Source organism: Ruegeria sp. YTSC106 (assembly GCF_059609765.1).
In genome coordinates this window covers 109,808-165,668 of sequence record NZ_JBXWMI010000002.1, presented here as the reverse complement: position 1 = coordinate 165,668, position 55,861 = coordinate 109,808, and the positions used below count along the sequence as shown (strand labels likewise).

Here is a 55,861-nt window from a genome sequence, read left to right as displayed (position 1 = left end):
CAGTTCTTCGACATGCTGGTTGTACAGCCCGATGCAACCTGATGAACTCTGGCGACCGATCTTTCGCGTGTCGTGCGTTCCGTGAACCAGATATGCAGGCCAACCCAGATACATGGCGCGGGTTCCCAGCGGGTTGCCGGGGTCGCCACCTTCCATCCGAAGCGGCAGCGAAGGGTCACGTTCGCGCATTGATGCCGTGGGTGTCCAGCTTGGGAATTCGGTTTTGCGCACGACTTTCGTGTACCCGCGTTTGGTAAGCTCTTCGCTCATGGGTACGGAACTTGGGTACAGTTTGTATGTGCCGTCAGGCCCCCAGTAATGGACGGCGCGGCTGGTGATATCGGCCAGCAGGCAACCAGCGCCCACTTCATCGAAATGGTCCTGCCAGTTCTGCTGTGAGAAGGACGATACGTTGCGCCGCACCGGCAGTTGCGTACTGATTGCGTCTTCCGTTTCCGGAAAAGCATCCGCGCTTTGTGCCCGAACAAGGGCAGGTGTCGCCATCAAAGAGGCCACGCCCAGCAAGGCAGAGCGACGGGTCATACGGGATTGGGACAAGGGTGCCTCCGGTAGGTTCACTGCTCGGTATATTGTTGACGCCAAAATATGAGCATTGTTCGCATTTTTCCAGAGTGAACCACCTGAATTTCTTGTGAGCGAGTGATGGAAAGCAGGTTTTTCGGCGGAAAGATGCGAAAAGCCCGGCCGTTGAACGGGCCGGGCCTGAAAACTTCGGGGCTGTTGGATCAGTCCATAGCCTTGAAGTTGAACTCGCCACCTTCCTTGATGCCCGACGGCCAGCGTGCGGTCACTGTTTTGGTGCGGGTGTAGAACTTGAAGCTGTCCGGGCCGTGCTGATTCAGGTCGCCGAACATAGACTTTTTCCAGCCGCCAAAGGTGTGATAGGCCAGCGGAACCGGGATCGGAACGTTGATGCCCACCATGCCGATATTGATCCGGCTGGCAAAGTCACGCGCGGTGTCGCCGTCACGGGTAAAGATCGCGGTGCCATTGCCGTATTCGTGATCCATCGCCAGTTTCAGCGCTTCTTCATACGAACCCGCGCGCACGGTGGACAGAACCGGGCCAAAGATTTCCTGTTTGTAGATGTCCATCTCGGGGGTCACGTTGTCGAACAGATGCGGGCCGACAAAGAAGCCGTCCTCATAGCCTTGCAGGCTGAAGTCGCGGTTGTCGACAACCAGTTTCGCACCCTGTTCCACGCCCGAATTGATCAGGCCCAGAATGCGTTGTTTCGCTGCGGCGGTCACAACCGGGCCCATGTCGACATCATCGCCGGCAGTGTAGGGGCCAACCTTCAGCTTTTCGATACGCGGCACCAGTTTTTCGATCAGTGCGTCCGCGGTCTCTTCACCCACGGGAACAGCCACCGAAACCGCCATGCAGCGTTCGCCTGCCGCACCGAAACCGGCGCCAACCAGCGCGTCCGCGGCCTGATCAAGATCAGCGTCGGGCATGACGATCATGTGGTTCTTGGCGCCGCCGAAACACTGGGCGCGTTTTCCGTTCGCCGTTGCGCGGCTGTAGATATACTGCGCGATCGGGGTTGAGCCGACAAAACTGACGCCCTGAATGATCTCGCTGTCGAGAATGGTATCAACCGCTTCCTTGTCGCCGTTTACGACCTGAAAAACACCTTTAGGCAAACCGGCTTCGACGAACAGTTCGGCCAGCATCAGGGGCACTGATGGGTCGCGTTCAGACGGTTTCAGAACAACGGCGTTACCGCAGGCCAGAGCGGGGCCGACGTGCCAGAGTGGCATCATGGCCGGGAAGTTGAACGGCATGATCGAGCCGACAACACCCAAAGGCTGACGCATGGAGTACATATCAATGCCGGGGCCCGCGCTGTCGGTAAACTCGCCCTTCAGCATCTGTGGCGCGCCAATGCAGTATTCGATCACTTCGAGACCACGCTGCAAATCGCCCTTGGCGTCTGGGATGGTTTTGCCGTGCTCGCGGCTCAGCGCTTCGGCCAGTTTGTCCATGTCGCGGTTCATCAGGCCGACCATGGCCATCATGACGCGCGCACGTTTTTGCGGGTTGGTTGCACCCCATGCGGGTTGGGCGGCGGCGGCGGCCTCGATCGCGGCGGTGGTTTCCGTTGCACTGGCCATAGGGCACTTGTATTGAACTTCGCCCGTTGCCGGGTTGTAGACGTCGTCGAAACGACCGGACGTTCCGGCGACCATTTCGCCGTTCAGGAAATGGGTCAGGTCTTGCATCAATAGCTCCTCCAATAGATTTGCGCGCAGAATAGGCTTGCAGAAATCTCGCGAACAGAGGCAATGTCTCAAAAGAGTATTGCAAAAATGCAAAAGGGATCAAAATGACCCCAAATTGGGATGATATGCGGATTTTCCTGGCTGTTGCTCGAGAGGAAAGCCTGTCTTCCGCAGGTCGCATCCTGAAGATCGACCCTGCCACCGCCGGTCGGCGCATAGCACGCTTGGAGGCAACGCTTGATTCCACATTGTTCACCAAGTCGCAGCAAGGCTATGTTCTGACCCCGGCGGGACAGCGGCTGTTGGAACACGGGCTGCACGCAGAAGAGGCGATGCGCGCGGCAGCCGGGGCGGTAACAGGACCGACGAAATCGCTGAGCGGACAGATCAGGATTGGCGCGCCGGACGGTAGTGCCAACTACCTGCTGCCTCAGGTTTGTGCAAAAATCAGCGATGCAAACCCTGATCTGGACATTCAGATCCTGGCGCTTCCGCGTGTGATCAACCTGTCCCGTCGAGAAGCAGATATGGCAGTCACGGTCAGTGCGCCGACTGCCGGACAGCTGCTGGTGAAGAAAATCAGCGACTACAAGCTGCACATGGTCGCGACCGAAGAGTATCTGAAGCGACATGATCCGATCCGGAACATCGCTGACCTGAAGGGCCACAGGTTGATCGGCTATATCCCCGACATGATTTTTGACCGGGAACTGGATTACCTGAATGATATTGGCGTTGACCGTGTCGCTCTTGCATCGAATTCGGTGTCGGTACAGTTGCGACAGGTCTGCCTGGGAACTGGCGTTTGCGTGGCACATGATTTCACGTTGCCGTTCCACCCGGGGCTTCGGAAAATCCTGACGGATCAAGTGAGTTTGACGCGCAGCTTCTATCTGGTCCGGCATCAGGGAGACCAGCGCAATGAGCGGTTGAACCGATTTGCTGATGCCCTGACACGCGGTATTCGCGAGGAAGTGCTTCGTTTGGAAGCAGGCCCCGACGCTTGACAGGTCGCGGCAATCGCGCAACGCTTTGGAATAAGTGTTATTATTCCGGAGGTATTCTTCATGCTAGTACAGGCCATCCTGAAGTCCAAAGCGACAGATGGTGTCGTGACCGTGGCGTCAACGGCGACAATCTCAGAGGCCTCGAAGATTCTTGCGGACAAGCGCATCGGTACGGTCGTTGTTTCCGACGACGGAGGCGAAACCGCGGCCGGCATATTGTCGGAACGTGACATCGTCCGGGAACTGGCGGCCAGCGGCAGCGGTTGTCTGGATCAACCGGTAAAATCATACATGACACAGGATCTTGTGACGGCGACTCGTCAGACCACGGTAGAAGACATCATGTCCCGCATGACCGAAGGGCGTTTCCGCCATATGCCAGTGGTTGAAGACGGAAAACTCGTAGGTATTGTCACTTTGGGTGATGTGGTGAAAGCCCAGCTTTCCGAACTTGCGATGGAAAAAGATGCTCTAGAAGGCATGATAATGGGGCACTGACGACAAGGGTTGCCCAAGCAATCACTTGCACCTGCAGCAAAGTTATGTTTGCTTGCGCAGAAATTTTGTTGCGCAGGAGGGCGCGATGCGGGTTGGATTGTATCCTGGAACCTTTGATCCCATCACGATGGGGCATATCGATATCATCCGTCGGGCGGCAGCTTTGGTGGATAAACTGGTTATCGGTGTGGCCATCAATCGGGACAAAGGCCCTCTGTTCTCGTTGGAAGAGCGCGTTGCCATGATCGAGGCGGAATGCGCCCGGCTTTCGGAACAGACAGGAACCGAAATCATCGCGCATCCCTTCGAAAACCTTCTGATTGACTGCGCGAGGGATGTCGGGGCGCAAATCATCGTACGGGGCCTGCGGGCGGTCGCCGATTTCGAATACGAGTTTCAGATGGTCGGCATGAACCGCGCTCTGGACGATTCGATTGAGACCGTCTTTTTGATGGCCGAAGCGCGCCATCAGGCAATTGCGTCCAAGCTGGTGAAGGAAATCGCCCGGTTGAACGGGGACGTGTCGAAATTCGTCACGCCCCGAGTCAATGAAGCGCTGAAACAGCGGTTAGGCTAGGGCACCCATTGCGGCCGCTGTGTCCAGCATGCGGTTCGAGAAACCCCATTCATTGTCATACCACGCCAGCACACGAACCAATGTGCCATCAGTGACTTTGGTTTCAGCCAATGAAACGGTCGAGCTGTGCGGATCGTGATTGAAATCAATGGAAACCAGAGGGCGGCTTTCCGCCGCAAGCACTCCGGGAATTTTGGCGGCTGCATCGACGAACAGTTGGTTGACCTCTTCTTCGGTCGTGGGGCGTGAAACCTCGGCCACAAGATCAACAACCGAGACATTCGGGGTTGGAACACGGATGGCCTGACCGGTCAGTTTCCCTTTGAGTTGCGGCAGCACCAGACCCACGGCAGCGGCTGCACCGGTTGTCGTAGGGATCATCGACAGCGCCGCTGCTCGCGACAGGTAGGGATCTTTTCCAACTGTATCATGCACCGGCTGGCTGGCAGTGTAAGCGTGAACCGTGGTCATGTTGCCGTGCTTGATACCAAGGCCGGCATCCAGAGCCGCAGCAACAGGAGACAGGCAGTTGGTGGTGCAGGACGCGTTTGAGACCACCAGATCCTCGGCGGTCAGTTCGCTATCGTTGACACCAAAGACGATTGTTTTCACACCGCCGTCGCCTCTGGCAGGGGCAGAGATCAGAACTTTCCGGGAGCCGTTTTTGAAGTGACGTTCCGCCGCTTCGCGCGTACGAAACACGCCCGTGCATTCCAGAACGACGTCAATATCTGACCAGGGCAGATCCTCGGGGTTGCGCTCGCTGCTCAGCCGAATTGGGCCACGACCCACGTCCAGACCAGCATCGTTGAGCGCGACCGGGTTGGGGTAACGGCCGTGAACGCTGTCAAATTCAAAGAGATGCGCGTTCATGTCGGGTTTGCCAAGATCGTTGATCGCGACGATCTCAACGTCCGTACGTCCGCTTTCTATCACCGCGCGCAGAACCCCGCGCCCGATCCGTCCAAATCCGTTGATCGCCAGTTTCAAGGTCATGGTCTGCTCCGTCCAAAAGTCTCAGCAATATGAGTTAGCGCTAACAAAGCCAGATCAAGCGAAATGTCAAGGAAAACCTCAGTCACCGCCAGAAAGCGAGCCAGTCCAGAAAGTCGTAAAGCTTCTTTCCGAGGAAAAGCAGATGTTCGGTCCCGTGCAGCGTCACATCCAGCATCATGCCGCCGAGCAGAAAAAGGCCGAGCCAGATAGCGATTTGGTTGGTCATTGCTGTCCCGAACGTAAAATGCCCGCTCAGATAACCTGAGCGGGCATCAAGGTACAAGCGAAGTCCGAAGGGTCAGTTAAGGCGGCCCATCGCAACAGCTACGTCGGCCATGCGGACCGAGAAGCCCCATTCATTGTCATACCAGGCCAGAACGCGGACCATACGGTCATCGACAACGCGGGTCTGATCCGGTGCAAAGATCGAGCTTTCCTCAGTGTGGTTGAAGTCGGTCGACACCAGCGGAGCGGGCTCATATCCCAGAACGCGCTGCATCGGGCCTTTGGCGGCCTCTTCGACGATCGCGTTGATTTCGGCCGTCGAGGTGTCACGCGAAGCACGAAATGTCAGATCAACCGCCGAGACATTCGGAGTAGGCACGCGGATGGCAGAACCGTCCAGACGACCCTTCAGGTTCGGCAGAACTTCACCCAGCGCCTTGGCCGCGCCGGTCGAGGTCGGGATCATCGACATTGCAGCAGCGCGAGCACGGTAGAGGTCGCTGTGGCGACGGTCCAGAGTAGGCTGGTCCCCGGTGTAGGCATGGATGGTGGTCATGATGCCGTGTTCGATGCCGACGCCTTCGTCCAGTACCTTGGCCAGCGGAGCCAGACAGTTCGTTGTGCACGAACCGTTGGATACCATGTTGTCGTTGGCGGTCAGGGTGTTGTGGTTCACACCGAAGACGATGGTCTTGTCGACATTCTTGCCAGGAGCAGACAGAAGAACCTTGCCGGCACCACGCTCCAGGTGGGTTTTCGCCTTGGTTCCGTCATTGAATTTACCTGTGCATTCCAGAACGACGTCGCAGCCTTCCCAATCCAGATCGTTCATGTCGTAAGTCGAAAACATCTGCATCGGGCCTCGGCCCAGATCCATGGTGTTTCCTTCGATGGCAACCTCGCGCGGGAAACGCCCGTGAACACTGTCATATTTCAGCAGATGCGCCGAGGTTTCCAAAGGGCCAGTTGCGTTGACTTTGATCACTTCGATGTCGTTGCGCCCGGACGCGGCGATGTGCGACAGGGTGCAGCGGCCAATACGGCCAAAACCATTGATACCGACCTTGATGGTCATATGACGTCTCCAGATGCGCTTGCTTTGAGGGCCATATAGCGGCGAAAAGGGAATCTCAAAAGGGCAAAAACGGCATATTTTTAAGGTGTTAGCGCAAACCTGCGCCGGTTGCGCTAACGCTTGCGCTAGCCGTTGGATCAGGTAGGGTCCGGTTTGCAGCAGCAGATGTGAAGGGAAACGCGATGAGTGGTCTTTTGGCCCTGTTGGACGATGTGGCGGGCATTGCCAAAGTTGCGGCGGCATCAGTGGATGATGTGGTTGCAGCAGCAGGCAAGGCGGGGGCCAAAACCGCTGGTGTGATCATTGATGACGCAGCGGTGACACCGAAGTACGTGCAGGGCTTTGCCCCGGCGCGTGAACTGCCGATCATCTGGCGCATCGCGCGCGGTTCGGTCTTCAACAAGATCATACTCTTGCTGCCTGTGGCTTTGTTGCTGGCCAATTTTGCACCGTGGCTGATTACGCCTTTGTTGATGCTTGGTGGGTCATATTTGTGTTTTGAAGGGGCCGAGAAGATTTTTCATGTTCTGTTTCCTCATGGAAGCCATGTCATTGAGGAAGACATGAAGAACCCCGACCCGGGCCATCTGGAGGAACAAAAGGTCAAGGGCGCCATCAAAACGGATTTCATTCTGTCTGCCGAGATCATGACCATTGCATTGGCGGCGATCGAAGCCCCGAACCTGTGGATGCAGGCCGCTACTTTGGCCGTTGTGGGGATTGGCGTGACGGTGGCCGTCTATGGGTCGGTGGCGTTGATCGTGAAGATGGATGACGTGGGGCTGTTTCTGGCGAATAACGCTCCAACTCCTGTTGGTCGTGGTATGGGCCGCGGCTTGGTCAAAGCGATGCCCGGGGTGATGAAAACCCTGTCGATTGTGGGAACCGCGGCGATGCTGTGGGTCGGCGGCTCAATTGTGATCCATGGGATGGAGGTGTTGGGCTTTGGATGGTTGGGCCATCATATCCACGATTGGGCCTATGCAATTGGGCATTCGGTTTCTGATCAATGGGTTGGCGCAGTTGAATGGATATCCAAGGCCACGATGGATGGCGTATTTGGTTTGGCCTGGGGATTGGTTTTGATCCCGTTGGCGACCCGGATCATTTCACCACTGTTAAACAAGAAGGCGAAACATTGAGTTGACCCGTTATCGTCTGGCCGCGATGATTGATGGCCCTCTGGTTCGGCAAGTCGGTAAGCGCGGATCAACCGGCGGAGCTTCATTTCTATCTGCTTTGAGTGTTGCGGTCGACGAAGTCCCATTCGATGAAACTGATCTGTATGGTTTCTTGCATTTTCGTATTGATACCGCGTTCACGGCGCAGAAGCGTAGTAATTGGTTCGGGGGACGCTTCTACAACGCTTTGGTGGGACAATCGGCCACCTATGTTCCGCTGTCCGGAACACATCTTCGCCAGGCGTTGTCTTACCTCGGTTTGCAAGCCCCTGAGAAAGTGGTGGTGCAAGGACGGTATGAGTTGCGTTTGGATTACGCTCTGAAAGCCTACGAAGAACTTGCACTTCGGGTTAACGCTGAACCCAATTGAAAAGGGCGGCCAAGGCCGCCCTTTGCTCGATCAGGTGGGCCTGTCTCACAGTCCCAGCAGTTCCTTGACTTTGGCAACGGTTGCTTCGGCTGTGATGCCGAAATGCTTGTACAGCTCACCGGCAGGGGCCGAGGCGCCAAAGCTGGACATGCCGATAAAGCCTGCCTTGGCTTCGCGGCCACGCTCGCCCAACAGCCAGCGATCCCAGCCACCGGCGCGCACGGCGGCCTCGATGCCGACGCGAACCGGACCGGCGGGCAGCACGCGCTTGCGATAGGCTTCGTCCTGCTGTGCGAACAGCTCCATGCAGGGCATGGAGACGACGCGGGTGCCGATGCCTTCGGCCTCGAGCATCGCCTTGGCTTCCATTGCCAGCGAAACCTCTGAACCTGTTGCAATCAGGATCGCCTGACGCTTGCCCTCGGCCTCGGCCAGAACATAGGCGCCTTGCGCGGTCAGGTTCTTGGTCTTGTGATCCTTGCGCACGGTCGGCACACCCTGGCGGGTCAGCGACAGCACCGAAGGACTGTCTTTGAAGGTCAACGCCAGTTCCCAGGCTTCGGCGGTTTCGATCGTATCGGCGGGGCGGAACACATAGGTGTTCGGCGTCGCGCGCGAGATGGCCAGATGTTCCACCGGCTGGTGTGTTGGGCCGTCTTCGCCCAGACCGATCGAGTCGTGGGTCATCACGAAAACCGACGGGATCTTCATCAGTGCCGCAAGACGCATCGATGGGCGGGCATAATCGGTGAAGGCCATGAACGTACCGCCATAGGGGCGGATGCCACCGTGCAGGGCCATACCGTTCATCGCTGCGGCCATGCCGTGCTCGCGGATACCGTAGTGAATATAGCGACCCTTGCGGTTTTCCGGCAGGAAGACACCCATATCAGCCGACTTGGTGTTATTCGATCCGGTCAGGTCAGCCGAACCACCAATGGTCTCGATCATGATTGGGTTCACAACGTTCAGAACCTTCTCAGAAGAGGCGCGGGTGGCCAGTTTCGGCTGTTCTTCGGACATCTGCTTTTTGAACGCACGAATGGCACCAGCCAGTCGCTTGGGGGCCTCAAACGCATAGGCGCGGTTGAACTCGGCCTGCTTGCGCTCGGACAGTTGCGCGAAACGTTCTTCCCAAGCGGCACGCTCGACTGTGCCACGTGCACCAATGGCTTTCCAAGCGGATTTGACGTTGCCAGGAACTTCGAAAGCGCCGTGGGGCCAGCCATAGGCCTCTTTCGCGGCTTCCAGCTGATCCTGATCTGTCAGTGCCCCATGACCTTTCGAGGTGTCCTGTGCAGCATGACCCAGAGCGATGTGGGTTTCACAGGCGATCATGGTTGGTTTGTTCGACTTCTTCGCCTGAACGATGGCTGCATCGATGGCCTTGGGGTCGTGGCCGTCGATTTCGATCACATGCCAGCCCGAGGCCGCGAAACGGCGGACCTGATCGGTGCGATCCGCAATATCGACAGTGCCGTCGATGGTGATGTTGTTGTTGTCCCAGAAGACGATCAGTTTGCTCAGCTCATGGCGGCCGGCCAACGTGATCGCTTCCTGACTGACACCTTCCATCAGGCAGCCGTCGCCCGCGATCACGTAAGTATAGTGATCCACGACTTTCTTGCCGTAATGCGCGCGCTGGATTTCCTCGGCCATGGCAAAGCCCACCGCGTTGGAAATGCCCTGACCAAGCGGGCCGGTTGTGGTTTCAACACCGTTGATCAGAAAGTTTTCGGGGTGACCCGCGGTCTTGGCGCCCAACTGGCGGAAGTTCTTGATCTCTTCCAGCGTTACATCGGCATGACCGGTGAGATAGAGCAGCGAATAGACCAGCATCGAACCATGGCCAGCCGACAGGATGAACCGGTCACGGTCCGGCCAGTTCGGGGCGGAGGCATCAAATTTAAGGTGCTTTTCGAATAGAACGGTCGCAACATCGGCCATGCCCATGGGCATGCCGGAATGGCCGGAATTTGCGGCGGCGACGGCGTCAAGGGTCAGGGTGCGGATTGCCGCAGCTTTGTCCCAGTGTTCGGGGTTGGCTTTGCGCAGCGCAGTCAGGTCCACGGGCGTTGTTCCTTTGGATAAAAAGCAGATTGCGGGCTCAATACCATTCAGCACCCAAAGTGCAAGCGGAACCGGGCCTTGATCGCACTGGGCGGGTGAAGAGTGCGGTCCAAGTAGTTGAAACCAAACAGTGGGTATTTTCTGTCGCATTCCGTTAGACTGTCAACAAGCGGGATTCGGTTTTGATTCGGATCACTTCGCGACAGAATGAACCTTGATAAAGAGGTGACAGGGGCATGAGCCAGATAGAGGAATTACAACACCGCATTGTAGCTGCGATGGACCGTATCAGCGCGGGCGTCGAAGCAATGGGCGATGCGTCCCGGAATACCGGGGCGGATGAGAGGCTTCAGGCCGAACTTGAAGACGAAAGAGTCGCCAATGCACAGCTTCAGGAGCGCCTGAAGACCCTGAAAGAGCAGCACGAACAGCAAGTGGACGAGTTGCGTGCCGATCTGGAGGAGTTGAGGACAGCCCCAGCAGACTCTGACGAAACGGATGCGTTGCGCGCTGAGCTGGAAGAAGCCAGGGCAAAAATCACGTCTGTTGAAGCGGCCCGTGCCGAGCTGGCCGAGGCCAAGGCTGCGTTGGACAACAGTGCCGAACTGGAAGCGTTGAAGTCCGAGAACGAAAGGATGCGCGCAGAGCTTGACGGAATCGGAGATCTTTCCGCGTTGAAGGCCGAGCTTGAGCAAATGCGTGAATTGCTTGCTCAGGCAAAAGAAGTTGAAGCGGAAAACAGCCGCCTCAAGGCAGAGCTTGAAGATACCGAGCGGGTCAATGAACTGAGCGCAGAGCTTGAGATGCTGCGGGTCGAGAGGGCCAGCCATGGTGCTGCAATGTCCCGCCTTGATGACGATCTGCAACGTATGCGCAAGGCGAACGAGCAGTTGCGGAACTCGGTCGAAGAATTGCGTTCTGCGGCCGCAGAAGGGCTGACGGATGCTGAATTGCTGAACCGCGCCACAGTCGCCGAGTTGGAGGCGACACGTGCCGCGCAGGCTTCGGACGCCGCCGAAGCACAGGCCGTGCTGGCACGTTTGGAACCTCTGTTGTCGCAGGCGAAACTTGTTGAAGGTGAGGTAGAGTAATGCCCGAGGTAACCATTCATATCGGCGGGCGCGGTTTTGATGTGTCCTGCCGGGACGGGGAAGAGCCCTTTCTGCACGCTGCTGCCAAGATGCTGGATGACGAAGCGCAGGTTTTGTCCGATCAGATCGGGCGGATGCCGGAAGCGCGCATGTTGCTGATGGCCGGTCTGCTGCTGGCTGACAAGACAGCGGCAACGGAAGACAAGGTAAAGGCGTTAGAGGCCAAGCTGGCCGAGGCCGAGGCCGAGCTTCAATCGCTGCGAAATGCGCCTGCGCCGGAACCCGAGCGCATTGAAGTCGCGGTCGTCCCGCCTTCCGTCACGGATACGCTGGCAGAGCTGGCGGCACGTGCAGAAGCGCTGGCTTCGGTGGTTGAGGAGAAAACGGCACAATGACGTACCTGCGCAATCTCTTCTGCGGTGCTTTGCTTGTTTTCCCGGCAACAGCTGCACTCGCCGAAATCGACATTCTGTCCGTTACATTTACCTGTGAGAACGGAGTTCCGTTGCCGGTGACCTATTTCAACGCGCTTGACGGATCAGGCGCGGCGGCGACGATGGTGGACAACACTCTGGTTGCGATGCGCCAGGTCGAAAGCGGGTCGGGCATCCGCTACGAATCCGTTGGAGATCAAGGAACCTATATCCTGCGGTCAAAAGGCTGGAACGCAGCAATCAGCTATTTGGCGGCAGGCGCCGCCAATGAGCAGGTGATTTATCAGGACTGTTCCAGCCGGTAGGCCGGATTACGCGTTTGCTTCGCGGATTTTGTCGGCTGCTTCCTTGTTGTAGCCGACACCGTTTTCTTCAAACAACGTGTCCAGTTCGCCGGACAGGGTCATTTCGGTGATGATGTCGCAACCGCCTACGAATTCGCCTTTAACATACAGCTGCGGCACGGTCGGCCAGTCGGAATAATCCTTGATGCCCTGACGCACGTCTTCGTCGGCCAGTACGTTCACGTCGGTGTATTCAACACCCATGTAGTTCAGAACACCGGCAACACGGGACGAGAAGCCACATTGAGGCATTTCCTTGGTGCCTTTCATGTACAGCACCACGTCATTGGCTTTGACGGTTTCGTCGATCTGGGTTTTTACATCGGTCATTTTGCGTTTCCTTTGCTCTTCGGCATCATAGCTTTGGCGTAGTCTTGAGGGTCTTTGGGGACACGATATTGCGTGGAATGCCCTCCGTCAGACCCGCCTGAATCATAGTTTGCGTGGATTGTGCGATAACCTATCCCAGGAAGCGATCCGCGCTTTGGTTGCGGTTCGTTTTTGGATCGGCTCCAAGCCAATAGCGCGACAAGCACGACAAAGACAGTGACCGCAATTGAGATTACAATCGCATGTTCCATTTTACTCCGGCACTTTGGTGGTCAGCGCCAGCGCGTGCAACTCACCATCTGGGCCATCCATCTTGCCTTTCAGCGCGGCATAAACGGCACGCTGCTGTTGTACCCGGTTCTTTCCGCGAAAGCTCTCATCCACCACCATGGCAGACATATGAACACCGTCCTGGCCACCGACCTGAATCTCGGCATCAGGAAAGGCTTCGCGCAGCAGGTGTTCGATTTCGTGGGCGCTCATCGGCATGTAGGTAACTCCAGAAGGTCTTTCCCAAGATGTAGAGCGCATGAACCATCCGTGCAAGGGCGCTGGCTCATGCAATAACAACGAAACCCCCACAGGATAACAGCGCGGGTTTCCATTGGTTTTCGTGTGGCGTTGTCAGGCTACGGCCTCGGCAAAGCTGTTGCGGTAAACTGCGGCAAGTTCATCAAGCGAGGCTTCCGAGCTGCCGATCTTGACCGTCTCGCCGGTGAAACGACCAACCGCATTCAGCGGAACGCCGGCCTGACCGGCCGCAATCATCAATGCCTCGGCCTGATCGAAGTTGCACGCAACAAGATAGCGGGCCTGATCTTCACCGAACAGGAACTCAGTCGGCGCATCGTCCAGACACACGCCAACGCCTGCGGCTTCCGCCAGTTCGAAGGCAGCCTGAGCAATACCGCCATCGCTGAGGTCGGTGCAGGCCTTGATCATCTCGCGGTTGGCGCGGATGAAATCACCGTTGCGCTTTTCGGCATCCAGATCGACATGAGGTGCATTGCCGTCTTCGCGATTGAAGACCTCTGCCAACAGGGCGGACTGACCCAGATGCCCCTTGGTTTCACCTATCACCAGCGCGACATGACCTTCGCGCACCTCGTTGCCGATGACCTCGTCAGAGTGCTGCAACAGGCCGACTGCACCAATAGTGGGGGTGGGCAGGATCGCCTGCCCGTCGGTCTCATTGTATAGAGACACGTTGCCCGACACGATCGGCATGTCCAACGCGTCAACGGCGGCGCCGATGCCCTGAATGGCACCGACAAACTGGCCCATGATCTCGGGCTTTTCGGGGTTGCCGAAGTTCAGGTTGTCCGTGGTGGCCAGCGGCTTTGCGCCAACGGCGGTCAGGTTGCGATAGGCTTCGGCCACGGCTTGTTTGCCGCCCTCAAAAGGGTTTGCGCGCACATAGCGCGGGGTCACGTCGGATGTGAAGGCAAGCACCTTGTCGGTACCGTGGACGCGAACCATGCCCGCACCCAGACCCGGCGTACGGACGGAATCCGCCATCACCATGGTGTCGTACTGTTCATAGACCCACTGCTTGCCTGCGTAGTTGGGCGAAGCGAGCAGAGCGCGCAGCCCGTCAATCGGGTCGATCTGAGGCACTTCGGCCAGTTCCTCTGCCTCTGGCGTAGGCTCCCATGGGCGGTCGTATTCCGGCGCGGTAGAAGACAGTTTGGATAGAACCAGATCGGCTTTGACTTCGCCGTTATGTATGATCAGGAAGCGGTCTTCGGCAATCGTTTCGCCAACGATTGCGAAATCAAGATCCCATTTTTCGAAGACGGCGCGGGCCTCGGCCTCAAGCTCGGGCTTGAGGACCATCAGCATACGCTCCTGGGACTCGGACAGCATCATCTCATAGGCTGTCATGTTTTCTTCGCGCTGGGGGACATTTTCCAGATCAAGACGCACGCCAAGGCCGCCCTTGTCGCCCATTTCAACGGCGGAACAGGTCAGGCCCGCCGCGCCCATATCCTGGATCGAGATCACCGCACCGGTCCGCATCAGTTCCAGCGTCGCCTCCATCAGGCGTTTTTCGGTGAAGGGGTCGCCGACCTGCACGGTGGGGCGCTTTTCTTCGATGGTGTCGTCGAACTCGGCGGATGCCATGGTTGCGCCGCCCACGCCGTCGCGACCAGTTTTTGCACCTAGGTAGACGACGGGCATACCTACGCCCGAGGCAGCCGAGTAGAAGATCTTGTCACTGTCGGCCAGACCGGCTGCAAATGCGTTCACCAGGCAGTTACCGTTGTAGGCAGGGTGGAAGCGGACTTCGCCACCGACGCAAGGCACGCCAAAGCAGTTTCCGTAGCCGCCAATCCCTTCGACCACACCATTGACCAGTTGGCGGGTCTTGTGATGGCCGGGTTCGCCAAAGGACAAAGCGTTCATGGACGCGATGGGGCGTGCGCCCATCGTGAAGACGTCGCGCAGGATGCCCCCCACGCCGGTCGCAGCACCCTGATAAGGTTCGATGTAAGACGGGTGATTGTGGCTTTCCATCTTGAAGACCACAGCCTGACCGTCGCCGATATCGACCACACCTGCGTTCTCACCCGGGCCGCAAATCACCTGAGGCCCAGAGGTGGGCAGGGTGCGCAGCCATTTCTTCGAAGACTTGTAGGAACAGTGTTCGTTCCACATGGCCGAGAAAATGCCAAGCTCGGTGAAAGTAGGTTCACGCCCGATGATCTCGTGGATCATGTCGTATTCCTCGGGCTTGAGCCCATGTGCAGCAATCAGATCGGGTGTGATGGCGGGCTCTTGCATCTTCTGTCCTGTGTCCAAGTGGGCCGAGATTGCGCGCCTTGTAGGGCAAGCGCGCGCGTGTGGAAAGGGTCAAGACGGCGCAGGTTGCTTCTTTCAAAGAAAAACGGAACCGGCATCACTGCCGGTTCCGAAGAAACGCACCGCAGTACTGGCGCAAATCGAAGGCGTAAACCGTGAAGGTTACGCTGACCCCTGGTCTTTGTTGAGTTGAGCTGCGGCTGCGGCACCTACAGCGGCCTTCTGTTCCGGGGTCAGGTTTTCGGCTTCTTCCTGCCCCGGCATCGCAACGCGCACCTCACGGCGGGCAAAGTCGATGCCGTTTTCCTTGAAGGCTGCCTTGACCCGGTTGAAGATTTCCTTGCGCAGTGTGAATTGTTTTCCGGGCTTGGCCATGAACTTGCCGCGGATGATCATGCCGACATCGTCAAAGTCGAACACGCCCTGCGATTTGAAGGGTTGCAGGAAGCCATCCTTGTGGGTCTCGTCGGCCATCATCTCGGCACCGATCTTCTTGAAGATCTTCTTGACCTTGTTGGGGTCGGTATCAAACGGCACGGTGAATTTCAGCTTCATGATAACCCAGTCACGGCTGAAGTTTGTCAGCTTCTGAATCTCACCATATGGGATCGTATGCACGGCACCTCGATGGTGACGCAGCTGCATCGAGCGAACCGAGATCTTTTCGACCGTTCCCATCGTGCCGCCGACGTCGACATATTCTCCAACGCGGAAGGCATCGTCGATCAGGAAGAATACCCCGCCCACGATATCAGCGACCAGCTTCTGCGCGCCAAAGCCGATAGCCAGGCCCAGAACACCGGCACCGGCCAGCAGCGGCGTGATGTTGATGCCTAATGCTCCCAGTGCCAGCAGGCCAAAAATCACGGCAATTGTGATCTGGGCCGTTATCCGCATCAGGGGCAAAACGGTCGCCAGACGAGATCCACCGGCACCGCCGCCTTCACCGCCTGCTTCTTCGTCCAGCTCCTCGGCCGCAGTTTGTTCCCTTGCCAATCGACGGTTGATCCACAACGAGACGACCTCGTTCAGGATATAGCCAACGGCGATGATCAGCAGGAACTCAATCACAGCACCGCCGACTTCGGCACCAACACCGGCTGAGGCGACATTGCGCAGGTCAAGGTGCCACGCGCGTGCGATCATGAAAACCACGACCAGGCCCGCGATAACGCGACCAATCCGGATATAGCTGCGTTTCGCAGAACGGTAGGCGCGTTCGGCAAGAGGGCCTTCGCCCGACATGGGGGGTTGCAAATGCCGCACCAAACCACGGATCAGCGTGTCAAGCGCGGGGACGATCAGCAACCAGAACAAGGTTGTGAAATGCGCACCGTTGGTCAGCAACCTCAATGTCGATGGGTCGCGCTGTGCGACCAGAAACTCAACCAGCAGCCAGATCGCCACCGAAACGCCGATGGCAAAATAGGGGTAATAATGCGCGACTTCTTCATCGAACTTCGTATGGTCCGGGTCCGTCCCCAGCATCATTTGCGAAAGCCCTTCGCGAGCAGTCCAGGCGATTACGGCGATATAGATGTGAATTGCGGCGTTCAGCCAGAAGCCAATGCGGGTATCGTCACCCGTGATGCCATTAAGCGCGTTGAACCGAACGACGAACAGCGTGAACCCGATCAGGATCAACAATCCGATCAGGTTGCGATGCAGGTACTTTGCCCAGTGGTCGTCTATATTGACCAACCGGAATTGAGGTTTCTCCGGTGCCAGAACAAAGCGTGACGCCGCTGCACCCAAACGCGGCACCCAGATAAGATAAAATACAAACGGAGCGGCATAGGTGATCTGTTCCGTTGTCAGAAGACCGCGGCCGACCGCGCGTATCACGACATAGAATACGATCAGCCCGGCGATTTCCCGGCAGAACCGACGAAACAGGTAGCTGACGGCGCCCCAAAGGTCGGCCTCGTCCGCCGCTTCGGTTGCCTCATGCCAGCGGCGGGTCAGGAATATAAACAGCTTTTCAGCAATAAACCCGACAACAAGCACTGAGAGGATAAGCCCGAACAGAGTAAAGACACCAGTCGTTCCGAACGTGTCACTAAAATTGCTGAACGCGGTTATCTGTGCCGTGACAATGTTGGGAACGGTGGTCAGAACATGAGTCCAAGACGTGACCATCTCTGCCCAGATATCGCTTATTTCCGTCAATGGGTCTTCTACGTTCGCCTTCTCGGCGGCTTGTTTTTCCGCCACGGCATCAAGGCGTTCCAATAGAATGGCGCGAACCTGGTCATCGGACATACGCGCGACCAGATCGTCGACCTGTTCGGGTGTCAGGTCTTCCGGAATGGTCACGGTAGAAGTTGAACCGGTGTCTTGTGCGTATAGCGGCACCGCCAAGAATAATGCGGAGATGATCGCCAAAACGAGGCGGGGTAGGTGGAACATGTATTTTCCCTCAAACACGAAATTGTATCGTTTTTTTGGGATCATATGCCTATGCGTGTTTTTTTCCCAGAGCTTTCGCTGGTTTAATGTAATGCCCTGGGCAAAAAAAAAGGCCGAGCTATAAGCTCGGCCGTAGTCCAACAGGGAGGTATGAAGATGATGAGCGTTTCAGCATCACCGCCTTCGAGTGCTCATTTAGGGGTCAGTTTGTGAACGTTCAAGATAATTAACCCTGTGATCTCTTCATGTCCGATATGCTGCATGCGCATAGCTACAGTTTTCCCATCTGTTTCAGCTGTTTGCGCTGCGCGATGATTTCGTCCTGCACAAAATCTCGGAACGCGCCAACGCGTTTTGAGTGCCGTAATTCTTCCGGGTAGGCCAAGTAGACCGGGACATCTGCGGTTTCGATGTCTGACAGGATGGGCACAAGGTGCGGAAAATCCTGCGTGACATAATCGGGCAGGACACCGATACCCAGATTGTGCAAAACGCCCTGAAGCACGCCAAAATAGTTGTTCACCGTCAGCAAGGAGCCGGGATTATAGGTCATCAGGTGGCGCACCATGGATGCACTGGCTCCAACCTGCGGAGCCGCAGGGGTCTGACAGATCAGACGGTGGTCCTTGATTTCGTCCAGTGATTGCAGCATGCCGCCATGGGTCTCGATATAGTCCTGGGTCGCATACAACATCATCTGAACTGTCATCAGACGTTTGCGCACCAGATCAGCCTGGCTTGGCTCTTTCATGCGGATGGCGACGTCGGCCTCGCGCATTGGCAGGTCAAGAACGCGTTCTTCAAGCATCAGGTCGATGTTCAGGTCAGGGTATTGCTCGTACAGCTTGGGCAGGCGCGGGGCTAACCAGAGTGTTCCGAACCCGAAAGTCGTCGTGACCCGCAAGACACCAAAGACCTCTTCTTCGCTGTCCCGAATACGCGCAGCAGCGGCATCAAGCCGTTTGGACATGGCGGATGTGGCGTCGAACAGCAATTCACCCTGTTCAGTAAGAATCAGCCCCCGGGCATGACGGTGGAAAAGAGTGGCATCCAGCGACTCTTCCAGTGCACGGATCTGTCGGCTTACGGCGGATTGAGACAGATTAAGCTTGTCTCCGGCGTGCGTGAGGCTGCCGGCATCGGCCACCGCGTGAAATATTCTAAGCTTGTCCCAATCCATCGCCGCAACTTTCGTTATCTTTCAGAAGCCCTATATGAAATAGGTAACAAGTTCTACATTCAAAGGACGAAATCGTTACATATCAGTGGATAAATTCTATACAGGTCAGAAATTATGACCTAAAATGAACCTAAGTAAAGCACACTGATCTGACGAGGGGAGACGTCTGATGAGCCAGCCACAGATAACGCTGAACGACCGGTTCGATCTTGAGAAAAACCCCGTTCTTCTGAACGGAACACAGGCGCTTGTGCGCTTGATGCTGATGCAAAAGGCCAGAGACCGGCAAGCGGGTCTTAACACCGCGGGATTGGTCACTGGATACCGCGGGTCTCCTTTGGGGGCAGTAGATCAGCAAATGATGCGGGCTCAGAAGCCGTTGGCCGAAAGCGACGTCACGTTTCAGTTCGGTTTGAACGAAGATCTGGCAGCCACCGCACTTTGGGGCAGCCAGCAGGCGGGTCTGCGCGGCGACAGCAAGTTCGATGGGGTATTCGGGCTTTGGTATGGCAAGGGTCCGGGCGTTGACCGATCCGGTGACGTCATGCGCCACGCAAACATGGCGGGTACAGCCAAACATGGCGGTGTGCTCATGGCGATGGGTGATGACCATACCGGCGAAAGCTCGACGGTGCTGCATCAGTCCGAATGGTCGCTGGTCGACATGTATATGCCTATCGTCAGCCCTGCTGGCGTTCAGGAAATCCTCGATTATGGAATTTATGGATTTGCACTCAGCCGTTTCGCGGGTGTCTGGGTCGGCCTGAAGACGATGAAGGACACGATCGAAGTCACCTCGGTCGTGGATGGCAGTCCGGACCGAATGCAGGTGGTCATCCCTGAATTCGATATGCCGGATGGCGGATTGAACATTCGATTGGGGGACACGCCGCATCTGCAGGAAACGCGCGTTATCGACTACAAGAGGTTCGCGGCCGAGACGTTTTCACACGCCAACAAGCTGGACAGGCGGATGTGGGGTAAACCCGGCGCCAAGATAGGCTTTGTCGCGGCAGGCAAGAACTGGCTGGACCTGACACATGCACTTTCGCTTCTGAATATTGACGAAGCCGAGGCCGAGCGTCTGAGCATTACCACCTACAAGGTGGGGCAGACTTTCCCGCTGGATATGGCCGGTTTCCACGACTGGGCCGAGGGGCTGGACCTGATCGTGATCGTCGAAGAAAAGCGCAAGCTGATCGAGGTTCAGGTCAAGGAGGCCATCTTTGACGACCGGCGCGGACGCCGGGTCTATGGCTGGTACAAAGGCGGTGCCGGGACGTTGCACCGGGAAGAACTGTTCCCGACGCGGGGTGCGCTTGACCCGATCATGATCGCTGAAAAGCTGGGCGAAATCCTGATTGAAGAGGGGCGCGAGACAGATGGTATCCGGGCCGGGCTGGCGTCTTTGTCAGAAGCGCGCCGGGCTGACAACGCGCAGGAAATTGCGACACGGCTTCCGTATTTCTGTTCCGGCTGTCCACACAACAGTTCGACCAAGGTGCCGGATGGCAGCCGCGCCTATGCCGGCATCGGCTGTCACTACATGGTACAATGGATGGATCGCGAGACGACCGGATTCACGCAAATGGGCGGGGAAGGCGCGAACTGGATCGGCGAGGCACCGTTTTCGACAACCAAGCATGTGTTCCAGAACCTTGGCGATGGCACGTACAACCATTCGGGCGTTCAGGCGATCCGGGCGGCGTTGTCCGCAGGTACCAACATCACCTTCAAGATCCTGTTCAACGACGCGGTCGCCATGACCGGCGGGCAGGACAATGAAGGTGACCTGACTGCCGAACGGATTGTTGCCGAGGTCAAGGCAATGGGTGTCCGAGAGGTGGCTCTGGTTTATGACGAAAAGGAAGACGTCAACTTCAAGGCTTTGCCCGCCAGCGTTCAGACATTCGAGCGAGCCGACCTCATGCAGGTGCAGGAGAAGTTTCGCGAGATCGAGGGTGTTTCGGTCATCGTTTATGTTCAAACCTGCGCCGCCGAAAAGCGCCGCCGCCGCAAGCGCGGTACATTCCCCGACCCCGACAAGCGGGTGTTCATCAACACCGATGTATGCGAAGGCTGTGGTGATTGCGGCGTACAGTCAAACTGCGTTTCGATCGTTCCCCAGCAAACTGAACTGGGTCGCAAGCGTGCCATTGATCAATCAAGCTGCAACAAGGATTTTTCATGCTTGAACGGTTTCTGCCCGTCTTTTGTGACGCTTGAGGGCGCGAAAATTCGCAAGGAGGCGACGACCGAAATTGATCTGCCGGATCTGCCAAAACCGGATCTGCCGAAGATCACCGGCACGCACAACGTCGTGATTACCGGTGTTGGCGGTACGGGTGTCGTCACCATTGGCGCCATCCTGGCGCAGGCGGCGCAGATTGACGGAAAAGGCGCGGGCATGATGGAAATGGCGGGCCTGGCGCAGAAAGGCGGCGCAGTTCACATCCACTGCAGATTGGCCAACCGCCCCGAGGACATCAGCGCGATACGTGTCGCCACTGGCGAGGCCCATGCACTGATCGGCGGTGATCTGGTGGTCTCGGCCGGCGCAAAAACGTTGGGCCTGACGCGTACCGGACGTACGGGTGCCGTCGTGAACAGTCATGAAACGGTGACTGGCGACTTCACGCGTGATACCGAGTTCAGCATTCCGACGGATCAGCTGGAACTGGCCCTGCAAGCGCGGTTGAAAGAAGATGTCTCTCTGTTTGATGCGACCGAACTGGCGCGCGCAGTGATGGGGGATTCAATATATTCCAACATGATGATCTTCGGCGCGACCTGGCAGCGCGGATTGTTGCCGGTCAGCCATCAGGCGATATTTGAGGCCATTGAGTTGAACGGCGCAGCAGTCGAACGCAACAAGCGCGCGTTTGATGTCGGCCGTTGGGCGGTTCTGCATCCAGACGAAGTACAATCCATCCTTTCCCCAACCCTGGCTGAAATGCCCAAGTCACTGGACCAAATCACTGCGTTCCGTGCGCAGCACCTGACGGACTATCAAGGTGCACGGCTGGCCAAGCGGTACCGCAAGCTGGTGGACAGTGTAGAGGACGCGGATGTACGCGAAGCGGTGGCAAAAGGCTATCACAAGCTGTTGTCGTACAAGGACGAGTACGAAGTTGCGCGCCTTCTGCTGACCAGTCGGGAAAAGGCGGCGGCAGAGTTTGATGGTGACTTCAAGATGACCTTCCATCTGGCCCCGCCGATATTCGGAGGATCGGGCAGCAACGGCAGGCCAAAAAAGCGTGCGTTCAGCGAATCCATCATGACTGCGTTGAAACTGTTGACCAAACTGAAAGCGTTGCGCGGGACGCCTCTGGACATTTTCGGGTATTCATCCGAACGCAAGATGGAACGCGCCCTGATCCGCCAGTATGAAAAGGACATGCGCGAAGTTTTGCCCCTGGTGTCGCAGGAGACGCGTGATGCGATTTCCGCTTTGGCCCGCTTACCGCTGGATATCCGCGGATTTGGGCCTGTACTGCGGGAAAATGAGGCCAAAGCTGCCAAGCGGAGAGAGGACCTGCTGGCATCCATCCGCAGCGGTGGGCCTGAATTACAGGCCGCAGCGGAGTAAATCGTCACTTGGGTGTCACGATAGCTGGTCAAAACTGCTGCTTGCATTTATTTTGCGCGCAGCAAAACGGAGCCCTACATGTCTTCTCGCCGTCATGTCGTTCGTGACATCTCGTATGCCCATTCCGCCGAAACCAGGGGGGGGCGGTTGGTTATCAGGCTGATGGAAAACTCCACGGGCCGGTTGCGTCTGATAAAACGGGCGGACGGGTACGAGAAAGAGGTCGCAAAGGGTCGCGATTTTTGGTCGGTTATGGTCGATCGCTATGGATTGACCTTGGATGTCGTTGGTGGCGCACTGGCGAATATCCCCAAAGAGGGTCCCCTTATCCTGATTGCAAACCATCCGTATGGAATTCTGGATGGCCTGATGATGGGTCACATTTTATCTCAGACCCGTGGTGATTTCCGAATTCTTGCAAATCGCGTTTTCCGCAAGGCCGAAGACCTGAACCGTATCGTTTTGCCAGTTTCGTTCGATGATACGAAAGAAGCGTTGAAGCTGAACCTGGATACGCGAAAAACCGCGTTGAACTACCTTGGGGATGGTGGCGCGATCGGGATTTTCCCTGGTGGTACGGTCAGCACTGGCGTTAATCCGTTCGCGTATCCCATGGATCCGGGTTGGCGCGGTTTTACGGCCCGTATGGTAGCCAAATCCAACGCCACTGTAGTTCCGGTTTTCTTCGACGGGCACACCTCACGTCTGTTTCAGATCGCAAGCCATATGCATAACACACTGCGCATGGGACTGCTGATCAAGGAATTCAAAAAACGTGTCGATACCCCGGTCAATGTGGTGATTGGCGCGCCGATCGGACGCGACATTCTGGACCCGCTGGGCAAGGATACGCGCAAGATGATGGATTTCCTGCGCAAAGCGACGTATGAGCTGTCTCCGACACCGCTGAAGTCGTATGACTATGGCTACGAGTTTGAGGAACGGCATCGCGCCTGAAGGGGCTAATGGCAGTAGGTATCTTTGATTCCGGATTGGGCGGTCTTACCGTCCTGAGCGTCGCGCAGACACGTCTGCCTGACGTTGATTTCCTGTATTACGCGGACAGCGCGCATGCCCCGTACGGTGTGCGCGATGCCGAGGACATCTATCAGCTGACCCGAAAGGCCGTGCAGGACCTTTGGGATCGCGGCTGCAATCTGGTGATTCTGGCTTGCAACACCGCCAGTGCGGCGGCGCTGCGTCGGATGCAGGAAGAAGGCGTGCCCGACGGCAAAAGGGTTCTCGGTGTCTTTGTTCCATTGATCGAAGCCCTGACCGAACGGCAATGGGGCGACAATTCCCCACCACGCGAAGTGGCGGTCAAGCATGTCGCCTTGTTCGCCACGCCCGCGACTGTATCCAGCCGGGCCTTTCAGCGCGAGCTGGCGTTCCGGGCAATTGGCGTGGATGTCGAGGCGCAGGCATGTGGTGGCGTTGTGGATGCCATTGAAGACGGTGACATGATCCTGGCCGAGGCGCTGGTGCGCAGCCATGTGGATGCTCTCAAACGCAAGATGCCCGAACCGCAGGCAGCCATTCTGGGCTGTACGCATTACCCGCTGATGGCCGAAGCATTTCAGGCGGCATTGGGACCTGACGTACAGGTCTACAGCCAGGGAGCGCTGGTTGCTGAAAGCCTTGCGGATTACCTGCGTCGCCACCCCAACATGTTGGGTAACGGCCCGGGAGGATTCCTGACAACGGGGAAACCCAATGTGGTGAGCGATCGGGCGACCCAGTTCCTCCGACGACAAATCACATTCGAGGCCGCCTGACTTAGGTCAAGGACGCGGCCGTTCTGCTTTCTTTATTTCAAGGCCGTCGCATCGGCGGTCGTAACATGTGACACACGTTGAGAAGAGGTCTGACATGACCCATAAAATCGCAATTCTGGGCGCCTCGGGCTATACCGGCGCGGAACTGGTGCGGCTGATCGCTGAACACCCGAACATGGATATCGTTGCGCTGGCCGCTGAACGGAAGGCGGGAATGACAATGGCGCAGGTTTTCCCCCATCTGCGCCACATGGACCTGCCGGATCTGTGCAAGATTTCCGAGATCGATTTTTCCCGGATCGCTCTGTGTTTTTGTGCCCTTCCGCACAAGACCAGTCAGGAAGTGATCAGTGCGCTGCCTAAGGATCTGAAGATCATCGACCTGTCTGCTGATTTCCGGCTGACTGACCCGGACGAATATGAAAAGTGGTACGGAAACCCGCATACCGCGCTCGAGCAGCAGGAAGAGGCCGTTTATGGCCTGACCGAGTTCTATCGCGACGAAATCCGGGACGCGCGACTGGTGGCGGGCACGGGGTGCAATGCGGCAACCGGGCAATACGTTCTTCGGCCGCTGATTTCTGCCGGAGTGATTGATCTGGACGATATCGTGCTGGATCTGAAATGCGCTGTTTCCGGGGCAGGGCGGTCGCTGAAAGAAAACCTGCTGCACGCCGAACTGAGCGAGGGCGCCAATGCCTATGCCGTCGGCGGGACCCACAGGCATCTGGGCGAATTCGATCAGGAGTTTTCCAAACTGGCCGGGCGTACGGTTCATGTGCAGTTCACACCGCACCTTATCCCTGCAAACCGGGGCATTCTGGCCACGACATACGTAAAAGGCGACCCGCTGAGCATCTATGAAACGCTTGCAAAGGCGTACGCGGACGAGCCTTTCATTCAGATGCTGCCAATGGGCGAGACACCGTCGACCCACCATGTGCGCGGGTCCAACTTCTGTCATGTCGGTGTTGTGGCAGATCGGATCGAACGGCGCGCGATCGTGATCGCGGCGCTGGATAACCTGACAAAAGGTAGCAGCGGCCAAGCCTTGCAGAACGCCAACCTGATGTTAGGTGAGATTGAAACCCAAGGCCTGATGATGGCTCCGTTATTCCCGTGAGGATGGTATGAAAACGCTCAAGAAACGTCGCCGAGTACAAGTCATTCTGGTAGCTGTCGTTGCCTTGGTGGCGTCGACGGCATTGATTGGGTATGCCATGCGCGATGGAATTAACTTTTTCCGCTCGCCAAGCCAGGTGATTGCCGAACCACCCAAACCGACCGAGGTCTTTCGGATTGGCGGCCTGGTCGAAGAAGGTTCGATCATCCGTGGGCAGGGTGAAACCGTGCGCTTTGTCGTTACCGATGGCGGCGAAAGCGTCAAGGTTTCTTTTACCGGCGTCCTGCCTGACCTGTTCTCTGAAAATCAGGGTATGGTGGGCACCGGAAGCTACGTGAACGGCGTGTTTGAAGCCACTGAAATTCTTGCAAAACATGACGAGACTTACATGCCTAAGGAAGTCGTGGACGCGTTGAAGGAACAGGGTGTATACAAAGAGGCCGAAGACAGCTGATCCAACCGGATTTCGTATTGAGGGCGTTGCGCGCGGGATGCGGGCAGCGCCCTTAATCATTCGAGCTTGTTAATCCTTTTTCAGGATCGTCAGCGCCATTCAACGAAATGAGGGCGCCATGCAAACGGTTCGGCAGATTGCCAAAGAAATTGTGCATCGGGAAGGCGGGTTCGTAAGCGACCCGGACGATCCGGGCGGGACAACCAAGTTTGGTGTCACGATCCATACTATGCGCAGGCTTGGATTGGATCTGACCGGGGATGGGCTGGTTGACGAAATGGACGTTCGGGCGCTTACTCAACGCGAGGCAGTCGATATCTTTGTTCAGCACTACTTTGAAAAACCGCGTATCGCGCTGCTGCCAGAGGTTCTGCATGCTTCTGTCTTCGATATGTATGTGAATGCGGGTGCACAGGCGGTGAAAATTCTGCAACGGCTATTGCGCGAAATGGGGTTTGAAGTTGTGGCAGATGGCGTGATCGGCGTGCAAACGGCGCAGGCGTGCGAAGAGGCGGCACAGCCTGATCCCAATGCGCTGCGCGATGCGTACGGCGTGGCGCGGCGGAACTATTACTTTCGGCTCGCCGACAAACGCCCGGCATCCAGAAAATACGCGCGCACCCGGTCCGGGGTCAAAGGCGGCTGGATCAAAAGGGCCGAAGAGTTTCTGTCGCCGCGCTATCGTTTGTCAGAAAGTGAATTCAACGAAAGGGTTTCGGCATGGGGCTGATTTCGGGAGTATTGGCGCTGTTGTTCGGGGGCGGTCGCAACGCTGTGCGTGAAACGGTTGAAATATACCGGGAAAACGCTGAGTCTCGTGCTCAGAGAACAACAGAGTTGCAAAGCCAGGCCATGACGCAGTTTGGCGGAGAGTTTCAGGTTGCTGAGAAAGGCCTGTTCGACCGCGTCATGGATGGTGTCAACCGGTTGCCGCGCCCGGCTTTGGCACTTGGAACGCTGGGATTGTTCGTTGCCGCAATGGTAAATCCACTGTGGTTTGCCGAACGTATGCAGGGCATTGCACTGGTGCCGGAACCTCTTTGGTGGTTGCTGGGCGTGATTGTGTCTTTCTATTTCGGTGCGCGCCATCAGATCAAAATGCAGGATTTTCAGCGGGATATAGGTGCAGCGATGCAGCGCTTGCCGACGGTCATGGGAAACATAGAAACGGTACGGGCCATGCGCAGCGACAGTCCGGGCGTCGCCGACCCTGGCCCCGATGCCAACCTGATACAGAACGCCTCACATCTCGACGCGAACCCTGCACTGAACGATTGGCGCAGGCTTCGGGGGCGCTGACCCGCGACACTATGTGCCCCCGGATCATGCGAAAGTTAATGGCCCCCGGTTCGGCCTCGGAGTATATTCCGGGACATGATTACAGAGCTCGGCCACTTCGCCCTTATCCTCGCCTTTTTCGTTGCCATCGTGCAAAGCGTGGTGCCTTTGATCGGCGCTTCAAAAAACTGGACCGGCTGGATGGCGTTTGCAGAGCCTGCTGCCATCGTCCAGTTCCTGCTAACTGCGTTTTCCTTCGGTGCGCTGATCTGGGCTTTCATAATGTCGGATTTTTCGCTGCGGATCGTGGTCGAAAACAGTCATTCAGCAAAGCCTATGCTTTACAAGATCAGCGGGACGTGGGGAAACCACGAGGGGTCGATGCTGCTGTGGGTGCTGATTGTCACTCTGTTCGGAGCGATGGCAGCTTTCTTCGGGGGCGGGTTGCCACCAAGCCTGAAGGCGCGTGTGCTGGCGGTACAATCATCCATCGCAGTCGCGTTTTTCGCATTCATTCTGTTAACTTCGAACCCGTTTGACCGGCTGGCAATAGCACCATTCGACGGTCGCGATCTGAACCCTCTCCTGCAGGATCCCGGTTTGGCTTTCCACCCGCCGTTTCTGTATCTCGGCTATGTGGGTCTGAGCATGGCTTTCAGCTTTGCCATCGCGGCACTGATCGAAGGGCGTATCGATGCGGCCTGGGGGCGATGGGTTCGCCCATGGACGCTGGCTGCCTGGGTCTTTCTGACCATAGGTATCGCGCTGGGGTCCTGGTGGGCCTATTATGAGCTGGGCTGGGGCGGTTTCTGGTTCTGGGACCCGGTTGAGAACGCTTCGTTCATGCCGTGGCTTCTGGCGGCGGCGCTGCTGCATTCCGCAATCGTTGTGGAAAAGCGCGAGGCGCTGAAAAGCTGGACCATCCTGCTGGCGATCATTGCATTCGGGTTTTCGTTGATCGGGACATTCATCGTTCGTTCAGGGCTGCTGACGTCGGTTCACGCCTTTGCCAATGATCCCGAGCGTGGTGTCTTTATTCTGATCATTCTGGTGATCTTTATCGGTGGCGCGCTGACCTTGTTTGCAGCACGGGCGCAGGCTATGGAGGCCAAGGGTGTCTTCGGCATGGTCAGCCGTGAAAGCGCGCTGATCGTGAACAACGTGTTGTTGGCGGTCAGTTGTTTCGTGGTTTTTGTCGGCACCATGTGGCCGATGTTGGCCGAGATGATGTTTGATCGAAAACTCTCGGTCGGGGCTCCGTTTTTCAATGCTGCTTTTTCACCGTTCATGGTACTGCTGGGATTAATTCTGCCGATTGGATCGATGCTGCCGTGGAAACGCGGGCGGATTGGAAAGACAGCTTGGTCCCTGCGTTATGCCTTTGGTCTGGCTCTGGCGATTTCCTTGTTGGTTTGGGCGATGCAGACCGGGCGCAGCGCTTTGGGGCCAGTGGGTCTGTTCCTTGGGGCGTGGATTACGTTTGGCGCCACAGTTGATTTGTGGAGCCGTACAGGTCGCAACGGCAGTCTGAAACGCTTGTTCCGTCTGCCGGGCGCGGATTGGGGCAAAGCCGTCGCTCATACCGGACTGGGGGTCACTATCTTTGCCATTGCCGGCCTGACGGCGTGGGAGGACGAGGATATTCGCGTCGCTCAGCTCAAACAACCTTTCGAAGTCGGGCAGTTCACACTGACGCTGCAAGACGTCCGTCGGGTTGAGGGGCCGAACTATTTCTCGACCACGGCGGATGTTCTGATTGAAAAGAATGGCCGCCCGATCGGGACATTGCATCCCGAAAAACGGGATTACCCCGTTGCGCGAATGCCCACGACAGAAGCCGCGATCGATTATCGTTTCCTTGGGGATCTCTATGTCGTGATCGGCGATCAACAGGCAGATGGCGGCTGGGTCATGCGAACCTATATCAAGCCGCTGGCAAACTGGATCTGGGGTGGATGTATCCTGATGGCGCTCGGCGGTGTCCTGAGCCTGTGTGACAGGCGGTTCCGCGTGGCCGCAGGTGCCAGAAAAACCCCGGTTGGCGGAGTACCTGCGGAATGAAACGCCTTGTTCTGATTCTGATGATGCTCGCATCACCTGTCTTTGCGGTTCAGCCTGACGAAGTACTGGATGACCCTGTTCTGGAACAACGGGCACGCGATCTCAGCGCCGGATTGCGTTGCCTTGTGTGTCGCAATGAAAGCATTGACGAAAGCAACGCAGATCTGGCCCGAGACCTGCGTCTGCTGCTGCGGGAACGGTTGGTCGCAGGGGATACGGACGAACAGGCCATCGCGTTTATCGTAGATCGGTTTGGCGAATACGTCCTTCTGAAGCCGACCACCAGCGGCTCGAACCTGCTTTTGTGGTTGGCAGGGCCCATCATGCTGTTGATCGCTGCTGTGGTTGGGCTGAACTTTCTCCGAGCCCGGGCCAAGGCTCATGCTTCGGTTGACTCCGCGGCGTTGAGCGACGACGAAAAAGAACGTCTGCGTCAAATTCTTGAAGACTGACGCGTGGTTCCGCTTTTCCCGTTCCGTCAGGGCCAGTAAGTGTGCAAAAACACTTGGCGCGACGGGAGGGTTTTCATGAATTACGAAACGGTTGCTTTGGATATTACAGACAGTCTGGCAGTTCTGACACTGAACAGGCCGGACAAGATGAACGCACTGACCACTCAGATGCGGGCAGAGATTACTCACGCCATGAAAGACGCAGCGGTCAAGGCCCGCTGTATAGTTATCACCGGTGCTGGTCCTGCGTTTTGTTCGGGGCAGGACCTGGGTGATGCGTCGTCAACCGGCAAGATCGATCTGGAACGGTCGTTGCGCGATGAATATGAACCGATGTTGGACACGATCCACAATTGCCCGGTGCCCACGATTGCCGCGGTTAACGGACCGGCAGCCGGGGCAGGCGCCAACCTCGCCCTCTGTGCCGACGTGGTAATTGCGACGGAAAGCGCCTATTTCCTGCAGGCATTTGCACGTATCGGCCTGCTTCCTGATGCTGGGGGAACATGGTTCATGCCTCGCCAGATGGGGCTGGCCAAAGCAATGGGCGCGGCCTTGTTTGCAGACAAGATCACTGCAAAGCAGGCGGATGAATGGGGCATGATCTGGGAAGCCGTGCCGGATGACGTATTTGTCGACCATTGGCGCAAAAGGGCAGAGTATCTGGCGAAAGGTCCCACGGCGGCCTATGACGCGATCAAGCGGGCCATTCGCGGAACCTACGAAAACACCCTGCAACAGCAGCTTGAGACCGAGGCGCACCTGCAAGGCAAATGTGGCCGCTCCAGAGATTTCGCCGAAGGCGTGGTGGCCTTCATGGAAAAACGCCCTCCGAAATTCGAAGGGCGCTGATCAGGCTGGTATCATGCGCGGCGGCGGCGGCGTGTGCGGCGTTCCGGTGCCGCATCGTCATCCGTCCCGTCCGAGGCGGATGTGAACGGACCCAGAGCATCAGCAATCTGATCGAGAGTCGGGCGTTCGCCACGAGGCGTGGTGTCCAACGCTTCACGCATCTTGCGCAGGTGATCGGGCATGGTTCCGCAGCACCCGCCAATGATAGTCGCGCCGGCATCCCGCGCCATGGCGGCATACTGCCCCATCAGCTCGGGCGTGCCGTCATAGTGGATGTGACCATCCACGTATTTTGGAATGCCTGCGTTGCCCTTCGAGATCAGTGGGCGCTCAGTCCCTTGCGCGGCAAAACCCAGAACGGTGCGCAGAATGTCAGATGCGCCAGTGCCGCAATTGGCGCCAAACGCGATAGGCGGATTCGGCAAGGTTTCGACCAGTTGGGCCAGATCGGCTGATGTCACACCCATCATCGTGCGACCGGCCGTGTCAAAGCTCATCGTGCCGCACCAGGGCATGTCGGTCAGGGCAAAGGCTTCGGCAGCGGCGCGGAACTCTTCGGGTGCGCTGATGGTTTCCACCCACAGAATATCCACGCCACCTTCTTTCAGCGCTTCAGCCTGTTCGTGGAACATTTCCACTGCTTCGGCGTGCGACAGGCTGCCGACCGGTTCCATGATTTCTCCGGTTGGGCCGACCGATCCTGCAACAATGACAGGTCGTCCGGCTTTGTCGGCGACTTCACGTCCCAGCTCTGCACCGATGCGGTTCAACTCTCCCACGCGATTTTGCGCGTCGTGCAGTTTCAGCCGTGCCGATGTGCCGCCGAATGTGTTGGTCAGGAACAGGTCGCTGCCTGCATCAACCGAACCCTGATACAGCGCCCGGATCTTGCCCGGAGCATCCACGTTCCAAAGTTCAGGAGCGTCACCAGACTGCAGGCCCATGTTGAACAGGTTCGTCCCTGTTGCACCATCGGCCAGAATGGCGTCATTGGTTTCCAGAAGCTTGCTCAGCGCGTTTGTCATAGGGTTGATCCAGAAAAAGGCGCAAAACGCCGTTAAAAAAGAGACGCCCCGTGTCTCATGACCAAGGCGTCAAATCAAATTCATAAAACTCATGAAGATCATGAGTCAGGCACCTGAGGTTCAGCCTTTCTCGCTCAGGACCTGCGCCTTGGCTTCCGGCAGAAGATCGGCCATTTTTGCGCGGATTTCGTCGTCCGAGGACAGGTTTCCGAGATCGCCCGAAACCTTGCGTACGACATCTTCGTGTCCGGCTTCCTCAAAGTCTGAAATTACAACCGTCCTTGCATATTCCTCTGCATCTGCACCAGTTTTACCAAGCTTTTCTGCGGCCCACAGACCCAGAAGTTTGTTGCAGCGGGCCTGCGCCTTGAACTGCATCTCTTCATCATGGGCAAACTTGGCTTCAAAGGCGTTTTCGCGTTCGTCGAACGTGGTCATAGGGTAAGGACCTCTTGGGTTACATCTTGTTTCCTGATGATATGACTATACGACGTCCCATACGCAAGGGATTTGCGCTGCGTCAAAGCCTCTCGGGTACATGAACTTGCGGGAAATGGGTGCTTGGACTATGAGGACGCCAACGTGAGGGGACTCAATCCCTCTGTGCAGAGTGGAAAGGTCGCTTATGGCGCGTCGCAAGAAAATCTACGAAGGCAAGGCCAAGATTCTGTACGAAGGCCCTGAACCGGGCACGATCGTTCAGTATTTCAAAGATGACGCTACTGCCTTCAACGCGGAAAAGAAGGACGTGATCGACGGTAAGGGGGTGCTCAACAATCGCCTGTCCGAGTTCTTCATGACCGGCCTGACCCAGATCGGCATCCCGAACCACTTCATTCGCCGCCTGAACATGCGTGAGCAGTTGGTTCGCAACTGCGAAATCGTTCCGCTGGAAGTGATCGTGCGCAACTATGCCGCCGGATCGATGTCCAAGCGTCTGGGTATCGCAGAAGGCACCCAACTGCCCCGACCGATCGTCGAGTATTGCTACAAGGACGACTCGCTGGGTGACCCGCTTGTCACCGAAGAACACATTGCCGCTTTTGGCTGGGCCAGCCAGCAGGACATGGACGATATCCTCAGCCTCGCCCTGCGGGTGAACGACTTCATGAGCGGTGTGATGCTAGCGGTGGGCATCCGTCTGGTGGACTTCAAGATCGAGATCGGACGCGTGTTCGAAGGCGACTATCAGCGCCTGATCGTTGCTGATGAAATCAGCCCCGACAGCTGCCGCCTGTGGGATATCGAAACCGGCCAGAAACTGGACAAGGACGTCTTCCGCCGCGATTTGGGCAGTTTGACCGACGCCTATTCCGAAGTTGCACGCCGACTGGGCGTCCTGCCCAGCAACAATGTCACCAAACCGACGCTGATCAACTAAGCAGGGTTGGATCGGAACCTCGCCAAAGCGCCGCGGCTGTGTTTGCGGCGCTTTTTCGTTGGCGGTTGAATTTGACAGCCTCCCGTTACCTGAGCATGTTTGCCCCGTGCAGTCACAAAAGGTTCAGGATGGGTGTCAAATGGCTGAACTGTTTGATCAGACGGTGTTTCTGAAGTTTCTGGCAGCCGTGCTTGCAATCTTCAATCCGCTGTACAATATCCCGATCTTTCTGAGCATGACCAAGAACTGTACTGCGGCCGAACGGCGGCATGTTGCGGTCGTTGTTACGATTTCGGTTACTGTTATTGCGCTGACCGCGGTTGTGATCGGGGAAGAAGTGCTCGGGGTGTTTGGTATTGATGTGCCGTCTTTTCGGATTGCTGGCGGGATCATCATTTTCGGAATCGGGATGTCGATGTTGAAGGCCGAGGACAGGCCGCCGGGCGATCAGGCTGCGATGGACGACGGGCATGAGCGCAAATTGAATTTCGCCGTCGTACCGCTGGCCATTCCTCTGACCATCGGGCCGGGCACGATTGCCATTACGATTGTTTTTTCGCACCAACTCTCTAACGGCGCCGAAATCTTGACGCTGGGTTCGGCGATCCTGATTGCCTGCGCGATCGTGGGGCTGGGTTTGTTGTTCGCAGATCAGATCTCGCGCCTGTTGGGTGAGACAATGATCAATGTCCTGACCCGGATCATGGCAATCCTGCTGGTCGCCGTCGCGGTCGAGATGGTTCTAACGGGCACGTTCCATGCAATTGATGCGCATTATCCGGGATTGGTCAAAGAAAGCGGATAGTTGGATTGCTGCGGCAAACTGCTTTGCAAACAGGGTTGTCGAATGCCATTTGGCGCGCTATCCCCCGCGCAACGGAATGGGCCGCAGATTGCGGCCCGCAGGTGGAGTTGCCAAAATGAAAGCACGGGTTCATGTGATGCTCAAGAACGGGGTGCTGGACCCGCAGGGCGAAGCAGTTCGGCACGCATTGGGTGCAATGGGCTTTGATCACGTCGAAGGTGTGCGTCAGGGCAAGGTCATCGACCTTGAACTGGCCGACGGCGCGACCGAAGCAGATGTGACCGAGATGTGCGAAAAGCTGTTGGCCAACACGGTTATCGAACGCTACGAGATCGAACTGGTCTGATTGAATGCGGGCCGCGCGTCTGATCACCTCCCGTCAGCCGCTTGAGGTAACGACGATCCCGGATCCCGCACCTGCGGAAGACGGCGTGATCGTGCGGGTGCTGGCCTGCGGCGTGTGCCGGTCAGACTGGCACGCGTGGTCTGGTTCGGATCCGGACGTCGTCTTGCCCATCACTCCCGGGCATGAATATTGCGGAGAGGTGGTTTCAGTCGGCGCGCGCGTCACCCGGTGGCGTGTCGGGGATCGGGTGATCGCACCTTTCATTCTGGCTTGCGGCCGGTGTCCGGATTGCGCGCAGGGTCATCAGACGATCTGCCCCGATCAGGTTGTACCGGGGTTCACCTGTGACGGCGCTTTTGCGGAATACATAGCGGTGGCGCATGCCGATGCGAACCTGACGTCATTGCCGGACAGTATTGCGCCGGAAACCGCGGCCGCGTTGGGGTGTCGGGTGACGACAGCCTGGCAGGCTCTGGTCGGTCGGGCAAAGGTTCAGGGTGGTGAATGGATCGCTGTCTTCGGCGGCGGCGGAGTAGGGATATCCACGCTTCTTTTGGGTAAGGCGCTTGGCGCTCGTGTCGTGGTTGTCGATATCACGGATGATAAACTGAACTATGCCAAGGCTCTGGGCGCTGACGCGGCGGTCAATGCGGCTACCTGCGATGCGCCGCAGGCGGTGAAGGATCTCACCGGTGGCGGTGCTCATGTTGCGATTGAGGCGCTTGGCGTTGAAGTGACGACCGTTTCAGCAATGCGATCCCTGCGTAAAATGGGGCGCTTGGTGCAGATCGGGATGCCTGCCGGGGACCACACTCAGATGGCGTTGCCGATGGATGTTCTTTATTCCGGTCAGCTTTCTGTCTTCGGAACGCGTGGAATGCCAAGCTGGCGCTATCCCTCTTTGTTGTCGCTGATTGCAGGCGGCGGAGTTGAACTGAGCCCATTGGTCACGCGAAAAATATCTCTGAACCAGGTGAGCACAGAGCTTGCCGCCTTTGACCATTCAACTCCTCCGGGTGTTGCGGTCGTCACCGATTTTGTCTCGTAGGAGGGCCCGCCATGCGTGCAGCCGTAATCGTATTCCCCGGATCAAACTGTGACCGAGACCTCGCGGTCGCTTTCGAGCAGGCCGGTTTTCAGGTCGACATGGTCTGGCACAAAGATGCCGCGCTGCCGGAAGGCATTGATATCGTAGGCGTTCCAGGTGGTTTTTCCTATGGCGACTATTTGCGCTGTGGTGCAATTGCCGCGAAATCTCCGATCTGCAAGGCCGTGGTCAATCACACCGAACGCGGCGGTTACGCCTTGGGGATTTGCAACGGATTTCAGGTTCTCACGGAAACGGGTATCCTGCCGGGGGCGCTGTTGCGAAATGCCGGGTTGAAATACATCTGCAAGACCGTGGGCCTGAAAGTCGCAACCAGCGACAGTGTTTTTACCGGCGGCTACAATGCGGGCGACGTGATCGGTATTCCGATCGCGCATCACGACGGCAACTATTTCGCAGATGACGCGACGCTGGCGGCGTTGAGGGATCAGGACAGGATCGCATTCACCTATACCGAGAACCCCAACGGTTCGGTCGGTGATATCGCGGGGATCCTTTCCGAAAACCGTCGTGTTCTGGGTATGATGCCGCACCCCGAACGCGCGGCGGACCAAGGGCATGGCGGCACCGACGGGGCGGCGCTGTTCCGCGCATTGTCAGGTGTGTTTCAAGCGGCGTGACTTGAGGTCACGCGCGCCCACGCGTAACGTCTGACCATGAACTCGGACGTGCGATCAGGCTGGTCAAAACTGCTGAAACCGTTTCGCGGCGCCCCATTGGGGTGGCGGCTGCGGCTGGCTGTTCTGGTTTTGATGGTGGCGACAATCACAACGGTTTGGGTCACCAACCGTCTGCTGACTGACAGGTTCACCGAATCCACACGCAACCGGGCCGAGCTGCGCCTTGCGCTGTATTCCGGTAATTTGCTGAGCGAATTGCGGCGCAATTCCATCGTGCCGCAATTGCTGGCGCGGGATCCGACCCTGATTTCGGCGTTGCAATCCAGGGACTATTCGCTGTCGACGCAGCGATTGATTTCTTTCGTCGAAGAAATCGGTGCGGCGTCGCTGAGGTTGTTGGATGGTGACGGGCGAACGGTTGCAGCGACAGATCGGAGTAAACTGGGCGAGGCACACAGGAACACTTCGTATTTCGTGGACGCGATCCGGTCAAATGCGACGATCTTTTCCGTCATACCCAAGGAATCCGGCGGGTACAGCTTTGTCTACTCACGGCGACTTGAAAACAGCGCTGAAATACTGGGCGTAATTGTTGTCGAAGTCGATCTGCAAAAGTTTGAACAGGCCTGGGCCGGTATTTCTGATGCGGTGATGGTTACAGACAGCACCGGAACCATCATCTTGTCTACTGAGCCGCGCTGGCGAGGTCTAGATGAGGGCTCGGCCCTGCTGCGTCAGCCACCCCAAGGGGCCATCCAGCGGGCCATTCGCGCAACGACCGACTGGACAGCTTTGCCACCCGACGCCTACCTGCAAGGCGAGGCGGTAATGCGTCTGGAAACGCGCATTCCATTCCGCGGCTGGCAAATGACGTCATTCACGACCTATGCCTCGATCCGCGAGAAAGTGAACAGCGTTCTGGCGCTCGAGATCATGGGATTTGCGATTCTTCTGGCGCTGGCGTTCTACGCGCTGAGCCGACGCGCGACGTTGCGCATGACCCTGTTTCAGCGCGAGTCGGCAGAGCTTCGCGCATTGAACGCCCGGCTACAGCGGGAAATCGCTGAACGCGAACGGGTTGAAAAGACGTTGGATTTGGCTGAACAGACCCTTGCCCAAAGCTCGAAACTGGCGGCATTGGGTGAGATGTCAGCCGCGGTCAGTCACGAGCTGAATCAACCGCTGGCTGCAATGAAAACCTATCTGGCCGGTGCCCGTCTGCTGTTGCGTCGAAACCGGCCTGAAGAAGCGCTGGCAAGTTTCGGTCGCATCGATGGTCTGATCGAACGGATGGGGGCGATTACGCGGCAGCTCAAATCTTACGCCCGCAAGGGGGCGGACGCGTTTTCACCTGTAAACCTTGGCGAAGCACTGGCCTCTGCCTTGTCGATGATGGAACCGCAGTTGCGCCAGCGCCATGTCAAGATCACTCAGATCCTGCCTGAAGAACCGGTGATGGTGATGGGGGACCGGATGCGGATCGAGCAGGTTATGGTCAACCTCTTGAGAAACGCGCTGGACGCCACCAAATCAATGGCAGAGCCAGATGTGGAAATCATCCTGGCGGCGGGTGATACGGCTGTACTGACGGTGCGCGACAACGGGCATGGGATCGAGAATATCGAGAACCTGTTCGAGCCGTTCTATACCACCAAACAACCCGGAGATGGAGTTGGGCTGGGGCTTGCCATCTCGTCAGGGATCGTGAACGACCATGGGGGACGGTTGACTGCGCGCAACGGCCAATACGGCGGTGCGGTGTTTGAAATGCAGTTGCCAGCACTGGGAAGCGACGGCCTCGAGGCCGCGGAATAACGAGGAATGACTATGGCACAGGCCATGAAAATTGCCATTGTGGATGACGAACAGGACATGCGCCAGTCAATCAGCCAATGGCTTGCTTTGTCCGGATATGACACGGAAACCTTTGCCAGCGCGGAAGATGCGCTCAAGGTTCTGGGTCCGGATTATCCAGGGATCGTAATCTCGGATATCAAGATGCCGGGTATGGATGGCATTCAGCTTCTGAAAAAGCTGATGGGAGCCGACAGTACCCTGCCGGTGATCATGATCACCGGTCACGGTGATGTCCCGATGGCGGTTGAGGCGATGCGGGTTGGCGCGTTTGATTTCCTTGAAAAACCGTTCAATCCAGACCGTATGTCTGAGCTGGCCAAACGCGCCAGCAATGCGCGCCGACTGACACTGGACAACCGTGCGCTGCGGCGCGAGCTGTCCGGTGGCACGCAGATCATGAACAAGCTGATCGGTGCCAGCCCGGTTATGGAGCGGCTGCGTGAGGATATTTTGGATCTCGGCCAGGCCGACGGTCATGTGTTGATCGACGGAGAAACCGGAACCGGGAAAACCCTTGTAGCACACGCGCTTCATGCTGTTGGCAGCCGTGCAGGCAAGAAATTTGTCCTTGTATCCTGTGCTGCGCTTGAAGAAGACGCACTGGCCAAGCGTCTCTTTGGTCCGATGATGCCCGAGGATGCGCAACTGCCTGCCATCGAAGAGGCGCGGGGCGGGACGCTGGTTCTGGAAGATGTCGAAGCGTTGAGCGATACGTTGCAGGCCAAGCTGTTGAGCGTGATGAACGAGCAAGGCACACCTGCGGAGACTCGGATCGTTGCCATCTCGAACTTGCAGGAGGCGGGCAAGACGTCGGAAGACGTGCTGCGCCCAGATCTGTTCTATCGCCTGGCGGCGCTGCGCATCACCATGCCACCGTTGCGCCAGCGTGGGGAAGATATCCTGACCCTGTTCACCCGTCTCAGTGAGCAGTTTGCCGAGGAATATGGTTGCGATGCACCTCAGGTGAGCGCGCAGGAGGCGGCGCAGTTGTTGCAGGCCCCCTGGCCGGGCAATGTGCGTCAGTTGATCAATATTGCCGAACGGGCGGTGCTTCAGTCGCGTCGTGGGTCAGGCACGATCGCGTCGCTTTTGATGTCGGATCATGAGGAAATGCAGCCGGTGATGACGACCGAAGGCAAGCCGTTGAAAGAATATGTCGAAGCGTTCGAGCGAATGCTGATCGACAACACGATGCGCAGGCACAAGGGCTCGATTGCGTCTGTCATGGATGAGCTGTGCCTCCCGCGTCGGACGCTGAACGAAAAGATGGCGAAATACGGCCTCCAGCGTTCGGATTATCTTTAAGCGATGCGATCGGGGGCTCTGCCCCCGTCGCCTATGACGCCTCCCCCGAGATATTTTTGGCCAGATGAAGTGGATCCGTCACGCTGGTTGGGTGATGGAATGCAGTTTGCCCATTGTCTTTTCCACAGGGTTGCTTTTATTGTGTCCGAACGGGCCGGGTGTATTTGACGCCTACAAGTCCCGAATCTTTGAGTTTCGCTGCTGATCCGTTGGTGAGGATCAAGACCTCGCGGTTCAGCAGACCGATTGTGCCTCGATAGGGGCAGTAGAGTACCTGAGCCCGGAACATCTGGGCGAAAGGAATAAATGGGCAGGCTGCGTTCAGACGCGCCTGTCGGAGAAGAACCGCGATGACGCGCGCGCAACGATTGAGAGAACGGGCAGGGGGCCAAAGCGCCAGACCCTGCCGCGCGCCGTCCGATATCGCCCTGACAAGACACCTCCCCAAAAGCGCCTGTCCGCCTGGACAGGTCAGGACAACGCGTTTGGCGCGGTGCACCAAGGACACATGGCTAAGAAAATGCTTATCGATGCCACCCACGCGGAAGAAACCCGCGTCGTGGTGGTGGACGGAAACAAGGTCGAGGAGTTCGATTTTGAGTCCGAAAACAAACGCCAGCTTGCTGGCAACATCTATCTTGCAAAAGTAACACGGGTTGAGCCGTCACTGCAGGCGGCTTTTGTGGATTATGGCGGGAACCGGCATGGTTTCCTGGCGTTTTCCGAAATTCATCCGGACTATTACCAGATCCCCGTTGCTGACCGCGAGGCGCTGATGGAGGAAGAGCGCGCCTATGCCGAGGCAATGAAGGCGCGCGATGAGGCTGAAGAGGCCAAACCCAAGAAGCGGCGTTCCCGGACACGTTCAAAGGCCGCGGATGTGAAATCCGACGATCCGGTCGAATCGATGGAGGTGTCGACGGAACCATCCGGCATGGAAACCATTGATTTGGATGAGGGTGACGATTCCAACGGAGACGTGCCCGAGGGTACCTCGCCGATGGAAGTCGTCGCTGAAACTCCGGTAGAGGAGCCAGATGGTGACGACGCGCTGGCGGCCGAAGAAGCGGCTGTAGCCGCATCGGATGAGGACGCGTTAGACGTTGCCGAGGTTGTCACGGAACAGGCTGTCGAGGCGTCGAAAAACGACGCAGACGATCAAGCCAAGGAGGCTGTGGAACCCGAAGAAGCAGTTCAATCGGAAGGGGATGAAACCCAATCTGAATCGGCGCAAACAGAAGAACCTGTTGACGCTTCTGAGGATCAACAGGACTCCGATGAGGACGGCAACGATACGCTGAACGCTGACGCTGCTTCAAAAGACGCTTCGATTGAAACGGTAGCTGATGAGGATGACAGCGAAGACATTCGTCCGCCGCGCAAACCGCGCCCGCGTCGCTACAAGATACAGGAAGTCATCAAAGTACGTCAGGTCCTGCTGGTTCAGGTCGTCAAGGAAGAGCGCGGTAACAAGGGTGCCGCTCTGACCACGTATTTGTCGCTGGCCGGTCGCTATTGCGTTTTGATGCCGAACACGGCGCGCGGCGGCGGCATCAGCCGTAAGATCACCAATGCGCCGGACCGTAAAAAACTGAAAGAGATTGCTGCGGAAATTGATGTGCCTACCGGGGCTGGTCTGATCATTCGGACTGCAGGGGCCAAACGCACCAAATCCGAGATCAAGCGCGACTATGAATACCTGCAGCGCATGTGGGAACAGATCCGCGAACTGACGCTGAAATCCATTGCGCCCGCGAAAATCTATGAGGAAGGCGACCTGATCAAACGGTCGATCCGTGATCTTTATAACCGCGATATCGACGAAGTTCTGGTTGAAGGCGAGGGCGGATACCGCATCGCCAAGGATTTCATGAAGATGATCATGCCGTCTCACGCCAAGAACGTGAAACGGTATGAGGATGCGCTGCCGCTGTTCGCGCGCTATCAGGTGGAAAGCTATCTGGCGGGGATGTTCAACCCGACCGTACAGTTGAAATCCGGTGGCTATATCGTGATCGGCGTGACTGAAGCACTGGTGGCGATCGACGTGAACTCGGGCCGTGCCACGAAGGAAGGGTCGATCGAGGAAACCGCGCTCAAGACCAACCTTGAGGCTGCTGAAGAGGTTGCACGGCAGTTGCGTCTGCGCGATCTGGCCGGTCTTATCGTGATCGACTTCATCGATATGGATGAGCGCAAGAATAATGCGGCCGTTGAAAAGCGTATGAAAGAGCGGTTGAAAACCGACCGTGCGCGCATCCAAGTGGGTCGTATTTCGGGCTTTGGCTTGATGGAAATGAGCCGTCAGCGCCTGCGCCCCGGTATGATCGAGGCAACGACACAGCCTTGCCCTGCGTGTCATGGCACCGGCCTGATCCGCTCGGACGACAACATGGCTTTGTCTATCCTGCGTCAAATTGAAGAAGAAGGTACCCGTCGACGTTCGCGCGAAGTGTTAGTACGCTGCCCGGTTAGCATCGCCAACTTCCTTATGAACCAGAAACGGGAACATATTGCGCAGATTGAGGCGCGGTACGGCCTGTCGGTAAGGATCGAAGGGGATATTCATCTGGTCAGCCCGGAATTCTCGATGGAGAAATTCAAGACGGCCAGCAGGATCGTTCCCGAGGCCACGGCGCCTGTCGTGTCGGTCGATGCGTCGCTGATGGATCTTGTCGATTCCTCTGACGAGGAAGAGGCTGAAGAGGAAATCGCTCAGACCGAAGAAGAGACAAAACCCAAGCGCAAACGCCGTCGCCGCCGCCGCAAAAAGGGCTCGGGCAATGGCGACACGCAGGAGCAGAGCGCGGAAGAGGACGAAACGCCTGCACAAGAAGACGCAGAGAGCGATGCTTCTGACGTTGAAAATGCTGAATCGGCTGAAGCTGAAGCTTCGGAGGAAGAGAAGCCTGCCAAGCCCAAGCGCAAACGTGCTCCACGTCGTCGTAAGAAAGACGTAACAGCGGAAGAAGCTACAAATCAGTCTGAAGAAACAACTGCCATTGCGGTTGAAGCTGTTGCAGAAGAATCAGCGACCGAAGAAGCTCGCGAGAGCATTGAGGGTGAAGGCGTTGAGGTCTCAGCGGATCAGGTTGAGGTGACCGCTGAATCTGTCGAAGCGGAACCTGATTCGTCGTTGCCAACAGAGCAATCTGTAAACGGCACGGATATGGCGCATGCGGCGGAACAGACCGATGAGTCAGAAGAGCCATCTATGGAAGCTGTGGAAGCATCCGAGGTAAAAGATGCCGACGATCCCGTCGATGACGCGCCAGTAGCAGCTACGCCCGAGCCGGTGCTGGAAGCCGTCGCGGAAGAACCTGACCCTGTATCAACTAAGCCTAAACGGCGCGGTTGGTGGTCGCTGGGAAGTTGACAAAAAAGGCGGGCTGACAGGCCCGCCTTTTTTTGACCTCACGAAAGGTCAGCAGGATTTCCGGATCAGATAAATCTGATGCGCGCCGTCAAGGTCTTGCGAAAGTAGCGTGTGTCCGGCCTCGGCACAAAAATGTGGGACATCCACTATGGCCGCAGGATCATCGGCCAGTACCCGCAGAACAGCACCTTCAGGCATAGACTTCAGTCGTTTTCGGGCTTTCAGGACGGGCAACGGGCACAACAGGCCCAAGGCGTCCAGGGTATCTGTAATCTCTGACATGATTTTCGGGATAGGGTGAAGTTGTAATATTGTCCAGATTTCGAGCACGAGGATGTGACTGTTTGGCCCCGTGACGGATCGTTCTTCATCACATATGTGCAGAAACATGTTCGGAATCGAAATCATAGACGCGGGACTTCTGCCCGCCATGTTCGTCGCGCTTCTGGGTGGTTTGATCAGCTTTCTGTCGCCCTGCGTATTGCCCATCGTACCGCCTTACCTGGCGTATATGAGCGGCGTCACCATACATGAGATGCAGGACGAGGCGCGCGCGCGGCGCAAGGCAACCATGTCGGCCCTGTTCTTTGTCATGGGCCTGTCGACCGTCTTTTTGCTGCTTGGATTTACCGCATCGGCCTTTGGCGCGTTTGTGCTGCAAAATCAGGTGCTATTTGCCAAGTTATCCGGAGCCGTTGTTATTGTCTTCGGTCTGCACTTCCTGAATGTTTTCCGGATTCCTTTTCTGGATCGCGAAGCACGGATTGAAACCGGTGATTCCGGTGGTTCGGTCTTTGGTGCCTATATCCTTGGCCTTGCTTTTGCATTCGGTTGGACTCCGTGCATTGGGCCACAACTGGGGGCGATCCTGTCACTGGCTGCCAACGAAGCCTCGGTTGCACGAGGCACGCTTTTGCTGGGTGTTTACGCTGCGGGTTTGGGTATTCCGTTCTTGTTGGCAGCCATGTTCCTGAATCGCTCTATGACCGTGATGAACCGGATCAAACCGTATATGGGCACGATCGAGAAGGTCATGGGCGGCCTGCTGTTGTTTGTCGGAATAATGCTGATCACGGGTCTTTTCACCCGCTTTAGCTGGTGGCTGCTGGAAACCTTCCCGGCGCTGGCAAATTTCGGTTGAGCACCTGACCCTCTTACCTTGACCTCAAGCCTGCGTTAACCTGCGCGTCAGAAGGTAAGGGCATGAGCAGTCACACAAATCAGCCGCAGGTGCGCAGACGTCGGGTGTTCTATATACCCGGATACGATCCGATGCCGCCTCGGCGGTATCGAGAGTTGTATCGCACCGAGTCTCAAAAACAGGCCCGGATCTCGGGGTACGAGATCGCAATCGCCCCAAAGACGACAGGCGAGCGTTTTGGGTGGCGTGTGACCTCGGAACAAGATGGCCTGACCGTTGAAACTGAGTTCGAGGTTCTGGTGTGGTCCGACATCGTGCGCGACAGCATGTCGGTCTCGATTCCGGCGACCTATTGGCAATTGGCGCGCACGGCCTGGATCTACATTTCAACCGGCACATTGTGGCGTCTGATGCGCCTCCGTAAGGGGCCGGTGATCGCGGCGTTGTATCCAGTAGGTATGTTGGTGTCCCAGTTGCTGATTGCGCTTGCGGTAGCATGGGCATGCACAGCCATGGCAGGTTGGTGGGGGCTGTTCCCGGGAGCGGCCGCAGCCGTTGCGCTGTTGTTATGGTTCCGCAAGGTCGACAACCGGCTGTTTGCTTACTACCTGATGCATGATTACGCTTATTCTGCACAGTTGAAGGGAAAAACTCCTGCCAAGCTGCATGACAGGTTGGCTGCGTTTCGAGAAACGATCGAAGCTGCGCTTAAGTCCGATGTGGATGAAGTGCTGGTCGTAGGCCACAGTTCGGGCGCGCATATGGGAACGTCTGTTCTGGCTGAACTGATCCGAAAAACGAACGTGCAGGAGCGGCGGGCAGCACTGTCTTTCCTCAGCTTGGGGCAGGTTGTTCCGATGGTTTCGTTTCTGCCTCAGGCATACGAGTTGCGGTCCGACCTGCATTTCCTGTCCACGCGGTCTGAACTCACCTGGGTCGATGTCTCTGCCCCCGGAGACGGCTGCGCCTTTGCTCTTTGCGATCCGGTTGCGGTCACGGGGGTTGCGCGCTCTGACAAGCGTTGGCCGCTGGTCCTGTCGGCGGCCTTTACGCAAACGTTGTCGCCGGAACGCTGGAAGGCGTTGCGATGGCGGTTTTTTCGTTTGCACTTTCAGTACCTTTGCGCGTTCGACAAGCCGAGAAGCTATGACTATTTCCGGATAACGGCTGGTCCTTTGACGCTGAAGCAAAGGTTTGCGGATCGTGAGGCTTCGCGCAGCCGCATCGAGACGCCTGTGTCCAAGTTCACCTCGGTACGCCCATGACCCCGCCCAAGCCAGAACCGCGCCCTGATAAGGTTTCTTTGCTGCGCTATTTGAAACTGTTCAGACATGACCTGCTGTCGGCCCAGCCAGCCCGGCTGTATCGCGCGTGGATGGCCGAATTCAAAACTCCGTTCTTCCGGTCGTTCATGATCAATCAACCGGACCTGATTCAAACGGTCCTCAAGAAGCGACCTGACGATTTCCCGAAATCTGGCAGGATCAGCGAAGGCCTGCGGCCGTTGCTTGGCAATTCGGTATTTCTGACCAACGGTGAGACTTGGAAACGACAGCGGAGGATTATCGATCCGGCGTTCGAAGGCGGGCGGTTGAAGGATACATTTCCTGCCATGCTGGCTGCTGCCGAGGCGTGCGTGGAACGGTTGCGACCTCACGTCGGCGGACAAATCGAATTTGAAGAACAGACAAGCCATGCGGCGGCGGACGTCATATTCCGCACCTTGTTTTCCGTTCCTATCGAACACGTTATTGCCAGTCAGGTGTTTGACAAGTTTCGGGCCTATCAGCGTGAGCAACCTTTGCTGAATCTCGCGGCCTTTGTTCCGTTGCCAAAGTGGCTGCCCCGGTTCCATTCCAGGGCGACGAAACAAAACGCGCGGGATATCAGGGCGCTGATTGCGGAACTCACCGGAACACGCGCAAAGGCCATCAAGGACGGAACGGCACCGGATGATCTGGCGACCAAGATCATGACAACGGCTGATCCCGAAACCGGACAGTTCTTCGACCCCGAGGAAATGGTTGATCAGGTAGCGATCTTTTTTCTTGCCGGGCATGAAACCAGTGCGTCCGCCCTGGCCTGGACGCTGTACCTGATGGCCCTTTACCCTGAATGGCAACAGAAAGTTGCAGATGAAGCCGCTGTTCTGGATGACCCTTCATTTGTTTCTGTTTCAAAACTCAGGATCAGTCGGGATGTGTTTCGCGAAGCGCTACGCCTTTATCCTCCGGTGCCCATGATGGTCCGCGAGGCCACGTGCCCCGAACGGTTCCGTAACAGGGATGTGCCGGTTGGCGCGCAAATCGTGATCAGCCCCTGGCATTTGCACCGTCAGGAGCGTTTGTGGGACAATCCGGACGGTTTTGATCCTATGCGTTGGGACACGGAAAACGGCAAGCGCTGCCAGCGCGACGCCTACATTCCGTTCTCTGCGGGCCCCCGAGTGTGCACCGGGGCCGGGTTTGCAATGGTCGAAGGGCCGCTGATCCTGTCGATGCTCTTGCGCCGTTTCCGGTTCGAAACAATCCCGGGAAAAACACCTGTTCCGGTCGCACATCTGACGGTTCGATCTAAAGATGGCATATGGTTACGCCTGTTTGAGCGCTAACAACCTACCATCGGTTCACGCCCTGTTGTATGCGGGGAAGAACATCGGAATCATCATTGAACGGGAAAACAATATGTCCAAAGCAGAACAGCGCGCGCAGATGATCAACGGCACGGGCTTTATCGCGGCACTGGATCAAAGCGGCGGATCAACCCCGAAAGCGCTTGCGCTGTATGGTGTCGAGGCATCTGACTACAGCTCAGACGAAGAGATGTTCGGTGAAATCCAGAAGATGCGTGCCCGCATCATTCTGGCCGACGACTTCACCAAGGACAAAGTGATTGGCGCAATCCTGTTCGAGCGTACGCTGGGGGAAGAGATCGAAGGCCGCAAGGTTGCCGACTACCTGTGGTCGGTCAAAGGTATCTTGCCTTTCCTGAAGATCGACAAAGGCCTGGAAGAACAGGCAAACGGCGTCCAGGTGATGAAACCGATCCCCGGTCTGGCCGAGACCCTGGCCAAGGCCGATGGTGTGTTCGGCACCAAGGAACGCTCTGTCATTCACGAAGCGAATGCCGACGGCATCGCGGCGGTGGTTGCCCAACAGTTCGACGTTGCCCGCGAAGTCACCGATGCCGGTATGGTTCCGATCGTGGAACCCGAAGTTAACATCCATTCGCAAACCAAGGCCGAGGCAGAAGAAATCCTGAAGGCGGAAATCCTCAAAAACCTCGATCAACTGGCCGAGGGTCAGGAAGTGATGCTGAAGCTGACGATCCCGACAAAGGCAAACCTGTATGACGCGCTGGCAGACCACCCGCGGGTATTGCGAGTTGTGGCCTTGTCGGGCGGTTATTCGATGGAACAAGCCTGCGACCTGTTGGGTCAGAACGGCAAGATGATCGCATCCTTCTCGCGGGCTTTGACCGAAGGTCTGTCGAAGCAGCAGTCAGATGCCGAATTCAACGCGGCTCTGGGTGGTAACATCGACAAGATTTACAAAGCCTCGGTCTGATCCGTCAGGCAGGTTTGGTGAAAGAGCGGCGCATCTGTGCCGCTTTTTTTCTGCCGATGCAGCCCTCGGCGTGGTCATTGACCAGCCCCATGGCCTGCATGAACGCAAACACGGTTGTGGGGCCAACAAACTTCCACCCCCGTTTCTTGAGATCCTTTGACATGGCCACAGACTCGGGAGATGTGGATGCTGTTTGCGGTGGCGGCGGCGTTTTAGCTTCATAACGCCAGACATAGGCCGCCAGAGATCCTTCCTCGGTCACCAACTCCTGCGCGCAACGCGCATTGTTGATCACTGCTTCAATCTTGCCGCGATGACGGATGATCCCGGCGTCCTGTAGCAGGCGTTCCACATCTGCATCAGAAAACGCAGCCATCTTGTTGAAATCAAATCCGCAGAAGGCTTTCCTGAAGTTTTCGCGCTTGTTCAGGATTGTCCGCCAGCTGAGGCCTGACTGAAAGCTCTCGAGGCACAGTTTTTCAAACAACCGTTGGTCTTCGCCAACAGGGTAGCCCCATTCATTGTCGTGATACTCAAAGAACTCGGGCGCGGCCTGACACCATGCGCACCTTTGCTGACCATCCGGGCCGGTAATGGTGTTGCTCATGAATGTACCTCCTTTGTTCTCCATTCACGTTACACGCGGTGATCAAGGAGTGACAAGTCCTAATCGCGATTGCGAAACCAGTTCAGAACAAAGACGCGTATGGCCGATGCAAGGCCGGTTTGCGGGTCGCGTTCCACATCAATCTCAGCCGCCAAGACATTGATTGGTTTTCCTTTTTCATGAGCGATCTCGCGAAAAGCCCTCCAGAACTCATCCTCGAGTGAAACCGAGGTTCGATGCCCTTTCAGGGTCAGAGAGCGTTTGACAGGGCGGCCGCTCATTCGTCCAGCTCATGATTGTCGAGGTCGCGCTTTTGTTTTTCTTGTTGAAGCTTCACGATTTCTTTTTCAGCTTTCGTTTGTCCAAACGCGACCGCGTTCTGGTCAGCGCGGGCCTTTTTCACGGCCCGCGCTTTTTTTTTTCGATACCGGTTCAGATTGACCGGCTTGCCCATCAGTCTTTCGGGCCGATCATCTGTTCGGGAAGGACGACGGCGTCAAAGGTTGCTTCATCCACAAAGCCCAGCGCGATGGCTTCTTCCTTGAGGGTGGTGCCGTTCTTATGAGCGGTCTTCGCAACGGTGGTGGCATTGTCATACCCGATGGTTGGGGCAAGCGCCGTGACCAGCATCAGCGATTCCTTCATCAGCTTGTCGATTCGCGGCTCATTGGCCTTGATGCCCAGTAACATCCGCTCGGTAAAGCTGTCGGAGGCATCACCCAGCAACTGGATCGATTGCAGCAGGTTGTAGGACATCATCGGATTATAGACGTTTAACTCGAAATGACCTTGCGACCCGGCAAATGTCATCGCAGCGTTGTTGCCCATCACATGCGCGGCGACCTGAGTCAGTGCCTCGGCCTGCGTCGGGTTTACCTTGCCGGGCATGATCGACGACCCGGGCTCATTTTCCGGCAGAATCAGCTCACCCAGACCGGAACGAGGACCGGAGCCCAAGAAACGAATGTCGTTTGCGATCTTGTAGCAGCTGCCGGCTATCGTCGCTAAAGCGCCCGAAAGGAAGACCATGGCATCATGGGCGGCCAGCGCTTCGAACTTGTTCGGGGCTGTCACGAAGGGCAGGTCGGTGATCTGTGCCATATGGCCTGCAACGGCTTTATCCCAGCCGTGTTGGGTGTTCAGGCCGGTGCCAACGGCCGTACCGCCCTGGGCCAGTTCATAAATCCCCGGCATTGCCGCGTGTACGCGTGCGATCCCCTGACGAACCTGGTGGGCATAACCACTGAATTCCTGACCCAGTGTCAGCGGTGTCGCGTCCTGCGTGTGCGTTCGGCCGATCTTGATGATGTCTTTGAACTCCTTGGCCTTCTGCTCGAGCCCGGACGCCAGTTTCTCAAGCCCCGGAAGCAACACGTCCCTTACGCTCATTGCAGTGGCGATATGCATGGCGGTTGGGAAGGTATCGTTCGACGATTGCCCCATGTTGCAGTGATCATTCGGGTGCACCGGGTCCTTTGAGCCAATGACGCCGCCCAGAATCTCGATAGCGCGGTTGGCGATGACCTCGTTCGCATTCATGTTCGACTGGGTGCCCGAACCCGTCTGCCATACGACCAGCGGGAAGTTGTCGTCAAATTTGCCCTCGATCACCTCGCCTGCGGCCTGAATGATCGCATCGGCAATCCTGGCGTCCAGCTTTCCGGTCGCCTTGTTCTCCATCGCGCAGGCTTTCTTGACCACGCCTAGCGCGCGCACGATGGCGACCGGCTGCTTCTCCCAGCCGATGGGAAAATTCATGATCGAGCGCTGCGTCTGTGCGCCCCAATACTTGTCGGCAGGAACCTCGAGCGGGCCAAAGCTGTCGGATTCTGTGCGGGTTTGAGACATCGGTCACTCCGTCTGGTATGCAGTTGTATGCCGTTTAGCCGCAGCCACGCCGTGACGCAATCGGCCAGTTGCGCGCACCTTAAACTTAAGGACGTCAAACGTATAGGCGCGGGGTGCGTCACTTTAATCGTTATTGGGGGAGAATGTGCGTTGTTTGCGGACACCTCTGGGCTACAATAGAGCAATGACCGCCCAGGAGGATAAAATGCCAAATTTCCATCGCCTTAAGCTTGAAAAAGCTGCCGCGATACTTGCAGTTTGCGCTTTGTGGCTGTCGATTCTGAGTTTGCAGGCCCGCGCGTCAGACATAGCACCTTTCATAGGTGACTATATCGGTTCAGCCGAAGTTGTGGACGCGGATGGCACTGCAACGCCACGCGACATGAGCGTTTCTATTGTCGAGACCAAAAACGGTTTCAACGTCAGTTGGCGGACGACGACGTACAAGTTGGACGGTCGTATAAAGGAACAGAAGTTTTCGATTGATTTTGTCCCGTCGGGCCGCCCGGACGTGTTTTCGGCGGCGATGAAACGCAATGTCTTTGGTCACGAAGTGCCATTGGACCCGATGAAGGGCGAGCCGTTTGTATGGGGCCGCATTGTCGGCGACACGCTGACTGTGTTTTCGTTGTTTATAGATGAGGATGGAGGTTATGAGTTGCAGCAATTCGACCGTACACTGGCCGAAGGCGGGCTGAACCTCGCGTTCTCACGATTCATCGACGGCCAAAAATCCCGGTCGGTCGAGACTTTTCTGGTGAAACGATAAACCCCTCGCAGGGCGGGGTTTTAAGTGTTATTTCCGGAAGCTGTCCAGCGACACGACTTCCGCATCATGATGGACTTCATCTTCCTCGACTTCGATTTCGATCTCATCTTCGATGATGTGATCTTCCTCGTCTTCATCTTCCGGGCTTTCAAAGCGAAGGCCGAACTCGACCGATGGATCCACAAACGTCTTGATTGCGGAATAGGGGACATACAGCGGTTCTGGTGCGTCTCCAAAATTCAAAGTGATGGAAAAGCCGGCCTCTCCGACTTCCAGATTCTCGAACCAATGCTGCATGACGATGGTCATTTCTTCGGGATAGCGTTCACGCAGCCAGTCTGCGATTTCCACACCATTCTCACGCGTGTCGAAAGTTATGAAGAAGTGATGCGCCCCGGGTAGACCGGTTCGGGAAACTTCCGTCAGCACTGTTTTGATCAGGCCGCGCATGGCGGTGTGCATCAGGTTTCCATAATCGATGCCTTGCGACATATTTGATCCTCAAAAGTGGTTATGCTCAGCATAGGGGTTTTGTTCGGAAACGAAAGGGCGGGTATGACCGGATTGATCAGATATTGTGTGCAACCAACCCGGCCATCGACATCAAAGCCAACACAGTTCCCATCCCTAATTTCAGTCGAAAAATCAAGGCCCCAGCAAGAATAGTTAGACTTAGTGCGGTGAAATCCAATGCGGATAACTGCGGCGTGGGTATTGCCAATGGCCCCATTGATTTTTCAGGCACCGATTCGAAAAGAACATTCAGGGCGAACCACACGGAAAGGTTGAGAATCACTCCGACGACGGCTGCGGTGATTCCGTGCAGGGCTGCTGACAGGCGGGGACGTGCAGCCAAACGATCAAGATAAGGGGCCGCAAGAAAAATCCAAAGAAAGCAGGGAACAAACGTCGCCCACAATGCAACCGCGCCAGCGGCAAGTGCCAACGTAAACCCACCAGTCTGTTGCCCGGTCAGCATGGCGACAAACTGTGTAACAAGAATTAGCGGACCCGGTGTCGTTTCCGCCAGACCCAGCCCATCTATCATCTGATCCGTGCTGATCCAGTGGTACTGGTCAACAACCGTTTGGGTCATATAGGCCAACACGGCATATGCGCCGCCAAAGGTCACGACAGCGAGACGGGCAAAAAACCACCCCAGATCGCTCAGCAGTTGATGACCTGTGACGCTCAGAGCGACAAGCGGGCCCAGCCACAGCGGCAACCAGACAGCAATCGTTCGAAGCGAACGCGCCAGATGTGATGTTCCTTCCCGTGTGGGTGTTTCAACGGGTCCCTTGAACGTCACGTACCCCCAGAAAGCGGCAGCGAAAATGATCGCTGGAAAGGGGAGGTTCAGCAGAAAAATGGACAGGAAGGACAGAATTGCGATTGTCCGGTGCTCGCGATCGTTCAATGCCTTACGCGAAAGATTGCGAAGCGCCTGCAAAACGATCACGATGACAGTTGCCTTGATGCCCGTGAAGGCCGACTGCACCAAGGGGATATCGCCAAATGCTGAATAGAGTGCGACCAGAACCGCGATCACCACCGCGCCGGGCAACACGAACAAGCTGCCGGCAATCAGCCCGCCAGCAACACCGCGCAGACGCCACCCCGCATAGGTCGCAAGCTGCATCGCCTCTGGACCAGGTAGCAACATGCACAGAGACAGGGCGCGCAGGTACGTCTGTTCATCCAGCCAGGATCGACGCTCGACCAATTCCTGATGCATCAAGGAAATTTGTGCAGCGGGTCCACCGAAAGACAGCAGTCCGATCCTGCCGAAGACCTTGATAATCTCTGTCAGTACCGGTGTCATGGTGTTCGACCTGTGGGCCAGTCATGGCTTTCGTCAAACCCATCGCGAGCCCAGCGATACAGCGCGTCGTAAAGGGTTATCCCGGCCTCCAGGTTTTCGTGGTCATCGCGATACTGCCTTGAAAGCCCGACGGACACCGCCAACAATCCCGCCGCTTCGGGTGCAAGCGCGTGTCGGTTCGTGTCTGCTGCCCGGATTATTGTGGCCAACCGGTCAAGTGCAGGGGAGTGAAGCTCGAATTCATCCAACATGGTGTCAAACGTGCAATTGTCGTCCCGGTGGCTCCAGAACGTGTTCTCGATATCAAAAGGTGACGCCCTGAAAGCAGTCGAAACGCTTTCGACTTCGCCGGGTGCCACAAACAGGAATTTTGCGTCGGGATCAACAAACCTGCGTATCAGCCAAGGACATGCGATTCTGTCGATCTTTGGTCGGTGGCGCGTGACCCAGAGCGTGTGACCACCAATCCGTTCAGGAATGCGGGCTGCGGGTACGCGTAGCGCGTCGGTCAATTCGCGCCAGGCATACATACCACCTTCCAGATATTCGGCTTGATGCCCTTCGCTGCGCAGCCAGGATACAACGCCCTGGCTCAGCTTCTTACCTTTTTGACAGATAATCACAGCCGAGCGGCCGGAGATCTTGCATTTCAGCCCCTGAAGATCTGTGACCGGGTGCCGGACTGACGCGGGGATCAGATAGGGATCTTCGTCAAAATCGTCATTCAGGCAGACGTCGAATAGAACGGGCGCATTCGGAGTACCAATCAGACGCAGGAGTTGTTTGGGGGAAATAGAGTTGGGCGATGCCATGGCATGTTTCCTTGTAACCGCGGATACATGCGAAACTTGGGCTGTCGCCTCACGGGGCGTTCGCAATCTTACCCCATGACACTTGCTAACGCGCAAGGGTCATAGGGGTCAAGATTGCGTTGTGTTCACGCCCAGTCCAGGCGCTGCCCTGTCATGCACACGGGTAGGGTGTCTGATGGAAACTGGCCCAGTTCTTCAAAAAACGAGATGAAATCAAAATGATTGTAAGCCTCGACCATCTTTTCGTCTTTGAACCGCGCCATGACCTGGCCGGTGACTTCCAGTGGCGCGCCATTGTCGGCACGAAAAGTACGAACATGCAGAATGGCAGACACCCAGTCACCGTTTTCGATGATCTTGGGCAACTCGACTTTGATGTCCCCCAGAATGTGGCGGAACGCCATGACCAGATCCCGGAAATCGTCGGCACCGACCTGCATTTCCGGAATCAGCCCTTCGGCCATTGTTTCGGGTGCGAAGAACTGATCGATTGCTTCGGTGTTTCCGTTTTCCCAAACTTCGGAATACCACGTTCTGAGTATCTCTGAATTCGTCATCCCAGCTCTCCTGTCCATGTGCTGGTAAGATGACAAAAGGGAGTGAACAAACTCTGAACCCGCGAAAATGCGGGTAAATAATTCAGACTTGTAGGGGATTAATGCAGGTTTCTGTTGCCAGGTACCTGCGAACCCCGCCTTACGCGGCTAGGCGCAAGGGCTTAAGTTTCGGTCTTGCTACTGCTTACGCAGCAACTGCAACCGGAGCACGATTGTCGTTTGCAATTGTACTGTTTTCGCCGGTAACGGTGGCAGACAGCCGGGACAAAGCTAACCCCTTTAGACGTTCGTCGATCCTATTTCGGCCCCCCGGTTCCGAAAGTGATCCCCAAACGAAGGATGCCCCCAGAAGGTGTATGGTGGAGCCGCCGGGTACCGCCCCCGGGTCCGATCCGCTTATTACGAGCGCGTTTATGTCCATAGTCCCGAAGGACACCTCTTATATAGGTGAGGTGATGGATGGATGCAAACTCAGAATGAAGTCTATCGCATCCCATATTTCCAATCTGTTAGGTGGCTTTGTTGAAGTTTGCGGAGATAAGCCAAACCGCCAGAGCCAGTTCGATTCCCCCAAAGATCAACGCCTTGGCAAAGGGTGGATTGTCCAGCGCGACCGATACAAACCGGCCCAGTGCAGCACCGGAATAGACAATGCCCAGCATGAAATAGGCCATTGGGTTGTTCAGCCAGATAACGGCGATCCCGGTCACAACAAATAAACCACCGACCGAGGCGCGCATCTCGGACAACCCCATTGTGCTGTTGGTCGGGGCCAGATCCAGGGCCGACGCGGTATGGGCCGGGGCCAAAAACCCGAATGCGCCGAACCCGATGGTCAGCAATGCCGCAATGACGTTCAGAGTAGCGACCATAGCGGCCTCCTTGGTTCAGGCCGCGTAAGCGGCGTCAAAGAAATCACGTTCCAACTCGACGGCTCGATGAAACAGCCGTGTAACCTCGGCCTGTTCATCCGCATCCAGCGTTGGCCAGACGTTATCCAACTGACGCCGCAGATATTCCACCACGCTTTCGAACCCTTCGCCCGCATGTAGCGTGATCCATTCCGCAAACCAGAACGGCAAGCCGTCTTTGGGTGGGTTTTCCGGGCTGGCCCAGCTCAGGTAAACCCATTCTGCTACGACGAGTACCGCCAGCATGTTCTGATAGCGGCCAGAGGCCACGGCTTCGGTCATCAGATCCTGAAACGCCCGTGTGGCCGGCGCGGGGTCGGTGCTGGGTTCAGTGCCCAAAGCGTCCATCGCGCGCAGAAAATAGGTGTTCTCGGGGCCTGTGATCACCGCCAGAAACTGCGCGGCCGGTACGCTGTCTGCAAGGGTCGGTGCATGCGCGATGGCGCTGGCCAAAAGACGCACGAAACCGTCGACGAACTGATAATCCTGCCGCAGGTACCAGCGCATTTTATCCTCGGGCAGGGTGCCGTCAGACAGTTCGCGGGTGAAGGCATGGGTTGTCGCGGCCTGCCAGTCGTCGATTTTGCCCTGACGCAGCACTTCGGTTGGGCGGGTTTGGTCCTGCATTCGGAAGCTCCAGTTTTGTTTTGATGCAGACAAAGCGCGTTTCAAAACAAAGTACAAGGTCAGCCAAGTGCGGACCAAAGACCCAGACCACCGACCAGAATGAGGCTCAGCGCCCAGATCAGTTCCAGGTTGAACCAGCTGCGCGACAAAAATTGCAGACCAAGCCAATGATAGACCGCAAAGGCCAACACCCCCCCGCCCAGAACCATGGCGGCCGTATGCAGCGCGGCGACACCCAGAACCAAAAGCGTATTTGTCGTCATGATCTGGGAAATCGCTTGATGTCCCGCGTCCAATTCATCCACGGCGCAAAGGCCCAGATAGATTGGAACCAGCATCAGGGCGGCTCCGTGGGCAAGCGCCACCAGAAAAGACCACAGCGCGAGCTTGCTTGGCGGAACACGTGAAAGAAAGCGGGGATGACGGCGGGTTATGGCGATGTACAGTCCCATGCCTATGACGACCAGGGCCGCGCCGATGCGGATTTCATTTTGATAGTCGACCAGTACGGCCATCAGGGCAAAAGGCAGAAGCACGCCGAGCATGGCCACGAAATGCCCGCCAGCCAAAGCCGCGAGTGCGCTCCACAGGGCGGATTGGCGTTGTTCCATCAAAGCCGAAGACACCGCCAGCGGCCAGCCCATGCCGGGGTTCAGACCGTGATAGGCGCCGCTCAGAACAACGGCCAGCCACAGGCCAGCCGTTGATGACATCAGAAAGTCCAATTCAGACCGACGGATAGCAGAAGCTGTCGGTTGAACAGTCTCCGCCCTCTAACCGGATCTGGTGGCTGCGATAACCCTTGGGAAACTCCACCCAGAATTTCGGATCCAGTGTCAGACCACCATTCTCGCCGACATCAGCCTTGACCATGGCCGCACCGCCTTCCTCGGGGTAGAACTGGTCGTCCCACGTGGAATAGAGAGAATTGGTCCAGTAGACCCGTTTGCCGTCGCGGC

At 56.9% G+C, this 55,861-nt stretch carries 57 protein-coding genes and 1 other RNA gene (2 of these 58 cut by a window edge); 31 read left to right on the top strand and 27 right to left on the bottom strand.

The features are described 5' to 3' along the window. Positions 1–543: the 5' portion of a L,D-transpeptidase gene (locus AC2FEB_RS03060; protein WP_205511967.1), read on the bottom strand. Its footprint begins 42 nt before the window's first position; 543 of the gene's 585 nt are visible here — the first part of the coding sequence; its start codon is at positions 541–543; the stop codon falls past the left edge of the window. 203 nt (positions 544–746) lie between these two features. Continuing rightward, a complete protein-coding gene (locus AC2FEB_RS03055) occupies positions 747–2,246 on the bottom strand; it encodes a CoA-acylating methylmalonate-semialdehyde dehydrogenase (RefSeq protein ID WP_496672981.1) in 1,500 nt (499 codons plus the stop codon). 104 nt (positions 2,247–2,350) lie between these two features. Here AC2FEB_RS03055 and AC2FEB_RS03050 point away from each other — a divergent pair, with 104 nt between their 5' ends. The 3 genes from AC2FEB_RS03050 (at position 2,351) to coaD (ending at position 4,328) form a co-directional block, all read left to right on the top strand. Then, the gene (locus AC2FEB_RS03050) at positions 2,351–3,253 is read left to right on the top strand and encodes a LysR family transcriptional regulator (protein ID WP_299896791.1); all 903 of its coding nucleotides are present in this window, start codon (positions 2,351–2,353) and stop codon (positions 3,251–3,253) included. A gap of 60 nt (positions 3,254–3,313) precedes the next feature. Further along, positions 3,314–3,751 (top strand): CBS domain-containing protein, encoded by a 438-nt coding sequence (locus tag AC2FEB_RS03045; RefSeq protein ID WP_117869069.1) that lies wholly within the window; start codon positions 3,314–3,316, stop codon positions 3,749–3,751. 85 nt (positions 3,752–3,836) lie between these two features. Continuing rightward, positions 3,837–4,328: a pantetheine-phosphate adenylyltransferase gene (coaD, locus tag AC2FEB_RS03040; protein ID WP_117869068.1), complete on the top strand. Its 492-nt coding sequence runs from the start codon at positions 3,837–3,839 to the stop codon at positions 4,326–4,328. Here coaD and gap (AC2FEB_RS03035) read toward each other — a convergent pair. From gap (AC2FEB_RS03035) to gap (AC2FEB_RS03025), 3 genes are all read right to left on the bottom strand, one after another. Beyond that, positions 4,320–5,324, bottom strand: coding sequence for a type I glyceraldehyde-3-phosphate dehydrogenase (gene gap, locus AC2FEB_RS03035; RefSeq protein WP_496883836.1), 1,005 nt, complete (start codon positions 5,322–5,324; stop codon positions 4,320–4,322). The genes coaD and gap (AC2FEB_RS03035) overlap by 9 nt on opposite strands. 82 nt (positions 5,325–5,406) lie before the next feature. Continuing rightward, on the bottom strand, positions 5,407–5,550 hold the full coding sequence (locus AC2FEB_RS03030; RefSeq protein ID WP_496883835.1) for a hypothetical protein: 144 nt from the start codon (positions 5,548–5,550) through the stop codon (positions 5,407–5,409). A gap of 72 nt (positions 5,551–5,622) precedes the next feature. After that, the gene (gene gap, locus AC2FEB_RS03025; RefSeq protein WP_496672987.1) at positions 5,623–6,624 is read right to left on the bottom strand and encodes a type I glyceraldehyde-3-phosphate dehydrogenase; all 1,002 of its coding nucleotides are present in this window, start codon (positions 6,622–6,624) and stop codon (positions 5,623–5,625) included. Positions 6,625–6,806: 182 nt separating this feature from the next. On the opposite strand from gap (AC2FEB_RS03025), the gene AC2FEB_RS03020 reads away from it, so the two are divergent. Then, positions 6,807–7,766: a DUF808 domain-containing protein gene (locus tag AC2FEB_RS03020; RefSeq protein WP_496672990.1), complete on the top strand. Its 960-nt coding sequence runs from the start codon at positions 6,807–6,809 to the stop codon at positions 7,764–7,766. Between the two features lies 1 nt (position 7,767). Further along, positions 7,768–8,175, top strand: coding sequence for a hypothetical protein (locus tag AC2FEB_RS03015; RefSeq protein WP_496672993.1), 408 nt, complete (start codon positions 7,768–7,770; stop codon positions 8,173–8,175). Between the two features lie 45 nt (positions 8,176–8,220). Here AC2FEB_RS03015 and tkt read toward each other — a convergent pair whose 3' ends face one another. Further along, positions 8,221–10,245 (bottom strand): transketolase, encoded by a 2,025-nt coding sequence (tkt, locus tag AC2FEB_RS03010; protein ID WP_117872768.1) that lies wholly within the window; start codon positions 10,243–10,245, stop codon positions 8,221–8,223. A 236-nt stretch (positions 10,246–10,481) separates the two neighbouring features. On the opposite strand from tkt, the gene AC2FEB_RS03005 reads away from it, so the two are divergent. The 3 genes from AC2FEB_RS03005 to AC2FEB_RS02995 are packed head-to-tail and all read left to right on the top strand — an operon-like array spanning position 10,482 to position 12,075. After that, positions 10,482–11,336: a hypothetical protein gene (locus tag AC2FEB_RS03005; RefSeq protein WP_496672996.1), complete on the top strand. Its 855-nt coding sequence runs from the start codon at positions 10,482–10,484 to the stop codon at positions 11,334–11,336. Next, positions 11,336–11,731: a cell division protein ZapA gene (locus tag AC2FEB_RS03000; protein WP_117869062.1), complete on the top strand. Its 396-nt coding sequence runs from the start codon at positions 11,336–11,338 to the stop codon at positions 11,729–11,731. Before AC2FEB_RS03005 ends, AC2FEB_RS03000 begins: the two co-directional genes overlap by 1 nt. Further along, a complete protein-coding gene (locus AC2FEB_RS02995) occupies positions 11,728–12,075 on the top strand; it encodes an MliC family protein (protein ID WP_299896810.1) in 348 nt (115 codons plus the stop codon). The genes AC2FEB_RS03000 and AC2FEB_RS02995 overlap by 4 nt, the downstream gene beginning before the upstream one ends. Positions 12,076–12,081: 6 nt before the next feature. On the opposite strand, the gene grxD is transcribed toward AC2FEB_RS02995, so the two are convergent. From grxD to AC2FEB_RS02970, 5 genes are all read right to left on the bottom strand, one after another. After that, complete coding sequence (grxD, locus tag AC2FEB_RS02990; protein ID WP_117869060.1) at positions 12,082–12,444, bottom strand: Grx4 family monothiol glutaredoxin; 363 nt, start codon at positions 12,442–12,444, stop codon at positions 12,082–12,084. 252 nt (positions 12,445–12,696) lie between these two features. Further along, complete coding sequence (locus AC2FEB_RS02985) at positions 12,697–12,933, bottom strand: BolA/IbaG family iron-sulfur metabolism protein (RefSeq protein ID WP_117869058.1); 237 nt, start codon at positions 12,931–12,933, stop codon at positions 12,697–12,699. Between the two features lie 135 nt (positions 12,934–13,068). After that, entirely contained in the window at positions 13,069–15,228 is a 2,160-nt protein-coding gene (purL, locus tag AC2FEB_RS02980) for a phosphoribosylformylglycinamidine synthase subunit PurL (RefSeq protein ID WP_496673002.1), read from the bottom strand. Between the two features lie 180 nt (positions 15,229–15,408). Continuing rightward, positions 15,409–17,655 carry a mechanosensitive ion channel family protein gene (locus tag AC2FEB_RS02975; RefSeq protein ID WP_299896818.1) on the bottom strand — a complete coding sequence of 749 codons (2,247 nt, stop codon included), beginning with the start codon at positions 17,653–17,655 and terminating at the stop codon, positions 15,409–15,411. Between the two features lie 271 nt (positions 17,656–17,926). After that, entirely contained in the window at positions 17,927–18,835 is a 909-nt protein-coding gene (locus AC2FEB_RS02970) for a LysR family transcriptional regulator (RefSeq protein WP_117869056.1), read from the bottom strand. A gap of 169 nt (positions 18,836–19,004) precedes the next feature. On the opposite strand from AC2FEB_RS02970, the gene AC2FEB_RS02965 reads away from it, so the two are divergent. The 10 genes from AC2FEB_RS02965 (at position 19,005) to AC2FEB_RS02920 (ending at position 30,419) form a co-directional block, all read left to right on the top strand. Further along, on the top strand, positions 19,005–22,424 hold the full coding sequence (locus AC2FEB_RS02965; RefSeq protein WP_496673006.1) for an indolepyruvate ferredoxin oxidoreductase family protein: 3,420 nt from the start codon (positions 19,005–19,007) through the stop codon (positions 22,422–22,424). Positions 22,425–22,502: 78 nt separating this feature from the next. Beyond that, positions 22,503–23,381, top strand: coding sequence for a lysophospholipid acyltransferase family protein (locus AC2FEB_RS02960; protein ID WP_117869054.1), 879 nt, complete (start codon positions 22,503–22,505; stop codon positions 23,379–23,381). Positions 23,382–23,389: 8 nt separating this feature from the next. Then, the gene (locus tag AC2FEB_RS02955) at positions 23,390–24,199 is read left to right on the top strand and encodes a glutamate racemase (protein ID WP_117869053.1); all 810 of its coding nucleotides are present in this window, start codon (positions 23,390–23,392) and stop codon (positions 24,197–24,199) included. A 94-nt stretch (positions 24,200–24,293) separates the two neighbouring features. Further along, the gene (argC, locus tag AC2FEB_RS02950) at positions 24,294–25,322 is read left to right on the top strand and encodes an N-acetyl-gamma-glutamyl-phosphate reductase (RefSeq protein ID WP_117869052.1); all 1,029 of its coding nucleotides are present in this window, start codon (positions 24,294–24,296) and stop codon (positions 25,320–25,322) included. A gap of 7 nt (positions 25,323–25,329) precedes the next feature. Next, positions 25,330–25,776: a cytochrome c maturation protein CcmE gene (gene ccmE, locus AC2FEB_RS02945; protein WP_299636146.1), complete on the top strand. Its 447-nt coding sequence runs from the start codon at positions 25,330–25,332 to the stop codon at positions 25,774–25,776. A 118-nt stretch (positions 25,777–25,894) separates the two neighbouring features. Beyond that, positions 25,895–26,506 (top strand): holin-associated N-acetylmuramidase, encoded by a 612-nt coding sequence (locus AC2FEB_RS02940; RefSeq protein ID WP_117869050.1) that lies wholly within the window; start codon positions 25,895–25,897, stop codon positions 26,504–26,506. After that, positions 26,497–27,075: a holin family protein gene (locus tag AC2FEB_RS02935; RefSeq protein ID WP_496883834.1), complete on the top strand. Its 579-nt coding sequence runs from the start codon at positions 26,497–26,499 to the stop codon at positions 27,073–27,075. Before AC2FEB_RS02940 ends, AC2FEB_RS02935 begins: the two co-directional genes overlap by 10 nt. A gap of 75 nt (positions 27,076–27,150) precedes the next feature. Further along, positions 27,151–29,115: a heme lyase CcmF/NrfE family subunit gene (locus AC2FEB_RS02930; protein WP_117872766.1), complete on the top strand. Its 1,965-nt coding sequence runs from the start codon at positions 27,151–27,153 to the stop codon at positions 29,113–29,115. Continuing rightward, complete coding sequence (locus tag AC2FEB_RS02925; protein WP_117869048.1) at positions 29,112–29,567, top strand: cytochrome c-type biogenesis protein; 456 nt, start codon at positions 29,112–29,114, stop codon at positions 29,565–29,567. Before AC2FEB_RS02930 ends, AC2FEB_RS02925 begins: the two co-directional genes overlap by 4 nt. Before the next feature lie 75 nt (positions 29,568–29,642). Beyond that, positions 29,643–30,419, top strand: a complete 777-nt coding sequence (locus AC2FEB_RS02920) for an enoyl-CoA hydratase-related protein (protein WP_117869047.1) — start codon at positions 29,643–29,645, stop codon at positions 30,417–30,419. An 11-nt stretch (positions 30,420–30,430) separates the two neighbouring features. On the opposite strand, the gene bmt is transcribed toward AC2FEB_RS02920, so the two are convergent. Together bmt and AC2FEB_RS02910 are read right to left on the bottom strand one after the other, a co-directional pair. Then, entirely contained in the window at positions 30,431–31,444 is a 1,014-nt protein-coding gene (gene bmt, locus AC2FEB_RS02915) for a betaine--homocysteine S-methyltransferase (protein ID WP_496883833.1), read from the bottom strand. Between the two features lie 120 nt (positions 31,445–31,564). Then, a complete protein-coding gene (locus tag AC2FEB_RS02910; RefSeq protein WP_117869045.1) occupies positions 31,565–31,882 on the bottom strand; it encodes a DUF1476 domain-containing protein in 318 nt (105 codons plus the stop codon). A 187-nt stretch (positions 31,883–32,069) separates the two neighbouring features. On the opposite strand from AC2FEB_RS02910, the gene purC reads away from it, so the two are divergent. The 8 genes from purC to AC2FEB_RS02870 all read left to right on the top strand — a co-directional run bounded on the left by purC (position 32,070) and on the right by AC2FEB_RS02870 (position 42,242). Next, a complete protein-coding gene (gene purC / locus AC2FEB_RS02905) occupies positions 32,070–32,825 on the top strand; it encodes a phosphoribosylaminoimidazolesuccinocarboxamide synthase (protein WP_117869044.1) in 756 nt (251 codons plus the stop codon). Between the two features lie 139 nt (positions 32,826–32,964). Further along, positions 32,965–33,630, top strand: coding sequence for a MarC family protein (locus tag AC2FEB_RS02900; protein WP_117869043.1), 666 nt, complete (start codon positions 32,965–32,967; stop codon positions 33,628–33,630). Between the two features lie 115 nt (positions 33,631–33,745). Beyond that, positions 33,746–33,976, top strand: a complete 231-nt coding sequence (gene purS, locus AC2FEB_RS02895; RefSeq protein WP_496673019.1) for a phosphoribosylformylglycinamidine synthase subunit PurS — start codon at positions 33,746–33,748, stop codon at positions 33,974–33,976. Positions 33,977–33,980: 4 nt separating this feature from the next. Beyond that, positions 33,981–35,024 (top strand): zinc-dependent alcohol dehydrogenase family protein, encoded by a 1,044-nt coding sequence (locus AC2FEB_RS02890; RefSeq protein ID WP_496673022.1) that lies wholly within the window; start codon positions 33,981–33,983, stop codon positions 35,022–35,024. Between the two features lie 11 nt (positions 35,025–35,035). Beyond that, the gene (gene purQ, locus AC2FEB_RS02885) at positions 35,036–35,704 is read left to right on the top strand and encodes a phosphoribosylformylglycinamidine synthase subunit PurQ (RefSeq protein WP_496673025.1); all 669 of its coding nucleotides are present in this window, start codon (positions 35,036–35,038) and stop codon (positions 35,702–35,704) included. 36 nt (positions 35,705–35,740) lie between these two features. Then, positions 35,741–37,519, top strand: a complete 1,779-nt coding sequence (locus tag AC2FEB_RS02880; RefSeq protein ID WP_496673028.1) for a sensor histidine kinase — start codon at positions 35,741–35,743, stop codon at positions 37,517–37,519. Positions 37,520–37,531: 12 nt separating this feature from the next. Further along, complete coding sequence (locus tag AC2FEB_RS02875) at positions 37,532–38,866, top strand: sigma-54-dependent transcriptional regulator (RefSeq protein WP_050603452.1); 1,335 nt, start codon at positions 37,532–37,534, stop codon at positions 38,864–38,866. A gap of 508 nt (positions 38,867–39,374) precedes the next feature. Continuing rightward, positions 39,375–42,242, top strand: a complete 2,868-nt coding sequence (locus AC2FEB_RS02870) for an Rne/Rng family ribonuclease (RefSeq protein ID WP_496673031.1) — start codon at positions 39,375–39,377, stop codon at positions 42,240–42,242. Between the two features lie 48 nt (positions 42,243–42,290). Here the strand turns inward: AC2FEB_RS02870 and AC2FEB_RS02865 are convergent, their stop codons facing one another. After that, positions 42,291–42,524 carry a sulfurtransferase TusA family protein gene (locus tag AC2FEB_RS02865; protein WP_117872764.1) on the bottom strand — a complete coding sequence of 78 codons (234 nt, stop codon included), beginning with the start codon at positions 42,522–42,524 and terminating at the stop codon, positions 42,291–42,293. Positions 42,525–42,630: 106 nt separating this feature from the next. On the opposite strand from AC2FEB_RS02865, the gene AC2FEB_RS02860 reads away from it, so the two are divergent. The 4 genes from AC2FEB_RS02860 (at position 42,631) to AC2FEB_RS02845 (ending at position 46,949) form a co-directional block, all read left to right on the top strand. Continuing rightward, positions 42,631–43,383 carry a cytochrome c biogenesis CcdA family protein gene (locus AC2FEB_RS02860; RefSeq protein WP_117869038.1) on the top strand — a complete coding sequence of 251 codons (753 nt, stop codon included), beginning with the start codon at positions 42,631–42,633 and terminating at the stop codon, positions 43,381–43,383. Between the two features lie 62 nt (positions 43,384–43,445). Beyond that, positions 43,446–44,648 (top strand): hypothetical protein, encoded by a 1,203-nt coding sequence (locus AC2FEB_RS02855; protein ID WP_496673035.1) that lies wholly within the window; start codon positions 43,446–43,448, stop codon positions 44,646–44,648. Continuing rightward, entirely contained in the window at positions 44,645–45,994 is a 1,350-nt protein-coding gene (locus AC2FEB_RS02850) for a cytochrome P450 (RefSeq protein WP_496673038.1), read from the top strand. Before AC2FEB_RS02855 ends, AC2FEB_RS02850 begins: the two co-directional genes overlap by 4 nt. 73 nt (positions 45,995–46,067) lie before the next feature. Beyond that, complete coding sequence (locus AC2FEB_RS02845) at positions 46,068–46,949, top strand: fructose bisphosphate aldolase (RefSeq protein WP_496673040.1); 882 nt, start codon at positions 46,068–46,070, stop codon at positions 46,947–46,949. Positions 46,950–46,953: 4 nt separating this feature from the next. On the opposite strand, the gene AC2FEB_RS02840 is transcribed toward AC2FEB_RS02845, so the two are convergent. Genes AC2FEB_RS02840 through fumC form a run of 4 tightly spaced genes read right to left on the bottom strand, consistent with a single transcriptional unit; the run spans position 46,954 to position 49,404 of the window. Next, on the bottom strand, positions 46,954–47,556 hold the full coding sequence (locus AC2FEB_RS02840) for a DNA-3-methyladenine glycosylase I (RefSeq protein WP_496673043.1): 603 nt from the start codon (positions 47,554–47,556) through the stop codon (positions 46,954–46,956). Between the two features lie 59 nt (positions 47,557–47,615). After that, a complete protein-coding gene (locus tag AC2FEB_RS02835; protein ID WP_117869034.1) occupies positions 47,616–47,837 on the bottom strand; it encodes a ribbon-helix-helix domain-containing protein in 222 nt (73 codons plus the stop codon). Next, the gene (locus tag AC2FEB_RS02830) at positions 47,834–48,010 is read right to left on the bottom strand and encodes a DUF4169 family protein (protein ID WP_496673046.1); all 177 of its coding nucleotides are present in this window, start codon (positions 48,008–48,010) and stop codon (positions 47,834–47,836) included. Before AC2FEB_RS02830 ends, AC2FEB_RS02835 begins: the two co-directional genes overlap by 4 nt. Further along, positions 48,010–49,404, bottom strand: a complete 1,395-nt coding sequence (gene fumC, locus AC2FEB_RS02825) for a class II fumarate hydratase (RefSeq protein WP_496673049.1) — start codon at positions 49,402–49,404, stop codon at positions 48,010–48,012. Before fumC ends, AC2FEB_RS02830 begins: the two co-directional genes overlap by 1 nt. 205 nt (positions 49,405–49,609) lie before the next feature. Between fumC and AC2FEB_RS02820 the strand changes: the two genes are divergently transcribed. Beyond that, entirely contained in the window at positions 49,610–50,173 is a 564-nt protein-coding gene (locus AC2FEB_RS02820) for a hypothetical protein (RefSeq protein WP_496883832.1), read from the top strand. A 27-nt stretch (positions 50,174–50,200) separates the two neighbouring features. On the opposite strand, the gene AC2FEB_RS02815 is transcribed toward AC2FEB_RS02820, so the two are convergent. The 9 genes from AC2FEB_RS02815 to AC2FEB_RS02775 all read right to left on the bottom strand — a co-directional run. Then, on the bottom strand, positions 50,201–50,665 hold the full coding sequence (locus tag AC2FEB_RS02815) for an SspB family protein (RefSeq protein ID WP_117869030.1): 465 nt from the start codon (positions 50,663–50,665) through the stop codon (positions 50,201–50,203). Positions 50,666–50,741: 76 nt separating this feature from the next. Next, positions 50,742–51,995, bottom strand: coding sequence for a chromate efflux transporter (chrA, locus tag AC2FEB_RS02810; RefSeq protein ID WP_496673056.1), 1,254 nt, complete (start codon positions 51,993–51,995; stop codon positions 50,742–50,744). Beyond that, positions 51,992–52,807: a chromate resistance protein ChrB domain-containing protein gene (locus tag AC2FEB_RS02805; protein ID WP_117869028.1), complete on the bottom strand. Its 816-nt coding sequence runs from the start codon at positions 52,805–52,807 to the stop codon at positions 51,992–51,994. Before AC2FEB_RS02805 ends, chrA begins: the two co-directional genes overlap by 4 nt. A gap of 125 nt (positions 52,808–52,932) precedes the next feature. Beyond that, positions 52,933–53,364 (bottom strand): ester cyclase, encoded by a 432-nt coding sequence (locus AC2FEB_RS02800; RefSeq protein WP_299636209.1) that lies wholly within the window; start codon positions 53,362–53,364, stop codon positions 52,933–52,935. A 100-nt stretch (positions 53,365–53,464) separates the two neighbouring features. Continuing rightward, positions 53,465–53,837, bottom strand: a transfer-messenger RNA (tmRNA) gene (gene ssrA, locus AC2FEB_RS02795). Between the two features lie 36 nt (positions 53,838–53,873). Further along, on the bottom strand, positions 53,874–54,236 hold the full coding sequence (locus AC2FEB_RS02790; RefSeq protein ID WP_117869026.1) for a DUF4345 family protein: 363 nt from the start codon (positions 54,234–54,236) through the stop codon (positions 53,874–53,876). 15 nt (positions 54,237–54,251) lie between these two features. After that, complete coding sequence (locus tag AC2FEB_RS02785; protein WP_496673060.1) at positions 54,252–54,902, bottom strand: TenA family protein; 651 nt, start codon at positions 54,900–54,902, stop codon at positions 54,252–54,254. Positions 54,903–54,961: 59 nt separating this feature from the next. Then, positions 54,962–55,615, bottom strand: coding sequence for a hypothetical protein (locus AC2FEB_RS02780; RefSeq protein ID WP_496673063.1), 654 nt, complete (start codon positions 55,613–55,615; stop codon positions 54,962–54,964). Between the two features lie 13 nt (positions 55,616–55,628). Then, positions 55,629–55,861, bottom strand: the 3' end of a protein-coding gene (locus AC2FEB_RS02775) for a selenium-binding protein SBP56-related protein (RefSeq protein ID WP_117869023.1). 1,168 nt of this gene lie beyond the right edge of the window; 233 of the gene's 1,401 nt are visible here — the last part of the coding sequence; its start codon lies off the right edge, out of view; its stop codon occupies positions 55,629–55,631.

Coding starts and splice junctions, on each gene's coding strand:
- chrA (WP_496673056.1), bottom strand. CDS start 51,995: ATGACACCGGTACTGACAGAGATTATCAAGGTCTTCGGCAGGATCGGA.
- AC2FEB_RS02880 (WP_496673028.1), top strand. CDS start 35,741: ATGAACTCGGACGTGCGATCAGGCTGGTCAAAACTGCTGAAACCGTTT.
- AC2FEB_RS03000 (WP_117869062.1), top strand. CDS start 11,336: ATGCCCGAGGTAACCATTCATATCGGCGGGCGCGGTTTTGATGTGTCC.
- AC2FEB_RS02930 (WP_117872766.1), top strand. CDS start 27,151: ATGATTACAGAGCTCGGCCACTTCGCCCTTATCCTCGCCTTTTTCGTT.
- AC2FEB_RS03055 (WP_496672981.1), bottom strand. CDS start 2,246: ATGCAAGACCTGACCCATTTCCTGAACGGCGAAATGGTCGCCGGAACG.
- AC2FEB_RS02970 (WP_117869056.1), bottom strand. CDS start 18,835: ATGGATTGGGACAAGCTTAGAATATTTCACGCGGTGGCCGATGCCGGC.
- AC2FEB_RS02890 (WP_496673022.1), top strand. CDS start 33,981: ATGCGGGCCGCGCGTCTGATCACCTCCCGTCAGCCGCTTGAGGTAACG.
- argC (WP_117869052.1), top strand. CDS start 24,294: ATGACCCATAAAATCGCAATTCTGGGCGCCTCGGGCTATACCGGCGCG.
- AC2FEB_RS02960 (WP_117869054.1), top strand. CDS start 22,503: ATGTCTTCTCGCCGTCATGTCGTTCGTGACATCTCGTATGCCCATTCC.
- AC2FEB_RS03045 (WP_117869069.1), top strand. CDS start 3,314: ATGCTAGTACAGGCCATCCTGAAGTCCAAAGCGACAGATGGTGTCGTG.
- AC2FEB_RS03030 (WP_496883835.1), bottom strand. CDS start 5,550: ATGACCAACCAAATCGCTATCTGGCTCGGCCTTTTTCTGCTCGGCGGC.
- AC2FEB_RS02860 (WP_117869038.1), top strand. CDS start 42,631: ATGTTCGGAATCGAAATCATAGACGCGGGACTTCTGCCCGCCATGTTC.
- AC2FEB_RS02850 (WP_496673038.1), top strand. CDS start 44,645: ATGACCCCGCCCAAGCCAGAACCGCGCCCTGATAAGGTTTCTTTGCTG.
- AC2FEB_RS02840 (WP_496673043.1), bottom strand. CDS start 47,556: ATGAGCAACACCATTACCGGCCCGGATGGTCAGCAAAGGTGCGCATGG.
- AC2FEB_RS02925 (WP_117869048.1), top strand. CDS start 29,112: ATGAAACGCCTTGTTCTGATTCTGATGATGCTCGCATCACCTGTCTTT.
- coaD (WP_117869068.1), top strand. CDS start 3,837: ATGCGGGTTGGATTGTATCCTGGAACCTTTGATCCCATCACGATGGGG.
- AC2FEB_RS02935 (WP_496883834.1), top strand. CDS start 26,497: ATGGGGCTGATTTCGGGAGTATTGGCGCTGTTGTTCGGGGGCGGTCGC.
- purS (WP_496673019.1), top strand. CDS start 33,746: ATGAAAGCACGGGTTCATGTGATGCTCAAGAACGGGGTGCTGGACCCG.
- AC2FEB_RS03050 (WP_299896791.1), top strand. CDS start 2,351: ATGACCCCAAATTGGGATGATATGCGGATTTTCCTGGCTGTTGCTCGA.
- AC2FEB_RS02985 (WP_117869058.1), bottom strand. CDS start 12,933: ATGCCGATGAGCGCCCACGAAATCGAACACCTGCTGCGCGAAGCCTTT.
- AC2FEB_RS02790 (WP_117869026.1), bottom strand. CDS start 54,236: ATGGTCGCTACTCTGAACGTCATTGCGGCATTGCTGACCATCGGGTTC.
- AC2FEB_RS02955 (WP_117869053.1), top strand. CDS start 23,390: ATGGCAGTAGGTATCTTTGATTCCGGATTGGGCGGTCTTACCGTCCTG.
- AC2FEB_RS02975 (WP_299896818.1), bottom strand. CDS start 17,655: ATGTTCCACCTACCCCGCCTCGTTTTGGCGATCATCTCCGCATTATTC.
- AC2FEB_RS02835 (WP_117869034.1), bottom strand. CDS start 47,837: ATGAGCGGCCGCCCTGTCAAACGCTCTCTGACCCTGAAAGGGCATCGA.
- AC2FEB_RS03020 (WP_496672990.1), top strand. CDS start 6,807: ATGAGTGGTCTTTTGGCCCTGTTGGACGATGTGGCGGGCATTGCCAAA.
- fumC (WP_496673049.1), bottom strand. CDS start 49,404: ATGTCTCAAACCCGCACAGAATCCGACAGCTTTGGCCCGCTCGAGGTT.
- AC2FEB_RS02900 (WP_117869043.1), top strand. CDS start 32,965: ATGGCTGAACTGTTTGATCAGACGGTGTTTCTGAAGTTTCTGGCAGCC.
- AC2FEB_RS02995 (WP_299896810.1), top strand. CDS start 11,728: ATGACGTACCTGCGCAATCTCTTCTGCGGTGCTTTGCTTGTTTTCCCG.
- purQ (WP_496673025.1), top strand. CDS start 35,036: ATGCGTGCAGCCGTAATCGTATTCCCCGGATCAAACTGTGACCGAGAC.
- AC2FEB_RS02910 (WP_117869045.1), bottom strand. CDS start 31,882: ATGACCACGTTCGACGAACGCGAAAACGCCTTTGAAGCCAAGTTTGCC.
- ccmE (WP_299636146.1), top strand. CDS start 25,330: ATGAAAACGCTCAAGAAACGTCGCCGAGTACAAGTCATTCTGGTAGCT.
- gap (WP_496883836.1), bottom strand. CDS start 5,324: ATGACCTTGAAACTGGCGATCAACGGATTTGGACGGATCGGGCGCGGG.
- AC2FEB_RS02920 (WP_117869047.1), top strand. CDS start 29,643: ATGAATTACGAAACGGTTGCTTTGGATATTACAGACAGTCTGGCAGTT.
- AC2FEB_RS02940 (WP_117869050.1), top strand. CDS start 25,895: ATGCAAACGGTTCGGCAGATTGCCAAAGAAATTGTGCATCGGGAAGGC.
- AC2FEB_RS02870 (WP_496673031.1), top strand. CDS start 39,375: ATGGCTAAGAAAATGCTTATCGATGCCACCCACGCGGAAGAAACCCGC.
- AC2FEB_RS02830 (WP_496673046.1), bottom strand. CDS start 48,010: ATGGGCAAGCCGGTCAATCTGAACCGGTATCGAAAAAAAAAAGCGCGG.
- AC2FEB_RS02805 (WP_117869028.1), bottom strand. CDS start 52,807: ATGGCATCGCCCAACTCTATTTCCCCCAAACAACTCCTGCGTCTGATT.
- grxD (WP_117869060.1), bottom strand. CDS start 12,444: ATGACCGATGTAAAAACCCAGATCGACGAAACCGTCAAAGCCAATGAC.
- bmt (WP_496883833.1), bottom strand. CDS start 31,444: ATGACAAACGCGCTGAGCAAGCTTCTGGAAACCAATGACGCCATTCTG.
- AC2FEB_RS02865 (WP_117872764.1), bottom strand. CDS start 42,524: ATGTCAGAGATTACAGATACCCTGGACGCCTTGGGCCTGTTGTGCCCG.
- AC2FEB_RS02780 (WP_496673063.1), bottom strand. CDS start 55,615: ATGTCATCAACGGCTGGCCTGTGGCTGGCCGTTGTTCTGAGCGGCGCC.
- AC2FEB_RS02815 (WP_117869030.1), bottom strand. CDS start 50,665: ATGTCGCAAGGCATCGATTATGGAAACCTGATGCACACCGCCATGCGC.
- AC2FEB_RS03005 (WP_496672996.1), top strand. CDS start 10,482: ATGAGCCAGATAGAGGAATTACAACACCGCATTGTAGCTGCGATGGAC.
- AC2FEB_RS02875 (WP_050603452.1), top strand. CDS start 37,532: ATGGCACAGGCCATGAAAATTGCCATTGTGGATGACGAACAGGACATG.
- purC (WP_117869044.1), top strand. CDS start 32,070: ATGGCGCGTCGCAAGAAAATCTACGAAGGCAAGGCCAAGATTCTGTAC.
- AC2FEB_RS02855 (WP_496673035.1), top strand. CDS start 43,446: ATGAGCAGTCACACAAATCAGCCGCAGGTGCGCAGACGTCGGGTGTTC.
- AC2FEB_RS02845 (WP_496673040.1), top strand. CDS start 46,068: ATGTCCAAAGCAGAACAGCGCGCGCAGATGATCAACGGCACGGGCTTT.
- AC2FEB_RS02785 (WP_496673060.1), bottom strand. CDS start 54,902: ATGCAGGACCAAACCCGCCCAACCGAAGTGCTGCGTCAGGGCAAAATC.
- AC2FEB_RS02820 (WP_496883832.1), top strand. CDS start 49,610: ATGCCAAATTTCCATCGCCTTAAGCTTGAAAAAGCTGCCGCGATACTT.
- purL (WP_496673002.1), bottom strand. CDS start 15,228: ATGCAAGAGCCCGCCATCACACCCGATCTGATTGCTGCACATGGGCTC.
- gap (WP_496672987.1), bottom strand. CDS start 6,624: ATGACCATCAAGGTCGGTATCAATGGTTTTGGCCGTATTGGCCGCTGC.
- AC2FEB_RS02965 (WP_496673006.1), top strand. CDS start 19,005: ATGAGCCAGCCACAGATAACGCTGAACGACCGGTTCGATCTTGAGAAA.
- AC2FEB_RS02800 (WP_299636209.1), bottom strand. CDS start 53,364: ATGACGAATTCAGAGATACTCAGAACGTGGTATTCCGAAGTTTGGGAA.